The organism is Virgibacillus sp. 6R (genome assembly GCF_001895305.1).
GTDB lineage: Bacteria > Bacillota > Bacilli > Bacillales > Amphibacillaceae > Virgibacillus > Virgibacillus pantothenticus.
In genome coordinates this window covers 1-57,671 of the sequence record NZ_CP017762.1, presented here as the reverse complement: position 1 = coordinate 57,671, position 57,671 = coordinate 1, and the positions used below count along the sequence as shown (strand labels likewise).

General features: G+C 38.1%; 55 protein-coding genes and 2 pseudogenes (1 of these 57 running past the window's edge). 54 read left to right on the top strand and 3 right to left on the bottom strand.

The window, feature by feature from the left end:
- The 36 genes from sleB to BKP57_RS00110 all read left to right on the top strand — a co-directional run.
- On the top strand, window positions 1–619 hold the 3' portion of the coding sequence (sleB, locus tag BKP57_RS00285; RefSeq protein ID WP_050352964.1) for a spore cortex-lytic enzyme. Its footprint begins 203 nt before the window's first position; the window shows 619 of its 822 coding nt (coding positions 204–822); its start codon lies beyond the left edge, outside the window; its stop codon occupies window positions 617–619.
- Window positions 620–634: 15 nt separating this feature from the next.
- On the top strand, window positions 635–1,975 hold the full coding sequence (gene ypeB / locus BKP57_RS00280; RefSeq protein ID WP_050352963.1) for a germination protein YpeB: 1,341 nt from the start codon (window positions 635–637) through the stop codon (window positions 1,973–1,975).
- A 76-nt stretch (window positions 1,976–2,051) separates the two neighbouring features.
- Complete coding sequence (locus BKP57_RS00275) at window positions 2,052–2,720, top strand: flagellar brake protein (protein WP_050352962.1); 669 nt, start codon at window positions 2,052–2,054, stop codon at window positions 2,718–2,720.
- 302 nt (window positions 2,721–3,022) lie between these two features.
- Window positions 3,023–3,694, top strand: a complete 672-nt coding sequence (gene cmk, locus BKP57_RS00270) for a (d)CMP kinase (protein WP_050352961.1) — start codon at window positions 3,023–3,025, stop codon at window positions 3,692–3,694.
- A gap of 12 nt (window positions 3,695–3,706) precedes the next feature.
- Window positions 3,707–4,288 (top strand): lysophospholipid acyltransferase family protein, encoded by a 582-nt coding sequence (locus BKP57_RS00265; RefSeq protein WP_050352960.1) that lies wholly within the window; start codon window positions 3,707–3,709, stop codon window positions 4,286–4,288.
- A 161-nt stretch (window positions 4,289–4,449) separates the two neighbouring features.
- Complete coding sequence (gene rpsA, locus BKP57_RS00260; protein ID WP_077299656.1) at window positions 4,450–5,586, top strand: 30S ribosomal protein S1; 1,137 nt, start codon at window positions 4,450–4,452, stop codon at window positions 5,584–5,586.
- A gap of 1,030 nt (window positions 5,587–6,616) precedes the next feature.
- Window positions 6,617–7,510, top strand: coding sequence for a YIEGIA family protein (locus BKP57_RS00255; protein ID WP_050352958.1), 894 nt, complete (start codon window positions 6,617–6,619; stop codon window positions 7,508–7,510).
- Window positions 7,510–7,695, top strand: a complete 186-nt coding sequence (locus tag BKP57_RS00250; protein ID WP_050352957.1) for a capping complex subunit for YIEGIA — start codon at window positions 7,510–7,512, stop codon at window positions 7,693–7,695. The genes BKP57_RS00255 and BKP57_RS00250 overlap by 1 nt, the downstream gene beginning before the upstream one ends.
- A 522-nt stretch (window positions 7,696–8,217) precedes the next feature.
- A complete protein-coding gene (gene der / locus BKP57_RS00245; RefSeq protein WP_050352956.1) occupies window positions 8,218–9,528 on the top strand; it encodes a ribosome biogenesis GTPase Der in 1,311 nt (436 codons plus the stop codon).
- A 12-nt stretch (window positions 9,529–9,540) separates the two neighbouring features.
- Window positions 9,541–10,578, top strand: coding sequence for an NAD(P)H-dependent glycerol-3-phosphate dehydrogenase (locus BKP57_RS00240; protein ID WP_050352955.1), 1,038 nt, complete (start codon window positions 9,541–9,543; stop codon window positions 10,576–10,578).
- A gap of 59 nt (window positions 10,579–10,637) precedes the next feature.
- Window positions 10,638–10,898 (top strand): stage VI sporulation protein F, encoded by a 261-nt coding sequence (locus BKP57_RS00235; protein ID WP_050352954.1) that lies wholly within the window; start codon window positions 10,638–10,640, stop codon window positions 10,896–10,898.
- 233 nt (window positions 10,899–11,131) lie between these two features.
- Complete coding sequence (locus tag BKP57_RS00230) at window positions 11,132–11,329, top strand: DUF2768 domain-containing protein (RefSeq protein WP_050352953.1); 198 nt, start codon at window positions 11,132–11,134, stop codon at window positions 11,327–11,329.
- Between the two features lie 17 nt (window positions 11,330–11,346).
- A complete protein-coding gene (locus BKP57_RS00225) occupies window positions 11,347–12,078 on the top strand; it encodes a hypothetical protein (RefSeq protein ID WP_050352952.1) in 732 nt (243 codons plus the stop codon).
- A gap of 821 nt (window positions 12,079–12,899) precedes the next feature.
- Window positions 12,900–14,378, top strand: a complete 1,479-nt coding sequence (gene spoIVA, locus BKP57_RS00220; protein WP_050352951.1) for a stage IV sporulation protein A — start codon at window positions 12,900–12,902, stop codon at window positions 14,376–14,378.
- Window positions 14,379–15,294: 916 nt separating this feature from the next.
- On the top strand, window positions 15,295–15,567 hold the full coding sequence (locus BKP57_RS00215) for an HU family DNA-binding protein (protein ID WP_050352950.1): 273 nt from the start codon (window positions 15,295–15,297) through the stop codon (window positions 15,565–15,567).
- 787 nt (window positions 15,568–16,354) lie between these two features.
- Entirely contained in the window at window positions 16,355–16,579 is a 225-nt protein-coding gene (gene mtrB / locus BKP57_RS00210) for a trp RNA-binding attenuation protein MtrB (RefSeq protein ID WP_050352949.1), read from the top strand.
- Between the two features lie 179 nt (window positions 16,580–16,758).
- A complete protein-coding gene (locus tag BKP57_RS00205) occupies window positions 16,759–17,535 on the top strand; it encodes a heptaprenyl diphosphate synthase component 1 (protein ID WP_050352948.1) in 777 nt (258 codons plus the stop codon).
- 3 nt (window positions 17,536–17,538) lie between these two features.
- A complete protein-coding gene (gene menG, locus BKP57_RS00200; protein ID WP_050352947.1) occupies window positions 17,539–18,270 on the top strand; it encodes a demethylmenaquinone methyltransferase in 732 nt (243 codons plus the stop codon).
- An 11-nt stretch (window positions 18,271–18,281) separates the two neighbouring features.
- Window positions 18,282–19,253: a heptaprenyl diphosphate synthase component II gene (gene hepT / locus BKP57_RS00195; RefSeq protein ID WP_050352946.1), complete on the top strand. Its 972-nt coding sequence runs from the start codon at window positions 18,282–18,284 to the stop codon at window positions 19,251–19,253.
- Between the two features lie 72 nt (window positions 19,254–19,325).
- Window positions 19,326–19,772 carry a nucleoside-diphosphate kinase gene (ndk, locus tag BKP57_RS00190; RefSeq protein ID WP_050352945.1) on the top strand — a complete coding sequence of 149 codons (447 nt, stop codon included), beginning with the start codon at window positions 19,326–19,328 and terminating at the stop codon, window positions 19,770–19,772.
- Window positions 19,773–19,860: 88 nt separating this feature from the next.
- Window positions 19,861–20,631: a CheR family methyltransferase gene (locus BKP57_RS00185; RefSeq protein ID WP_050352944.1), complete on the top strand. Its 771-nt coding sequence runs from the start codon at window positions 19,861–19,863 to the stop codon at window positions 20,629–20,631.
- A 510-nt stretch (window positions 20,632–21,141) separates the two neighbouring features.
- Complete coding sequence (aroC, locus tag BKP57_RS00180) at window positions 21,142–22,311, top strand: chorismate synthase (RefSeq protein ID WP_050352943.1); 1,170 nt, start codon at window positions 21,142–21,144, stop codon at window positions 22,309–22,311.
- Window position 22,312: 1 nt separating this feature from the next.
- Entirely contained in the window at window positions 22,313–23,392 is a 1,080-nt protein-coding gene (gene aroB / locus BKP57_RS00175; RefSeq protein WP_050352942.1) for a 3-dehydroquinate synthase, read from the top strand.
- A complete protein-coding gene (aroH, locus tag BKP57_RS00170) occupies window positions 23,389–23,769 on the top strand; it encodes a chorismate mutase (protein ID WP_050352941.1) in 381 nt (126 codons plus the stop codon). Before aroB ends, aroH begins: the two co-directional genes overlap by 4 nt.
- A complete protein-coding gene (gene hisC / locus BKP57_RS00165; RefSeq protein ID WP_050352940.1) occupies window positions 23,766–24,857 on the top strand; it encodes a histidinol-phosphate transaminase in 1,092 nt (363 codons plus the stop codon). The genes aroH and hisC overlap by 4 nt, the downstream gene beginning before the upstream one ends.
- Before the next feature lie 12 nt (window positions 24,858–24,869).
- The gene (locus BKP57_RS00160; RefSeq protein WP_050352939.1) at window positions 24,870–25,970 is read left to right on the top strand and encodes a prephenate dehydrogenase; all 1,101 of its coding nucleotides are present in this window, start codon (window positions 24,870–24,872) and stop codon (window positions 25,968–25,970) included.
- 24 nt (window positions 25,971–25,994) lie between these two features.
- A complete protein-coding gene (aroA, locus tag BKP57_RS00155; protein WP_072740863.1) occupies window positions 25,995–27,284 on the top strand; it encodes a 3-phosphoshikimate 1-carboxyvinyltransferase in 1,290 nt (429 codons plus the stop codon).
- A 198-nt stretch (window positions 27,285–27,482) separates the two neighbouring features.
- Window positions 27,483–28,748, top strand: coding sequence for a tetratricopeptide repeat protein (locus tag BKP57_RS00150; RefSeq protein ID WP_050352937.1), 1,266 nt, complete (start codon window positions 27,483–27,485; stop codon window positions 28,746–28,748).
- A gap of 108 nt (window positions 28,749–28,856) precedes the next feature.
- Window positions 28,857–29,432, top strand: a complete 576-nt coding sequence (locus BKP57_RS00145) for a ReoY family proteolytic degradation factor (protein ID WP_050353545.1) — start codon at window positions 28,857–28,859, stop codon at window positions 29,430–29,432.
- 107 nt (window positions 29,433–29,539) lie between these two features.
- Window positions 29,540–29,977, top strand: coding sequence for a DUF2487 family protein (locus tag BKP57_RS00140; RefSeq protein WP_232231282.1), 438 nt, complete (start codon window positions 29,540–29,542; stop codon window positions 29,975–29,977).
- A 135-nt stretch (window positions 29,978–30,112) separates the two neighbouring features.
- Window positions 30,113–30,625: a QcrA and Rieske domain-containing protein gene (locus tag BKP57_RS00135; protein ID WP_050352935.1), complete on the top strand. Its 513-nt coding sequence runs from the start codon at window positions 30,113–30,115 to the stop codon at window positions 30,623–30,625.
- 6 nt (window positions 30,626–30,631) lie between these two features.
- The gene (qcrB, locus tag BKP57_RS00130) at window positions 30,632–31,306 is read left to right on the top strand and encodes a menaquinol-cytochrome c reductase cytochrome b subunit (protein WP_050352934.1); all 675 of its coding nucleotides are present in this window, start codon (window positions 30,632–30,634) and stop codon (window positions 31,304–31,306) included.
- Window positions 31,307–31,321: 15 nt separating this feature from the next.
- Window positions 31,322–32,104 (top strand): menaquinol-cytochrome c reductase cytochrome b/c subunit, encoded by a 783-nt coding sequence (locus BKP57_RS00125; protein WP_050352933.1) that lies wholly within the window; start codon window positions 31,322–31,324, stop codon window positions 32,102–32,104.
- Between the two features lie 435 nt (window positions 32,105–32,539).
- Window positions 32,540–33,115: a lipoprotein heptaprenylglyceryl N-acetyltransferase LhaT gene (locus BKP57_RS00120; RefSeq protein ID WP_072740862.1), complete on the top strand. Its 576-nt coding sequence runs from the start codon at window positions 32,540–32,542 to the stop codon at window positions 33,113–33,115.
- Window positions 33,116–33,194: 79 nt separating this feature from the next.
- Window positions 33,195–33,458, top strand: a complete 264-nt coding sequence (locus BKP57_RS00115) for a sporulation protein YpjB (RefSeq protein ID WP_050352931.1) — start codon at window positions 33,195–33,197, stop codon at window positions 33,456–33,458.
- 49 nt (window positions 33,459–33,507) lie between these two features.
- A complete protein-coding gene (locus tag BKP57_RS00110) occupies window positions 33,508–34,194 on the top strand; it encodes a zinc metallopeptidase (protein ID WP_072740861.1) in 687 nt (228 codons plus the stop codon).
- Between the two features lie 400 nt (window positions 34,195–34,594).
- On the opposite strand, the gene BKP57_RS00105 is transcribed toward BKP57_RS00110, so the two are convergent.
- Window positions 34,595–35,464, bottom strand: a complete 870-nt coding sequence (locus tag BKP57_RS00105) for a YitT family protein (RefSeq protein ID WP_050352929.1) — start codon at window positions 35,462–35,464, stop codon at window positions 34,595–34,597.
- Window positions 35,465–36,275: 811 nt separating this feature from the next.
- On the opposite strand from BKP57_RS00105, the gene BKP57_RS00100 reads away from it, so the two are divergent.
- The 13 genes from BKP57_RS00100 (at window position 36,276) to nth (ending at window position 49,825) form a co-directional block, all read left to right on the top strand.
- Window positions 36,276–36,617, top strand: a complete 342-nt coding sequence (locus BKP57_RS00100; protein WP_050352928.1) for a nucleotide pyrophosphohydrolase — start codon at window positions 36,276–36,278, stop codon at window positions 36,615–36,617.
- 17 nt (window positions 36,618–36,634) lie between these two features.
- Complete coding sequence (gene dapB, locus BKP57_RS00095) at window positions 36,635–37,432, top strand: 4-hydroxy-tetrahydrodipicolinate reductase (protein WP_072740860.1); 798 nt, start codon at window positions 36,635–36,637, stop codon at window positions 37,430–37,432.
- Window positions 37,433–37,447: 15 nt separating this feature from the next.
- Entirely contained in the window at window positions 37,448–37,870 is a 423-nt protein-coding gene (gene mgsA, locus BKP57_RS00090; protein WP_072740859.1) for a methylglyoxal synthase, read from the top strand.
- A complete protein-coding gene (bshA, locus tag BKP57_RS00085; RefSeq protein WP_050353544.1) occupies window positions 37,867–38,994 on the top strand; it encodes an N-acetyl-alpha-D-glucosaminyl L-malate synthase BshA in 1,128 nt (375 codons plus the stop codon). The genes mgsA and bshA overlap by 4 nt, the downstream gene beginning before the upstream one ends.
- A gap of 6 nt (window positions 38,995–39,000) precedes the next feature.
- Window positions 39,001–40,212, top strand: coding sequence for a CCA tRNA nucleotidyltransferase (locus BKP57_RS00080; protein WP_254844159.1), 1,212 nt, complete (start codon window positions 39,001–39,003; stop codon window positions 40,210–40,212).
- Complete coding sequence (locus tag BKP57_RS00075) at window positions 40,188–41,180, top strand: biotin--[acetyl-CoA-carboxylase] ligase (protein WP_050352924.1); 993 nt, start codon at window positions 40,188–40,190, stop codon at window positions 41,178–41,180. The genes BKP57_RS00080 and BKP57_RS00075 overlap by 25 nt, the downstream gene beginning before the upstream one ends.
- A 155-nt stretch (window positions 41,181–41,335) precedes the next feature.
- Window positions 41,336–44,131 carry an ATP-dependent DNA helicase DinG gene (dinG, locus tag BKP57_RS00070; RefSeq protein ID WP_050352923.1) on the top strand — a complete coding sequence of 932 codons (2,796 nt, stop codon included), beginning with the start codon at window positions 41,336–41,338 and terminating at the stop codon, window positions 44,129–44,131.
- Between the two features lie 820 nt (window positions 44,132–44,951).
- Window positions 44,952–45,122 (top strand): YpmA family protein, encoded by a 171-nt coding sequence (locus BKP57_RS00065; RefSeq protein WP_072740858.1) that lies wholly within the window; start codon window positions 44,952–44,954, stop codon window positions 45,120–45,122.
- A complete protein-coding gene (locus BKP57_RS00060; protein ID WP_050352922.1) occupies window positions 45,085–45,618 on the top strand; it encodes a cell wall elongation regulator TseB-like domain-containing protein in 534 nt (177 codons plus the stop codon). The genes BKP57_RS00065 and BKP57_RS00060 overlap by 38 nt, the downstream gene beginning before the upstream one ends.
- Window positions 45,619–45,632: 14 nt before the next feature.
- Window positions 45,633–46,814: a pyridoxal phosphate-dependent aminotransferase gene (locus tag BKP57_RS00055; protein WP_072740857.1), complete on the top strand. Its 1,182-nt coding sequence runs from the start codon at window positions 45,633–45,635 to the stop codon at window positions 46,812–46,814.
- 18 nt (window positions 46,815–46,832) lie between these two features.
- Complete coding sequence (gene asnS / locus BKP57_RS00050; protein WP_072740856.1) at window positions 46,833–48,128, top strand: asparagine--tRNA ligase; 1,296 nt, start codon at window positions 46,833–46,835, stop codon at window positions 48,126–48,128.
- Window positions 48,129–48,456: 328 nt separating this feature from the next.
- A complete protein-coding gene (locus tag BKP57_RS00045) occupies window positions 48,457–49,158 on the top strand; it encodes a DnaD domain-containing protein (protein ID WP_306423650.1) in 702 nt (233 codons plus the stop codon).
- A gap of 4 nt (window positions 49,159–49,162) precedes the next feature.
- Window positions 49,163–49,825: an endonuclease III gene (gene nth, locus BKP57_RS00040; RefSeq protein WP_072740855.1), complete on the top strand. Its 663-nt coding sequence runs from the start codon at window positions 49,163–49,165 to the stop codon at window positions 49,823–49,825.
- Between the two features lie 651 nt (window positions 49,826–50,476).
- Here the strand turns inward: nth and BKP57_RS00035 are convergent.
- The gene (locus BKP57_RS00035) at window positions 50,477–53,299 is read right to left on the bottom strand and encodes a PBP1A family penicillin-binding protein (RefSeq protein ID WP_072740854.1); all 2,823 of its coding nucleotides are present in this window, start codon (window positions 53,297–53,299) and stop codon (window positions 50,477–50,479) included.
- Between the two features lie 17 nt (window positions 53,300–53,316).
- Complete coding sequence (recU, locus tag BKP57_RS00030) at window positions 53,317–53,904, bottom strand: Holliday junction resolvase RecU (protein WP_050352916.1); 588 nt, start codon at window positions 53,902–53,904, stop codon at window positions 53,317–53,319.
- Between the two features lie 122 nt (window positions 53,905–54,026).
- Here recU and BKP57_RS23335 point away from each other — a divergent pair.
- From BKP57_RS23335 to gpsB, 5 genes and pseudogenes are all read left to right on the top strand, one after another.
- Window positions 54,027–54,829, top strand: a pseudogene (locus BKP57_RS23335) (DUF2515 family protein).
- Complete coding sequence (locus BKP57_RS22610; RefSeq protein ID WP_232231449.1) at window positions 54,750–55,007, top strand: DUF2515 family protein; 258 nt, start codon at window positions 54,750–54,752, stop codon at window positions 55,005–55,007. The pseudogene BKP57_RS23335 and the gene BKP57_RS22610 overlap by 80 nt, the downstream one beginning before the upstream one ends.
- An 851-nt stretch (window positions 55,008–55,858) precedes the next feature.
- On the top strand, window positions 55,859–56,218 hold the full coding sequence (locus BKP57_RS00015; protein WP_050352913.1) for a DUF1798 family protein: 360 nt from the start codon (window positions 55,859–55,861) through the stop codon (window positions 56,216–56,218).
- 64 nt (window positions 56,219–56,282) lie between these two features.
- Window positions 56,283–56,689 (top strand): annotated as a pseudogene (gene cdd / locus BKP57_RS00010) (cytidine deaminase).
- Window positions 56,690–57,188: 499 nt separating this feature from the next.
- Window positions 57,189–57,497 (top strand): cell division regulator GpsB, encoded by a 309-nt coding sequence (gene gpsB / locus BKP57_RS00005; protein ID WP_170875365.1) that lies wholly within the window; start codon window positions 57,189–57,191, stop codon window positions 57,495–57,497.
- Window positions 57,498–57,671 lie beyond the last annotated feature (174 nt).

Here is a 57,671-nt window from a genome sequence, read left to right as displayed (position 1 = left end):
TTGGGGGACATATTGGGCATTACGAAATTTTCAATATGAGTTTGGCCTAGAAATAGATGGATTAGCTGGAGCAACAACAAAGCAAAAACTTGCTAAGGCCAGTAAATACGATGAAGCATATGTAAAACAACAAATCAATCAAGGGAAAAAGTTCACTCATTATGGGGGTGAGCAAAAAAATAAACAACCCACTGGGCAAGGTGGCAATAATCAAAACCAGGGGGATCAAGGAAGTAACGTTGCTGTCAATGTTCCACAAGGGTATTCACAAAATGATATACAGTTAATGGCAAATGCTGTTCATGGGGAAGCAAGAGGAGAACCATATGTGGGGCAGGTTGCCGTTGCAGCTGTTATTCTAAATCGGGTAGATAGCGCTACATTCCCTAATACTGTCTCTGGCGTTATTTTTGAACCACGAGCATTTACCGCGGTTGCGGATGGGCAAATTTGGCTGACTCCAAATAAGACGGCAAAAGAAGCGGTCTTAGATGCCATTAATGGCTGGGATCCATCGGGAAACGCAATATACTATTTTAATCCCGATACAGCTACTTCAGGATGGATTTGGTCAAGACCCCAAATTAAAAAAATCGGAAAGCATATTTTTGCAAAATAGAAAGGTGTGAAGCATATGATTCGCTGGATACTAATAGCTGTTCTTGCTATAGGAGTGATAGGAACAGGATTTTGGGGATATCAGGAACATCAGGAAAAAAATGCGGTTCTCATCCAAGCTGAAAACACGTATCAGCGAGCATTTCATGAATTGACCTACCGGGTTGATGTGCTAAATGACAAGATTGGTTCGGCACTTGCTATGAATTCCAAGCAGCGATTATCTCCACAGTTAGTTGAAATTTGGCGTATTACTTCTGAAGCATTATCGGATGTCGGTCAATTGCCTTTAGGGCTATTGCCGTTTAATAAAACAGAAGAATTTCTTGCTAATATCGGTGACTTTACCTACCGTACTGCAGTGCGAGATTTAGAAAAAGAACCTTTATCGGACCAAGAAACACGTTCATTAGAAAAATTATACAAACAATCAGGCGAAATAAAAGATGAGTTAAGAAAAGTACAACATACTGCGCTTGAAAACAATTTACGTTGGATGGATGTGCAACTTGCTTTAGCCAATGAAGGTGAGCAGATGGATAATACGATTATTGATGGTTTTAAAACAGTAGAGAAGAAAGTGGAAGGTTTTGCTGAAGGTAACGGTGATGGTTCTACGTCCAATAAAACCGTAAGAGACCATGAGTTTAAATTCTTAACAGGAGAATCATTGTCATCAGAAAAAGCTCTTACCAAAGCGACAAAGCTTTTACGTGTAAACGGTAAAGATAAATTGAATATTACGGAAAGCGGAAAAGGGGCGGAAGTTCCTTTATACAGTATATCCTACCGAAACGAAAAAGAAAGTGGTTATTTGGATTTATCACAAACTGGTGGGCACCCATTGACCTTATTGGTTAACAGACCAGTAAAACAAAAACAAATCAGCTTAAATGAAGGGATGAAGAAAGCAGAGGAATACTTGAAAAAAAATCAATTTGAAGACATGACGGTATTTCAAAGTGCACAGTATGATAATATCGGAGCTTTTTCTTTCTTATACAGTAAAGATGGTGTCCGTTATTATTCAGATGCACTTGAAGTCAAAGTAGCTTTGGACAATGGAGAAATTCTTGGTTTAACAGCTATTGACTATTTTATGAATCACAACGATAGAAAATTGGCTGAACCGGAGATAAGCGCAGATGAAGCAAAAGAAATGGTTAATCCTAACGTGGACATTCAAGAAGAATATTTAGCCGTGATAGATAATGACCTTGGAGAAGAAGTGTTGACGTATGAATTCTTGGGAACCATGGGAAATGAAACATATCGTATCTTTATTAATGCGAATGATGGACGTGAAGAACGGGTAGAAAAATTAAGTGGATCAGAAGTAAATTACGCTAGAGGTTGACAGTTATGTCTTCCTCTTTTTTTGTTTTTCTGTAATAATGGGTATAAAGAACTATTGAGTGTAGGAGGTGTTGAAAATGAAAATAGGAACGGTTCTTCAATTAGAGGTCGTGCAATCAGGAAAGAATCGTAATCGTGATGCAAAAAAATACCGTTGTAAAGTAATTGATAAAAATGAACAAAATCTATATATTGATTTGCCGGTAGATACAAAGTCAAAGAAAACAGCTTTTTTTGCAAAAGGAACGATATTTGATGTTACGTTTATAGATTCCGATGAGATCATTTACCAATTTCGTTCTAAACTAGTAGCTAAAGTAAAAGGAAAAATCCCTGCGTTAGCCATTCAATTACCTGGAAATAACATACGCCGGATACAACGAAGAAATTATGCTCGCGTTGAAACAGCCGTTGATGTTGCTGTACATTCCGATCAAAACCTCTTTTCTCCATTTACTACGGTAACAAACGATATTAGCGGAGGAGGGCTGTCCATTATTGTCCCTAAAAACCAAATATTAAAAGGGGAATTAGCTGAAATATGGATGGTTTTAGCAATGGCAAATGGACAATTTGTTTACCCGAACGTACGAGCAAAGCTTGTTCATGAAAAAAGGGGGAATAGTGGTATTTCCATTGCTTCCTTCCAATTTTTAGCATTGGATGTTAAAACAGAGCAATGGATTATACGTTTCTGTTTTGAAAAGCAGCGAGAAGCAAGAAAAAAACAAATATTTCATCGTTAACAAGTATGATAAAAATAGGATGGGAATAGACCATTAGGAAATGAATATGTTATTATTTAATAGAGCCTGTTCAAAAATTTGATATAAAGACGAGTGAGGCAAAGACCCCAGGCAACTTTTTGTGACCACAACATAAATAACTTCTAAAAGAATCGCCTGTGATTATAAATAAGCCAATGTGTACATTCGTTCTGTTTTTCATTTGTTTTTTTGAACATCTCTTATATAGATTACTTTTACATATACTTGGCATTGCCAAGTTTTTTCAGGATGAAACGTATAGAGAGGAATGGATACCCTTCATGAAGAAGTCAATCACGATTGCCATTGATGGTCCTGCAGCTGCAGGAAAAAGTACCGTAGCTAAAATAGTAGCAAAAAGGCTATCCTGTATTTATATTGATACTGGAGCAATGTACCGAGCACTTACTTGGAAAGCGCTAAAAAATTCTGTTAATGTAAATGAGGAGGGAGATCTAGTTACATTAATGCAAGATACAAATATAAAATTGGAACAAAGTGATGGTGGCCAGCTCGTTTTTGTTGATGGACAAGACGTCACAGAGGCCATTCGATCTAATGAAGTAACGAATAATGTTTCTTATGTCGCACAACATCCGGAAATCAGAAAAGAAATGGTAAGGCGTCAGCAATTGTTGGCAAAACATCGTGGAGTAGTAATGGACGGGCGAGATATAGGAACGCACGTGCTTCCAGAAGCAGATGTAAAAATATTTTTAATTGCTTCTGTAGAAGAGAGAGCAAAAAGAAGGTATGAAGAAAATATAAGAAAAGGAATCCATGCTAATCTAGAAGAATTAAAAAAAGACATAGAGCAGCGTGATGAAATTGATTCAAAGCGAGAGGCATCCCCCTTATTAAAGGCAAAAGATGCAATCGAAATTGATACAACGTCCTTATCTATTCAGGAAGTAGCTGATAAAATACTTCAAGTAGCGAATAACCATCAGTAAGAGGAGAGCAGTATGAATTTATATCGGATAGCAAAATGGGTTGTTTCTATTATTTTTTATCCGCTGTTTCGGATTCACGTAATTGGCAAGGCAAATGTACCCAAATCAGGACCTGTTATTATATGTTCCAATCATATTTCTAATTTTGATCCGCCCGTTGTTGGGATTACATCTCCTAGGAGTATTTATTTTATGGCGAAGGGTGAGTTGTTTGAAAATCCTTTGTTAGGGAAATTATTAACTAGTATTCAAGCTTTTCCAGTTAAACGAGGGATGCGGGATCGAAATGCATTAAGAAAAGGTCTGCAAATTTTAAAAGCAGGGCACACATTAGGACTTTTTCCAGAAGGGACAAGAAGCAAGACGGGAGAGTTACGGAAACCACTTGCTGGAGCTGGTTTTTTTGCATTGCGTTCAAACGCTGCTATTGTACCTTGCGCAATTATCGGTTCTTATAAGCCGTTTAGACGGTTAAAAGTTGTTTATGGTGAACCGATCCCCATGGAGACGATAAGGGAATCCAAAACTTCCCCACAAGATACAGCGAATATCATTATGGAAGAAATTCAAAAATTATTGGATCTTCATAAATAAAACTACATTACTTGACAAATAATTATAATTGTTAGAAGTTATAAAAAAGGATTATTTTTTATTGCAATCATTTCTATCGTTTTTAAGTTAGTAGAAAGCTTAAGTAGCTTATTACATAAAGTTATTTGGGATTTCGATATGATTTTAGGAGGGCTATGGATATGAATGAAGAAGCAAACAACGAACAAATCAATGTAACTGTAGGAGATACGGTAACCGGAACAGCAGTAAAGGTAGAAGAAAAGCAGGTGCTCGTTGATTTCGGATACAAAACGGAAGGGATTTTACCAATAGGTGAACTTTCCAATCTGCATATTGATACTGCCGGTGATGTTGTAAGTGAAGGAGACACATTAACATTAAAGGTAAAGAAAATGGAAGATGATGATATTATCCTCTCCAAAAAGGCCGTAGATGCAGAACAAGCTTGGGAAGATCTGCAGCAAAAGTTTGAAAATGGTGAAGTATTTGAGACAGAAGTAAAAGAGGTCGTTAATGGTGGGTTAGTTGTTGATGTAGGATTACGCGGTTTTATTCCTGCTTCCTTAGTGGAGACATATTATGTAGAAGATTTCAGTGATTACAAGGGTAAAACACTAACCGTTAAAGTAGTTGATCTAGTACGTGATCAGAACAGGGTCATTTTATCACACCGAGCCGTAGAAGAAGAAGCGTTACAAGAAAAGAAACAATCCCTGTTGCAGTCACTCGAAGTGGGTCAAGTTATCCAAGGTACGGTTCAACGAATAACTGATTTCGGTGTATTTGTTGATATCGGAGGTGTGGATGGTTTAGTACACATCTCACAATTGGCACATGAGCATGTAAAGCATCCTTCTGATGTAGTAAAAGAAGGAGATAGTATAGAAGTAGAAGTTTTATCTGTTGATCCAGATAGTGAGCGAATTTCTCTATCCAGAAAGAATGCGTTACCTGGTCCATGGTCAGGGATTGAAAAACGTATTTCTCGAGGAGATGTACTAGATGGAACGGTGAAACGACTAGTTAACTTTGGCGCATTTGTAGAAATTGAACCAGGTGTTGAGGGATTAGTTCATATATCTCAAATTGCTACACGTCATATTGGAACACCTCAGGAAGTACTTGAGGCAGGGCAGCAGGTAAAAGTTAAAGTGCTTGATGTCAATGAAAAAGAAGAACGTATCTCTTTAAGTATTAAAGAATTAGAGCAAGAGAAAGAAGCAAATGAATATAAACAATATGAAAAGGATGATGATCAATCAGGCTTTCATATTAGCGATTTTATCGGTGACAAATTAGATAAATATAAACAATAATGTTTCCACACATATAATTCTTTCATTTTATGTGTCGATAAGGCGTTTTTCCTTTGGAAAGGCGCTTTTTTGCACTATAGGAATGTATAAGTTTTTTTGGTTTATAGTATAAGAAAAACAAAAGGCTTTCGCCATTAGACTTGGCGACAAGCCAAGTTTTTCTAATAAGATTAAGAAAGTCTAAAATGAGGTGCTTGGAGATAACGAAATAACTGAATAGCCACGTCTGGCGCATGAGCCCAGCAACTAGGCGACTTTAGAAATGCGCCCTACGATAAGGCATCATCGGTTCGTCGCAAAGAGGAAGGCCGACTAAAAACGGGCTTGCCGCTCAGGCGTCGGCATACCCCTGTTTTTAGTTGCATGTTTCCTTTATCTTTAGTTGATTCGTTCCATTCGCTATGTTGCTAAACGGGCGCCCTGCGCCTTTGTTCTGTTTGTAAATAAAATAGCTTACATATTATCGTTGCGTGAATGCTAGCGTGCTGGATAATATCCTAACCCACTTTAAAATTTTTGTAATTTACAGAAAAACACCATTTATATTTAATCACAGCAAATCTCCCTTGCATGTCGGATTTACTTTTCTTATAAGCCTTTTACCATTTAGCCAAGGTTCTGTTTGTCTCCATTTGTTATAACTTATAGTAAAAGATTGAATTTGAGACATACTAAAATTGTCACATGATAAGTGTGTGCGCACTTCACTTCCCCGGTTTATCTGTATGTAAGGTTCCATAAACTCCCACTTCAAGAGTTGAAGGTAATGTAAAACAAATCTCAGTGGGGGTAATGGAACCTAAACGTTCGATTCGTTCAAGGGTCTTTAGCTCATAACTTTACGATACTAACAATTGGTGGATATGTGATTGAGGTTCACTTTATAATAGTGCCTTTATCCGCTTAAGTTGCGCGATTTGAGGTAAGATGGATGGGGAATTAATTGGAAATAAACATAAGTAAGCTACATTTCATATATTGCAGGTCTTTTACAGAGCCTCTAAAGTCCGGTAATCATGGAGGGAATTAAATGAATGAGTATACGATGCCAATTTTATTTGGAGTCATCATTGGAACTTTAGGACGAATTTTAATGTTAAGAACGGATTATAGGCAATACCCTACTTATTTACACGGAAAAGTAATTCATGTATCTTTAGGTTTTATTGCAGCCTCACTCGGTTCTGTTGCTATCCCAGCTATTATGGAATTGGAATTCACAGCTGTTACATTTTTGACAGTTGCAGCAACCCAATTTAGAGAAGTAAGAAACATGGAAAGAAATACACTTACAGAAGTCGATAGTTTTGAATTAGTACCTAGAGGAAAAACATATATTGAGGGCATTGCTATTTCATTTGAGAGCCGAAATTACTTAGTTATTTTCACTTCATTTATTTCGACACTAACTTTTATTGTGTTTGATGTATATATTGCATTGATTGCTGCTATTGGCTGTTTAGGTATTTCGATGGTTTTAATGAGTGGCAAAAGAATCAAAAATATTGTACAGATTGAACATCAGCCACTCCATTTCAAAGGTGCCGGACTATATGTTGACAATATCTATATCATGAATATTGGTTTACCAGAAAGACAGGATGAAATATTAAAATATGGGCTGGGTTTTGTATTGACACCTAAAAATATCAATACGATTACGACGATTGCTAATTTAGGACAACGCCAAGCGATTTTGCACGATGTATCAGTAACTTTAGGAGTATTCAGAGATTCTGGAACACCAGCACTAACTCCGTTAATTAAACGAGATTTAGATGATGGTCGGATTGGGATATTTATTCTTCCACAAATTCGTAATGTGAACAAAGCAAAACAGGTAATCGGAGCTGTTCCAGTGCTGGAAAGTGCTATACGTATGCCGTCTGAATCGTCTTTTTTTAGATGGAGGGGAGATGAATAATGAAAATAGAAAAGGCTATTTTAGCAGTTATTACGACAAATCGTTCCATCGTTGAAGGGGGCGCACCTATTTTTGTTTGCGAAACCCGAAAAGAGGCAGAAGATATCTCAGCTAATTTAGAAGCCATTACGGATGGAATAGCCCATCAATTAAGTGAAGAACTATTTATAATTGTAAAACATTAAATCCCTTTTATCCCGCATGTAAGATGCCGTTAAGCTCCTACTTAAGAGTTAAAAACGAAACAAAGAAGACTAAGTAGGAGATAACGACATCTAAATTCCCAAATCACTCGGATCAACAAGATGTCAATTGTAGGAGACGTGATAGGCAGAAAAACGTTCTTCTTTTACAAGGACAAGAAAAATTTGGAAGCTACAACTCGCACGCGTCTTCTTCAAGGGAACTTAAGCTTTTAACCTTTGTTCTACTCCTAGAGGGAAAACCCTACTAAATGCAGTTTCACTTTATAATTGTGCGTCCGTCTTACTTTTGCTATGATAGAGGTTGTTCAAGCTGGTTGGTAATAAGCTACAATGGGTTTGTAAAAGTAAATAAGCTGAATAATTGGATTTACTCCAATAGAATGGATAATAGCTGGTTTATTATATGAGTTATATTACAAATCAAGGATCTGCTTAACAAATAGCTCATTGGATAAAAACAAAACACGTTAAAACAAGACGTAAGGAAAGGATGTTCCTTTCATGAGGAAAGCAACAGTAGCAATTGTAGGAAGGCCAAATGTTGGGAAATCAACTATTTTTAATAGATTAGTTGGAGAACGTATATCCATTGTCGAAGATATCCCTGGTGTTACGCGGGACCGAATCTACGCTGAAGCAGAATGGTTAAATACGACTTTTAATCTCATTGATACAGGTGGAATTGAAGTAGGAGACGAACCGCTATTAGTAAAAATGCGCCAGCAGGCTGAAATAGCCATTGATGAAGCCGATGTCATTATCTTTTTAGTTAATGGACGTGAAGGAATTACTGCTGCCGATGATGAGGTAGCTAAGCTGTTATATAAATCCAATAAGCCTGTCGTATTAGGTGTTAATAAAATGGACAATCCGGAAATGCGCGAAAGCATTTATGAATACTATGCTCTTGGATTTGGCGAGCCATATCCAATCTCAGGCTCTCACGGGCTGGGATTAGGAGACTTATTAGATGAAGTCGTTCGTCATTTCCCTAAGTTGGAAATGGACGAGAAGGATGACGATACGATCTACTTTAGTTTAATTGGACGACCAAATGTCGGAAAGTCTTCATTAGTGAATGCATTGCTAAATGAAGAACGGGTTATCGTAAGTGACATGGAAGGAACAACCCGCGATGCTGTTGATACAAAACTTCATAAGGATAACCAGGATTATGTTATTATCGATACGGCAGGGATGCGAAAGCGCGGGAAAGTATATGAGTCCACTGAAAAATATAGTGTTTTACGCGCTTTAAAAGCAATTGAGCGCTCCGATGTTGTCTTAGTTTTATTAGATGCAGAAACTGGGATACGAGAACAGGATAAACGAATTGCCGGTTATGCTCATGAAGCTGGGAGAGCAGTGGTTATCGTCGTTAATAAATGGGATACCATTACTAGAACAGAAAAAGCAATGAAAGAATTTGAAGCGGAAGTACGGGCTCATTTTCAGTACTTGGATTATGCCCCAATCGTCTTTTTATCTGCAAAAACAAAGAAACGGTTGCATACATTACTTCCAGCAATACAATTGGCAAGTGAAAATCATGCAAAGCGGGTGCCGACAAATGTATTAAATGATGTGGTTATGGATGCCATTGCGCTGAATCCTACGCCAACTATAAAGGGAAAACGACTGAAGGTTTTATACGCCACACAGGTGAGCGTAAAACCACCACGTTTTGTTATCTTTGTAAATGAACCAGAACTTGTGCATTTTTCTTATGCGCGGTTTCTAGAAAATAAAATTAGGGAAGCGTTTGGGTTTGTAGGTACCCCAATAAAAATAGTTGCAAGAAAGAGACAATAAGGAGGAGATAACATGGCAAAGGTAGCGGTATTAGGGGCAGGGAGCTGGGGCACAGCCCTGAGCATCGTACTTGCTGATAACCAGCATGAGGTGCGATTATGGACACATCGTACGGAACAAGCAAAAAAAATAAACCAAACGAGACGAAATGATCAATATTTAGATGCAGTTATACCAGAAGCTATCACAGCTTATTCTGATCTAAAACAAGCGATAGCAGGTGTTACTGCCGTAGTATTCGTTGTACCAACCAAAGCCATCCGTGAGGTAGCTAGACAAGTAGATCCACTTATTTCCCCAGAGACGACCATCATTCATGCTTCGAAAGGGATTGAACCTGTTACATTAAAACGTGTTTCACAAATGATTGGGGAAGAATTAACCGCTTTTAAGGAAGAAGAGATTGTTGTTCTTTCTGGTCCTAGTCATGCGGAAGAAGTGGCCTTACGACAGCCTACAACTGTTACGGTCTCTTCTGTTGATCCAGACCGTGCGAGATTAACACAAGATTTGTTTATTAATGAGTCATTTCGCGTTTATACGAGCCCGGATGTTTTAGGGATTGAGCTTGGTGGCGCTCTGAAGAATATTATTGCTTTAGGTGCTGGAATCTCAGATGGTTTAGGATACGGGGATAATGCCAAGGCAGCTTTAATGACAAGAGGGCTTGCTGAAATAGCCAGATTAGGGACATCATTAGGAGCCAATCCATTAAGTTTTCTAGGCTTACCTGGAGTTGGCGATTTAATTGTTACGTGTACAAGTGTGCACAGCAGAAATTGGAGAGCCGGTAATTTGTTAGGAAAAGGAAACAAATTAGAAGATGTTCTTGAACAGATGGGTATGGTTGTGGAAGGAGTAAGGACTGTTAAAGCGGCTTATCAATTTGCGAAAGAACAGCAGGTAGAAATGCCGATAACAGAAGGAATTTATCAAGTATTATTTGAAGGAAAACAACCAAAGGACGTTGTCGGTCAATTAATGAGCCGTAACAAACGGCAAGAAATGGATGACCTCGCTCAATTGCTGATGGAAAGGTATTCGCAATAACACGAAGTCGACTTCCTGCATATACTGTGTTTGAGTTCACTTAGCAGGGAGGCGAGTACGTGAGTAATTTTCAAAAAGGCCTTTTTGACAAAATTCAACAAAAGGCAAACATTAATCCAGATGATGTATATAAAGTGGCAGATTCTGTGAAGCATGCTGATTTTTCCGATGAGAAAACCGTACGTAAGCTGGTTCGTCACTTGAGCAAACTAGCAAATAAACCTATCTCCAAGGAGAAAGAAGATAAAATTGTTCAGTCAATTGTCAAAAATGATATGCCCATGGATATGAATTCGTTAAATAAGCTGTTCAAAAAATAAACGTACTTGGGCAAGTGAGGATACAATTCTCCATATTCTCGCATAGAATAAATCGCACAAGCATTCATGGATAGAGTTGCAGTGGATAATTATTTAGTCATGCCGGGATGGAGACAGCCCCCTTCATCTCGGATTTTCTTATGTTTATACAGACACTCTTTTTCCACGTAGCTGGGCTGTTTATGTTATAATACGTGGTGCAATAAAGAATTGTTTTTAGGGGTGGAGAAATCGTGTCACAATCTATGCTGAACATGTATATATCATTTGCCGGTATGGCTTTTTTACTCGTTGCAATTGGCCTTATTTTGCTGGCAAGATATAAATTGACAGGCTGGTTAGCTGGAATTATTTCATTCTTCGCGTACATAGCTTTAATTTTGGGGAGTCTCATCATTCTCTATATTGTATTTAGTGGTCCAACAGGTTAGGACAAGGGGGTACTATAATGACGTATACGACATATGGAAAAATCACAATAGTTATTCTGATTACGATCCTGTTAAGTGGTTGTTTATACCCGGATGAGCAATTATCCAAAAACCAAGTTCCTAATCAAGACCAATTGGAGGCAGTTCAATCTGCAGTGGAACAATATCGGGAGCAAAATGGCGGGCTTGTGCCGATTCGCACAAAAGATAGCGACACACCAATTTTTCAGAAATATTTGCTTGATTTTTCAAAATTAAAAGAGGCGAATATATTAACAGAGATACCTGGTAACGCGTATGAAAATGGTGGCGTTTACCAATACACATTAATTACACCTGAAGACAACCCGCGTGTAAAACTAATTGATTTACGTATTTCTGAGGCAATCCGTAGTGTAAACGTAAAATTGGACATCTATCGTGATGAACATCTTTACCCACCATTTAAAGAAGAAATAGCGGATGGAATTTATACAATCGATTATGAGAAACTTGGGTTAGATGCTACACCAACTGTAATCAGTCCATATTCCAAGGAAAATTTGCCTATTATCATGGATACGGATGGAAAGCTCTATGTAGATTATCGAATCGACCTAAACCAAGCGCTACAGGAAGAAGAACACAATTATGAGCCAGGTGATGATATTCGATATGTGTTGGCTGATAACACACCGTTTGTACCAGTCTATTCCCTTCCATATACAGTTGAGAAAGGTGAACCAGTGTTTTTACAAGAGAATAAATAAAAGTATCATATTTGAACCCTTGAAACAATATATTGTTTCAAGGGTTTTTTTGAATGTATAAGAAACTATAAAATTAGGTGCTTGTGGATAACGAAATAACCGACTAGTCACGTCCGGCGCATGAGCCCAGCAACGATGCGACTTTAGAAATGCGCCCTACGATAAGGCCTCATCGGTTCGTCGCCTCACCGTGATTCCTTTATCTTTAGTTGATTCGTTCCATTCGCTACGTTGCTAAACGGGCGCCCCGCGCCTTTGTTCATGGGGGCGGATCTTCTTTTTAGGGCTGAGATGATAAAAAATAGAGGGGTAGAAGATAAATTCTATCTCATTTCAAACCAATTTAATAAAGTAGTTCAGCTACTTGTTAACTCACCCTTAAATTTTGAGGTGCGTACTATATCCCTCAGTTAACCCACTTATAAATGGCAGTAAGTCCTGCCTTTCAATGCTACGAGGATAAGCGGAGGCAATAAATGTTCGTCTAACAATCAGTGGAGGGATGAATGAAAACACCCAACTGATTGAAGAACTTTATTCAACATAGAGAAACTAATTTGCAAGCACTCCAGATAAACATTGTTTATGTTTAATACTAATTCGCTATATAAGGCTGTTTTAGCTGGAGAGAAAAGATATGAAGAATAGAATTATATAAGGTAGCCAGACTCTTACATGCTTTAGGAACTTAGAGCTGCCCAGTTTTATTTAACTTTTACACATAATTCAGGCATATTTTGATAGGACAACATCATAGACTTGTAATGTCAATTATTCATAGTTTGTGCGTAAAAAAGTAATGGAGATCGGGAGGGGATCTTTTGGAAAGAGTGGATATTTTTAATGATATTTCAAAACGGACAAATGGAGATATTTACTTAGGTATCGTCGGAGCAGTTCGTACAGGAAAATCAACGTTTATTAAAAAATTCATGGAGCAAGTTGTATTACCAAATATGGACGACGAAAGTGAACGAGCACGGGCACATGATGAATTACCGCAAAGTGCTGCTGGCAAAACAATTATGACTACAGAGCCAAAATTTGTACCTAATCAAGCAGTTTCTGTTCATGTGGATGAAGGGCTAGATGTAAATATTCGTCTCGTGGATTGTGTAGGATATGCAGTTGAAGGTGCAAAAGGGTTTGAAGATGAAAATGGTCCGAGAATGATTCATACGCCGTGGTATGAAGAACCGATCCCTTTTCATGATGCAGCTGAAATTGGAACAAGGAAAGTAATTCAAGAACACTCTACGATTGGAGTCATTGTCACTGCAGATGGTTCGTTTGGAGAAATTGCCAGAAATGATTATGTGGACGCTGAAGCGAGAGTAGTTGAGGAATTAAAAGAAGTAGGAAAACCGTTTATTATGGTTCTTAATTCACAGCGTCCTACCAGCCAAGAAACAGAACTATTACGACAAGAACTAGTTGACAAATATGATATTCCAGTGTTGGCAATGAGCATTGAATCCATGACAGAGCATGATGTTACCAACGTTCTACGGGAAGCGCTGTACGAATTTCCAGTATTAGAAGTAAATGTGAATTTACCAAGCTGGGTGATGGTATTAAACGAAGATCACTGGCTAAGAAGAGGATATCAGGAAGCTATACAAGATACGGTGAAAAACATTAAACGTTTACGAGATGTGGATCAGATTGTTGGAGAATTTTCAGCTTATGAACATATTGACCAAGCGAGATTGGCAGACATGGAAATGGGAGAAGGGATAGCTGAAATTGATTTGCATGCCCCAGACCACTTATACGACGAAGTATTAAAAGAAATTGTAGGCGAAGAGATTAGAGGAAAAGACCATTTGCTACAGCTCATGCAAGATTTTGCACATGCTAAAAGAGAGTACGATCAAGTATCAGGTGCATTGCAAATGGTCAAGCAAACTGGTTACGGAATTGCTGCTCCCGCTTTGGAAGATATGATTTTGGATGAGCCTGAAATTATTCGCCAAGGGTCTCGGTTCGGGGTTCGTTTAAAAGCTGTCGCTCCATCGATTCACATGATCAAAGTGGAAGTTGAATCCGAGTTTTCTCCAATTATAGGAACGGAAAAGCAGAGTGAAGAGCTGGTTCGCTATTTAATGCAAGACTTTGAAGAAGATCCACTATCGATTTGGGAATCAGATATTTTCGGGCGTTCATTAAGCTCCATAGTTAGGGAAGGCATTCAAGCAAAAATTGCCCTGATGCCAGAAAATGCACGATACAAACTGAAAGATACACTGGAACGAATTATTAACGAAGGATCTGGTGGCTTAATAGCTATTATATTATAGCAGCTGTATGTAGCTGCTTTTTATTTTTCTCGGAAATCCTTTACTGGTGACATTTTTTCTCTGCTAAGATTCTATTGAGTAATGTGGTCATCTTACACATTGTTAGTTCACATGCAGACCTTATGTTAACAGATTTCTTTATCCCATATGTAATCCTATTAAGCAGTGTACGTAGTCCGATATCGGGCTGCTTTTTTTATTTTATCCCAAATATAAGGTGCTGTAAGACTCCGACTTCAGGAGTTGGATAATGTGTACTGCAACAAGTCTAAGTGGGAGGTAAAAGCACCTAAATGCACTATTTCGTTCAGAGGTCTTTAGGTCATATCATTATGGTACTAACAAGCTGTGGGGGATGAATGAAACTGATTGAAGGTTCACTTTATTGCAGAGAGGAGGGAAACGGCGGTCATGTTTTCTTTTTACTCCTAATCTATGCAGTGGATAGGATGGCAATTGACTATCGTTGCTTTCGTTTCCTGCTTGTGATTAATCGTCTTTATAATATGAATATTCAAACACTTAACCCTCACCTATATTTTCATTGCTATCATGTTTGGGGGTAAAAGTACTTTTTTAAAAAAATTTAATAGAAAACGGCAGGATATTTGCTAGTTGTGTCGTATACCTATTAATATAGCCGAGTATTGCCGCTAACCATCATTCTAACAAGGTTTCTGTGATAAATGGGATTATCTACCAATTTTACTATGAAAATTCATGAAAACTGAAAGAAATAAGAAAAAATTGGGGGGAAACTGTTGAATTTTGTTGCAAACTCGGTTAAGATAAGCCATGTCACACTTGAATTATGTGACATGAAGTATAAAAACTGGCAAAATGGTGAACAAATGATGATAGCTTCTTTTAATTTGTTCCAATGTCGATTGATGATAAATGGGAGGAGGTGAATGTCATGAATAAAACAGACCTAATTAATGCTGTAGCTGAAAAAAGCGAACTTTCTAAGAAAGATGCAACGAAAGCGGTTGATGCAGTATTCGAATCTGTCATGGATTCACTTAAAAAAGGTGAAAAAGTACAGTTAATCGGATTTGGTAACTTTGAAGTGCGTGAGCGCTCTGCTCGTAAAGGTCGTAATCCTCAAACAGGAGAAGAGATCGAAATCCCAGCAAGCAAAGTTCCTGCATTTAAACCAGGTAAAGCCCTAAAAGACAGTGTAAAATAATTATTTTACATAGGGCCTAAGAGAGGATACGCGTTTTGCGTATCCTTTTTTTAATAAGATAAGAAAGCATAAAATTAGGTGCTTGGGGATAACGAAATAACTGAATAGCCACGTCCGGCGCATGAGCCCAGCAACGATGCGACTTAAGAAATGCGCCCTACGATAAGGCCTCATTGGTTCGTCGCAAAGAGGAAGGCCGACTAAAAACGGGCTTGCCGCTCAGGCGTCGGCATACCCCTGTTTTTAGTGGCATGATTCCTTTATCTTTAGTTGATTCGTTCCATTCGCTACGTTGCTAAACGGGCGCCCCACGCCTTTGTTGCAGAGTAAGAAAGTATAAAATGAGGTGCTTGGAGATAACGAAATAACTGAATAGCCACGTCCGGCGCATGAGCCCAGCAACTAGGCGACTTCACGAAATCGCCCTACGATAAGTCATCATCGGTTCGTCGCCTCACCGTGATTCCTTTATCTCAGTTGATTTGTTCCATTCGCTACGTTGCTAAACGGGCGCCCCACGCCTTTGTTCCACTATAGGAAAGTATAAGATTTTTTTGGTATATAGTATAAGAAAAACAAAGGCTTCCGCCATAAGACTTGGCGACAAGCCAAGTTTTTCTAAACGTAGATTAAATTTCTTCAGCATGACACACATGTACAGGCATCTTGAATCAGCGTTAAAAATGACAAGATGTTAGGTACTGTTTAACGAAAGCTAGTAGATCTAAATCGTTAATATTTTCGATTAAAAAACTATTTTGAACATACGAAAGGAATGCTGATAATCATGGATAAACTAGGTGTTTCATCTGATTTTTTTGTCATCAAAGCATTGGAAGATGGCGTACAAGTAATTGGATTAACGAGAGGAAACGATACCCGTTTTCATCATTCGGAGAAACTGGATCAGGGAGAAATTATGATTGCACAGTTTACAGAACATACATCAGCCGTTAAAGTACGAGGCAAAGCCTTAATTCAAACGAGTCACGGTGAAATTGAAAATAAGTAAGTTATTAATGCTCTAAGGATAGCTCATATATGGGAAAACTAGTAGTTTCATTCACTGCTATTTGAAATGATCTAAGCTTCATTTTACTTTTATCCAGATTGTTTGATTATTGATTAGCCATAAATTATGCTATAATAGCTAAAGCGAATAGATTGGATGAAGGGTTCAGGTGATTTTTCTTGAATACGTCAACAGAGGACATACAGTACCTAAAAACAGAAATAGAAACGAAAATAAAGCACTCCTATTTGGAAAAATATATTGACAAACCCATCATCGATGAAGGAAAGATGCGTTTATTAATTGAAATGATCAACCATAGTTCCTTACCTGAATCCCGTAAGCAAAGATATATCTTAACGACAATGCTTGTTCAAATGGCTTTGGACACACACGACAAAGTTCCGAGTTTGACATCTGAAGAAGAGGAAGAGGATGTCAAATTGCAAAAACAGTTACATGTACTTGCTGGTGACTATTATAGTGGACTCTATTATTTAGTGTTAGCTGAAATAAACGATTTTGAATTTATTCGGTTGCTTGCATCGGCTATCAAAGAAATTAATGAGTATAAAATGACACTCTATTATAATGAGATAGATTCCTTAAAGCACTACATGCATGTACGGAATGTTATCGATACACGTTTAATCGTTCAAATTGCCTCTTTTTTTAGTGTCCCAAGCTTGGGGGAAATTGCAGAAAAATGGTTATATATCACCAAGCTAACGAACGATATGGACCAAATTAAAGCAAGTGAAATAAAGTTAAATCCTTGGATAGAAAGTATTACAAATGGGGATGCATTGATCAAACAGCTTACAGAATTATTGCATCAGGTGGAAAATGAAATAAGCCGATTACCGGCGATTTATCACAGTTTTTCACATTACTTGTTAACGGAGCTCGCTTCTGTAAGAAAAACATATTTATTTAGTATGGGGGAAGAAGGTTAAGCTATGGCACAATCATCAAAAGAAGAACGTGTCCATCACGTGTTTGAAAAAATATATTCCAAATACGATTCCATGAATTCTATTATTTCATTCCAACGCCATAAAGCATGGAGAAAAGACGTTATGAAACGAATGAATGTACAGCCTGGAACAAACGCCTTAGATGTATGCTGTGGAACAGGAGACTGGGCATTGGTAATGGCAGAGCAAACTGGAAATACTGGAAAGGTTACCGGCCTTGATTTTAGTGAAAATATGCTTTCCATTGCGAAAAAAAAACAACAAGAGCTAAAAATAGAGCAAGTACATTTTATGCAAGGAAACGCGATGGAACTTCCTTTTGCAGATAATAGCTTTGACTATGTAACTATTGGCTTTGGTTTACGAAATGTAGCAGACTATATGACCGTACTAAAAGAAATGTATCGTGTCGTAAAGCCTGGGGGGAAGGCGGTTTGCCTGGAAACCTCACAGCCTACCATACCTGTTTATCGGCAATTATACTATTTTTACTTTCAATATATTATGCCTTTGCTCGGAAAAATAATCGCCAAAAGTCAACAGGAATACGCATGGTTAAATGAGTCTGCCCAAGATTTTCCTGATAAAAAACGACTCAAGCAGATGTTTATCGAGGCAGGGTTTACCAATGTTCAAGTGAAAAGTTATACTGGTGGCGTAGCAGCAATGCATATGGGCGTAAAAGAACCGAATAATGAATTAAGTAAATATTAAAGGTGACATTCATGAAATTAGCTAGAGCTTATGGATATTTAAAAAAAGACTTAAATGAAATCGAACAGACGATTAATGATGTGGTACAGGCAAAGCATCCTGTGCTACGCCAAGCTTCTACACAGTTACTGCAAGCAGGCGGGAAACGAATTCGCCCTGTATTTGTGTTATTGGCAGGTCAGATGGGCGAGTATGACTTGGAGCGTCTAAAAACCGTTGCTGTGTCATTGGAACTCATTCACACAGCAACATTAGTGCATGATGACGTGATTGATGATGCTGATATACGAAGAGGAAAGCCCACTATACGAAAAACCTACGGGAATCGAGTAGCCATGTACGCAGGTGATTATATATTGGCTCGGGCGTTAGAGGAAATTACCCTATTACAAGATCCGAAAATACACCGTTTATTATCTAAAACAATTGTAGAAGTGTGTAAAGGCGAAATCGAACAAATTAAGGATAAGTTTGATGGAAGTCAGGGGATTCGCAATTACTTGCGACGAATTAAACGTAAAACAGCTTTACTTATAGCAACAAGTTGTAAGTTAGGTGCTATTGCTTCTGGACTTACTGAACAAGAAGCGCATAAATTATATCGTTATGGATACAATATTGGCATGTCTTACCAAATCATTGATGACATTTTAGATTTTACAGGATCTGAAAAAGAATTAGGAAAGCCTGCAGGGAATGACTTATTACAAGGAAATCTAACCCTTCCTGTGTTTTTAGCAATGAAGGACCCTGTTCTTGAAACGAGGATTAAACAAAGCTTACAGGCTGATCCTATCACTCGTGAAGCACGCATGAAAGAGGTTGTGGAAAACATAAAAGAAACAGATGCAATCAGCGAATCGTATTGTTTAAGTGATTGGTTTTTGGCAAAAGCGCTAAAACAATTGGAAGGTTTTCCTGATAGTCGTCCAAAGCAAACATTATTACAGATTGGTAAATATATCGGCAAACGCCGAGCTTAATTTGTCTTTTTTACATAGGTTTGATAAAATTTTATCGGCTAGATAAATACATAAGGTGAGGGGTTTTGTAACATGGAAAAAACATTTTTGATGGTTAAACCAGATGGTGTTCAACGTAATCTAATCGGCGATATCGTTAGTCGATTCGAAGCAAAAGGTTTTAAATTAGCTGGAGCAAAGCTGATGACCATTTCAACCGAATTAGCTGAAAAGCACTATGCAGAACATAAAGAACGCCCTTTCTTTGGGGAACTGGTGGAATTTATTACGTCTGGTCCAGTATTTGCCATGGCTTGGGAAGGTGAAAATGTAATCGCAACCGCAAGAGAAATGATGGGCAAAACCAATCCAACAGAAGCATTACCTGGAACGATTCGCGGAGACTATGGAATGACTGTTGGTAAAAATATTATTCACGGTTCTGATTCTGCTGAAAGCGCTGAACGAGAACTTGCTTTATTTTTCAAAGCTGAAGAGCTAATTGATTATATGAAACAAGATGCCACTTGGATTTACTAACATGAAAGCTTTTGGAATTGCCGTGAGTGCATAATCCTCACGGCAGCTTCATGTTTGCACAGTTGTTATATTGAAAGAGGGGGAAGCATTGGATAAAGATTATACCCAGTTTATTGCTAAAGTTAAGACGAAACTAGGCATTGATTTACATTTGTATAAAGAAACGCAAATGAAACGAAGGCTAACATCACTACGAAATAAACGGGGCTATAAAGACTTTGCAAGCTATTATCGCGCATTGGGCCAAGATAAGAGGTTGCTAAACGAATTTGTTGATCGTTTAACAATTAATGTATCCGAGTTTTACCGTAATCCGATACGATGGGAAGTCTTACAAACCTCTGTTCTTCCAAAGTTGGTGGAGCAGTCACCGTTTACTATTTGGAGTGCGGCATGCTCGACAGGTGAAGAACCGTATAGTGTTGCAATGATGCTGGCAGAACATTTCCCAAACGCTTCCTATCGAATCATCGCTACAGATATCGATGAAGCTGCGTTAGACAAGGCAAAGCAAGGGATTTATCAGAAGCAAGCGCTAAAGGATTTACCAGAAAAATTCATTACGAAGTATTTTACTGATCAGCAAGGACTTTATTATTTATCCCCTAGTATTAAACAGCGAGTCACATTTCGTAAACATAATTTGCTTGCCGATACATATCCGAACAACATAGACTTAATTATATGCCGGAATGTCTTAATTTATTTTACAGATGAAGCAAAAGAAGAAATTTACCAGCGTTTTAGTCAAGCTTTGAATAAAAATGGTGTATTATTTGTCGGCAGCACGGAACAAATATTTCATCCGGAAAAATATCAATTACGTTTATTAGATACTTTCTTTTACCAGAAAGTTTGAAAGTCTTATCTTTAAATTGCGGTTAAATAGTAAGTATTTAGCTTGTAGAAACCTTTTGGTTATCTACAAGTTTTTTTATTGTATAGGAAACGATAAAATTAGGTGCTTGGAGATAACGAAATAACTGAATAGCCACGTCCGGCGCATGAGCCCAGCAACGATGCGACTTAGAAATGCGCCCTACGATAAGGCCTCATCGGTTCGTCGTAAAGAGGAAGAACGACTAAACACGGGCTTGCCGCTCAGGCGCCGGCATACCCCTGTTTTTAGTAGCTTGATTCCTAAATCTTTAGTTGATTCGTTCCATTCACTACGTTGCTAAACGGGCGCTTGCGGGTTTGTTCTGCACAATTAATCAGAACTTACGTTCTGTGTTCGTGCTATAAAGGAAGATGATAGCGCTTTATTTGAGTTTTTTGACTAATTCTTTATTTTTTTCAATAATTGTTGCCAAAAACATGTTAAGGTATGGTATAGTAATTAGAAAAATTCATAAAAGGAGAATGTAACGTGCGCTATTTAACAGCGGGGGAGTCACATGGAAAACAATTAACAACCATAATCGAAGGAGTTCCTTCCCAAATGCCATTAGTAAAAGAAGACATTAATCAGTCCCTGTCACGTAGACAAAAAGGACACGGCCGTGGGAAACGAATGCAAATAGAAAAAGACCTCGTTGACATTACAGGTGGGGTAAGACATGGAATTACGTTAGGTTCGCCAATCTCATTGGTCATACATAATGATGACTTCAAGCATTGGGAAGATATTATGGGAGCGGATCCGATTGATACAGACCAAAAGATTCGTAGAGTAGTAACACGACCAAGGCCAGGTCATGCTGATTTAAACGGGGCACTTAAATATGGACATCGCGATATTCGCAACATTTTGGAGCGTTCTTCAGCTCGTGAAACAGCAGCACGAGTAGCCGCTGGATCTGTGGCAAAAACGATGCTCAAGCATTTGGGAATTGACGTCGTCGGTTATGTGAAAGAAATTGCAGGTATTATTGCAGAGGATCAAGCAGCGCTTTCCGTTCAGGAGCGTCAGCAATTAGCAGATGACTCACCAGTTCGTGTCTTAGATAAACAAGTTGAGGGACCGATGATGCAAGCGATTGATGATGCCAAACAAGTAGGAGATTCCATTGGTGGTGTTTGTGAAGTTTATGTCGAAGGGATGCCAGCTGGTGTCGGATCTTACGTCCATTATGATCGTAAATTGGATAGCAGAATAGCCGGAAGTGTCATTAGCATTAATGCATTTAAAGGGGTAGAATTCGGGATTGGGTTCGAGGCAGCTAAACGAAACGGAAGTCAAGTGCATGATGAAATTGCTTGGAGCGAAGAGTTAGGTTATTATCGGATGACTAATCGCCTAGGTGGTTTTGAAGGTGGCATGACAACAGGAATGCCAATCGTCGTGAAAGGGGTCATGAAACCCATTCCAACATTAATGAAACGCCCACTTACGAGCGTGGATATCGATACAAAAGAACCGTTTAAAGCTACGGTGGAAAGATCCGATGCCTGTGCAGTACCAGCTGCTTCAGTTGTTATGGAGCATGTGGTGGCATTTGAATTGGCAAAGGCATTAACCGAGCAATTTACGAACGACCAATTTCCAAAGCTGAAAGAAGCCATTGAAACATATCGTGAAGAAATCAGGTGTTTTTAATATGGAAACAGCAGAAATAAAAGTTCAAGCAAGTACACATGCATACTCCATTGTTATAGGAGAAGGAATTCGCAAGCAAACGAAGCAATATTTAACAAAAGATTACTCTTTCGTTTGGATTATCACAGATGAAAATGTAGCCCCATTGTATTTATCCGATGTTCTTGAAGCATGTTCCCCTTTACAGGTACATCACACGGTAATCCCTGCTGGTGAACAAACAAAGAGTACGGACTATTATTATCAACTGCTAACAGAGGCAATTGAACATAACCTTGATCGTAGCTCTTTGTTAATTGCTTTAGGCGGGGGAGTTATTGGTGATTTAGCGGGATTTGTAGCGGCCACTTATATGCGAGGAATTGATTATATTCAAATGCCGACAACGATATTAGCCCACGATAGCAGCGTCGGTGGTAAGGTCGCTATTAACCATCCGCTCGGGAAGAATTTAATTGGGAGCTTCTATGCACCACAGGCAGTCATTTATGATGTCGAAACGTTATTTACATTAAATAAAAAAGAAATCCGCTCTGGGTATGCAGAATTAGTGAAAGAAGCATTAATTTCAGATGAAGCTATCTTTTATTCATTTCTTAACACCGATTTTCAAGCTTTATCAAAAGCAACTGTGCAAGAGCATATTCATATAGGTATACAAATTAAAGCACATGTAGTAGAAACAGATGAAAAAGAAGCAGATATGCGAAAATATTTGAATCTAGGACATACACTAGGGCATGCTTTAGAAGCTCAGTTAGGATATGGAACGCTTACACACGGAGAAGCAGTTGCTATTGGCTTGTTATTTGCCATTCATGTGAGTGAATCAGTTTATGATAATCATTTACCATTTTCTGAATTAAAACAATGGCTGCAAAACAATAATTATCCGCTTGAACTTCATTCTGTGGATCAGCAAGCCATACTTGCTAAAATGAAAAATGATAAGAAGAACAAGCATCAAAGTATTCAAATGGTATTGCTGGAACAAATAGGCAAACCAATTATAAAACAAATTACAGATGAGGATATGCTTTATTATTTATCATCTTTTGAAAGAAAGCTGGTGGGCGAGTGACAAGGGGGATACGAGGCGCAACAACGGTAGTTGAGGATCAAGCTGACATGATTATTGAGAATACTAGACGGTTAGTCGAAGAAATGGTGACTAAAAATAATGTATCACCAGAAGATGTTTCACATGTTTTTATATCTGTAACTAAGGATATTACGGCAGCCTTTCCTGCAAAAGGATTACGAAAGCTTCCTGGATGGACGTATGTTCCAGTTATGTGCATGACAGAAATAGATGTGCCTAATAGTTTAAAACGGTGCATCCGTGTGATGATGGTTGTAAATACAGACAAAGAGCAAGCAAGTATGAATCATATCTTTCAAAATGAAGCCATTCATTTACGTCCCGATTTAGCGTGTAAGGAGGATAGCACATTATGAGAGCAAAAGCCGCGTTAAAACAAATTGCCCCATACCAACAGGGGAAACAAATTCAAGACATCAAAGCTCAATACCAAATAGAGCGAATTGTTAAGTTATCATCTAATGAAAATCCATATGGATATTCGAATGAAATCAAACAGTTTCTCGCTTCCTTTGAGCCTGCTTTTGATATTTATCCGGATGGATATACCGCTCGACTTAGGAAAGACCTTGCTAACAAATTAAATGTGAACGAGTCAGAAATTATTTTTGGAAGTGGTTCTGAAGAAATCGTTCAAATGATTTGTCGAGCGTATTTATTTACAGGAGTAAATACAGTCATGGCCACACCAACCTTTCCACAATATAAACATAACGCGACGATTGAAGGGGCAACAGTAAAGGAAATTCCGACTGTGGATGGTTCCCATGATTTGGCTGACATGTTGGATACGATTGATGAGGATACCAATGTCGTTTGGCTTTGTTCACCTAATAATCCAACTGGAACTTCGATAGCAAAGCAGGACCTTATTTCATTTATGGATAACTGCCCAGAACATATTTTAGTTGTCTTGGATGAGGCGTATTATGAGTATTTAGATGAAGCGAAAGACCTGCATGCGATGGAGTGCATACAAGAATACAGCAATCTAATTGTTTTACGAACTTTTTCAAAAGCGTATGGGCTTGCCGGATTACGTATTGGCTATGGGGTCGCAAATGAAACGATTATCAATCAATTGAATGTTGTACGCGGCCCCTTTAATACTACATCGATTGCCCAGCAAGTTGCGCAAATCGCACTAACAGACCAAGCATTTATTAAAGAGACGAAACGCAAAAATTTACTCGTCAAGCAGGACTTTCAAGTATTCCTAGACCAACTTGGCTGGAATTACTTTCCTTCGGAGACAAATTTTATGCTTGTAATGACGCCAACTAGTGGTACAGAAATGTTTAATTTTCTAATTCAGTACGGTTTTATCGTCCGTCCTGGTGAGTTGTTAGGAATCCCAAATACAATTCGTTTTACACTAGGTTTAAAGGACGATATGCAACGGCTGCAAGAGTTATTCTCACTCTATCATAAACAAAACAGCTAAGGGGTTGTATATGTGAAGCGTATAGTAACTATAGCAGGACTCGGCCTAATTGGGGCATCGATAGCAAAGGCATTAAAACCGATAGCTGAAAACTATATTATCGGCTATGATATTCATTCAGAGACACTTCAGTATGCCAAGAGTCATGGAATCATTCATGAAGCGAAAGCAGATTATACTGCTGCAGTACTACAGGCTGACTATCTTATCTTAGCTGCTCCTATTTCAGAATCAATTCGATTGCTTGCAGCTTTGGACGAAATGCAATTATCTAAAAAATTGATAGTAACAGATGTTTCTTCTGTTAAGCAATCGATGATTACTACTGCCAACCAACTGCAAAATAAAGCCGTGTCTTTTGTCGGTGGGCACCCGATGGCAGGGTCTCATAAAAAAGGTGTACAAGCTGCCAAAGCACATTTATTTGAGAACGCGATTTACGTATTAACGCCAACCGAACGAAGTACAGAGCATGATGTTCATGCTTTAAAGTCATTGCTGCTCCCGACACATAGTAAGTTTCTCATATTAGAAGCAGATGAACATGATGAAATGACTGGGGTTATTTCGCACTTTCCGCATTTAATAGCATCTTCATTAGTTCACCAGGCAAAACACTGGGAAGAGACACATGCTTACTTACCTAATTTGGCTGCGGGAGGGTTTCGTGATATTACGAGAATCGCATCCAGTAATCCAACCCTTTGGCAGGACATCTTTTACCATAATCGCAAGAAAATGTCACTGCTTTTAGAGGAATGGATCACGGAAATGCAACACGTAAAGCTCTTAGTAGAAGAAAACAATAAACAAGACATGATTGCTTATTTAGAAGCAGCCAAACTATATCGTGACGGACTTGGCACAAAGGAAAAAGGCGCCATTCCATCCTACTATGATTTGTATGTCGATATTCAAGACCAGACCGGTGCGTTGGCTCATGTAACGCAATTGCTGGCAAATAGCAATATAAGTATTAACAATATTCAAATATTAGAAATAAGGGAAGGGATCATGGGAGCGCTGCGGCTAAGTTTTGCTTCAGAAAAGTTGCAAAAAATAAGTGAACAGACACTTAATGAAGCAGGTTATGAAACAATGGTCGAAAAATAATGCTTGATAAAGGATGATAGGAAGTTGAAAGAACGAATATTACAACCGATTAACCGCCCTTTACAGGGAACTATAGAAGTGCCTGGTGATAAATCTATTTCGCACCGATCCATTATGTTCGGCTCTATAGCCCAAGGAACAACAACTGTTGACCATTTTTTAGATAGTGAAGACTGTATGCGGACAATAAATATTTTTCGAGCGATGGGGGTAACCATTGAACAGCAAGGATCAAGTATAACGATTCATGGAAAAGGCTCCCAATCATTAACAGAACCCGTTGAGCCTCTCTATTTTGGAAATTCTGGGACAACTGCAAGGTTAATGCTAGGTATATTAGCTGGATTGCCAATGTTTACAACTTTATATGGTGATATTTCTTTAACGAAACGTCCGATGAATCGTGTTGTTGATCCACTGCGTTTAATGGGAGCAAGTATTGCTGGGAGGTCACAAGGAAATTATCTTCCTTTAGCGGTAGATGGGAGACGACTAAAATCCATTCACTACCATTTGCCTGTTAAAAGTGCCCAAGTGAAATCTGCCGTTTTATTGGCCGGTTTGTTTGCAGAAGGAATCACAACGGTTACGGAAATATCTCCTACAAGAAACCATACCGAATCGATGCTACGAGCATTTGGTGTGGAATTGAATAAAAATGGTTCTGATATTTCAATTCATGGAAAGCAAGCTTTAACAGCTACGGACATCTATGTACCTGGTGATATTTCTTCTGCTGCATTCTTTCTTGTAGCAGCTGCCATCGTTCCAGATAGTCAACTAAAACTATTACATGTTGGATTAAATGAAACACGCACTGGAATAATGGATGTTTTATTAGCGATGGGTGCTGATTTACGCATAGAGGAAGAACAAGTAAAAGGTGGCGAACGAATTGGCAATATTATCATTCGTTATCAGGAATTAACGGCCACAACCATTGAAGGAGAAATGGTTCCAAGACTCATTGATGAGATTCCGATCATTGCGTTATTGGCTACACAAGCAGAAGGGACGACAGTGATTAAAGATGCAGCAGAACTTCGTGTGAAAGAAACAGATCGTATTCGTGCTGTAACAGAAACACTTACTAAATTAGGGGCTAGTGTGGAGGAGACAGAAGACGGGTTAATTATCCATGGAAAGACCCAATTACACGGAAATCGGGTTCAATCCTATCATGATCATAGAATGGCTATGATGGCGTCCATTGCTTCACTTGTTGCAACGAGTGAAATCGCAATTGACGATATATCTCCAATTGCAACATCATATCCCCGCTTTTATGACGATTTAAACCAAATTGTGCAATAGTCAAAAAACAGAGGCGCTCAAATCAACTTATAGCTGTAGATTTGAACGTCTCTTTATCATCTCTGATAAACAAATTACCTTAAACGGATTTAGTGCGTGAATGAATATTGAACTCCCATTTCATGCGTATATTTTGAACATCTGCTTGTTTTCCGTTATGATAAAGACCATGATGAACGTGAAGAAAGGGAGTTCAATGTGGAAACAATCATGGAAGCTGTTCGTTTAATGGAGGCCCAGAAAACAGAAGAAGCAATCGCCTTACTAGAGAGCTATTTACCGACTGCAAATGAAGAAGAACGCTATACGATCGCAGAGCTATATTTGCAATGGGGCTACCTGCATGAAGCGAAAGCAATTTTCGAAGAATTAATTCAACAATTTCCTGCTGAAGGGGAATTAAAAGTTACGCTTGCTGATATTTATACAGAATTGGAAGATGATGAAGCTGCTATTGAGCTTCTTAATGATATCGATGAAGAAGATCCGGCTTATTTGCAGACCTTAATTCAATTAGCCGATCTTTATCAAGCACAGGGGCTATTTGAAGTAGCTGAACAAAAATTATTAATGGCTAAGCGTTATGACCCAAACGAAGCCATTATTGACTTTGCTTTAGGAGAGTTGTATTTTTCAACCGGAGATTATCTTAAAGCCGCCACCTATTATGAAAATATTTTGCCTAAAATGAAGGAAGTAGCGAATGTTTCCATTAATGGTCGACTTGCTGAGGCATATGCTGAAGCTGGTGAGTTTGAGTTAGCTTTAACGTATTATCAGGATGAAAATAGCGAAAACCCAGACTCCTTGTTTAAATATGGTTTTACTGCTTATCAAGCGGGTAGGTCAGACATTGCTAGAAAAGCATGGGAACGTGTTGTGGAGCTAGATACATATTATCATACCGTTTATTACCAGCTTGCTTCGCTTTATGAAGAAGAAGGGTTGTATGAGAAAGCATATGATATATGTCAAAAAGGGCTGCAAACAGATGCATTTAATAAAGATCTTTATTTACTTGCTGGAAAGCTTGCACACCAACTAGGGAAAGTTGAAGCAAGCGAGACCCACGTTCGGGAAGCTGTGGCAATGGATCCTGACTATAAAGAAGCTGTACTATTTTTAATTGAACTATTAAAAAATAAGGATGATTTTAAAGGAATTGTTGACCTGCTTATCGAAATAAGAAATACAGGTGCTGAAGATCCTTTGTATGAATGGGAACTGGCCCGAGCTTATAATGAATTGGAAGCATACAATAATGCATTAAACCATTATAATGCTGCATATAATAATCTCAAAGATGATAGCGATTTTTTGAAAGAATATGGCTATTTTTTAACAGAGGAAGGGAGGATCAAAGAGGCGATACCTGTTTTTACTGCATATCTTGAACAACAGCCGACAGATGATGAAATAAATGAATTTTTGTTCCGTTTAAAGCAATCAGATCTTGAGGAATGATAAGAAGCTAGATATGATTGAACAACTTCTTATCTGTTGTTAATGGACTCGGTTTTTAACGGATCCAGATTATCCGAGAGGAGAAGTTGTAAAGGAGAGTGAAAAATGGTGCATACTCCAGTATCTGTTGAAGATAAAAAAAGCTTTATCCAATGGTTTTTAAATCATTACCAGTTGAAAAAACGAGAAAGTGTATGGATTTTAAATTATTTAATGAATCATGAGGAGTTGCTTAGTCAGCTTCATTTTGTTAGAGAAGCGAAATTTTGCCCACGGGGCATCATCATGACAAGTCAATGTTCAAGTGAAACAGCTTTTCGTTTTTATAAAAATCAACTCGTAACAACAGATGCAGAGAAGTCGTTTCATGATATTCGATTAAATAAAACAGAAGCCCTTTATCTTCAACTTAATTTCAAAAAATCATACCAAAATGCATTATACATTGCTGTATTAGAAGAAAATCCATTTATTCCAGATGAATATTTTATAACAGCTCAGGATAAAGAAGCAGCACAACAATTGCTTGAGCAATCACGTTATGAATTCCAAAAGCAGGCTCTAAATAAGCAAATTGATCAAGCTTTAGATAATATGGATGAAGAAGCTTTTCTAAAACTAGCGAAAGACCTTCAATTGTTGGAAGAGACATTTTCGAATCAACCAAAATTGCTGAAGCAATAGGTTGATTTTTTTTGCAAGGATAGATAAGATTTAGATAAATCAATTAAAAATAGGCAAAGTGAAAAGAGAAAGGCTGGGCAGAGCAGATGAGATGGAAAAAATCAGACATGACACAATATATAGAAGCAAAAGAATACATTGATACGGTTTTAATTCCCTTGATTCCTTTTCAGATGCAGATTGATAGCACCATAGAAGTAAATGCTTTTCAAAAGGAATGGACAACAGCTCTTGTTAATGAATTGGAGAAAGAGCTAACGGGTCGTATGATGTTACTACCACCTTATTATTATGTAAAAACTACAGCTAAGGAAGCCGAGCTTTCGCGGGTTAGTGCTTGGGTTGAAGAAGCACAACATCAGCCGTTTAAGCATGTGTTTTTTCTTACGCTAGATGCCGCGTGGAAAAAACATGAGCAGGCTCTTCCTGGAACACTGTTATGGCTCCCTGGAATGAAGTCAGGTGACCTTTATTCTGCTGATATGCATAGATTTATTCGTGATCAGGTAGAGCAGATGAGTGAATTAATTCGATCCTATTGGTAATAATGAGCAAAAAGTTTATCTGCAAAAAAGGAATAATGATTGACCGGACAAATAGTTTACGCTATCATGGTTATGTCCTAGTAATCTGAAATAACTGTATTGTCCGTGATTATTGTAAAAGAGGGGGGGAAAATCATGAGCGATAAAAAGCAGCAAGTATCCCGTAGACAGTTCTTGAACTATACGCTTACTGGGGTTGGTGGTTTTATGGCAGCAGGAATGCTAGCACCAATGTTGCGAATGGCAGTTGATCCAGTGTTAAAGGAATCGGGGCAGGGAGACATGGCAAATGTCGGTTTATCCGTTGATGATATCACTAATGAGCCTCAAAAGATTGATTGGAAGATTGACCAAGTTGATGGCTGGTATGAGTCGCAAGTAAATCGATCTGCTTGGGTCTTCAAGGATGAGAATGGTGATATCCAAGCCTTTTCTCCAATTTGTAAACACTTGGGCTGTGTCGTATCCTGGGGAGGAAGTGATGAATATCCTGATCAATTTTTTTGCCCATGTCATGATGGACGATACTACAAGGATGGAACAAACGTACCAGGAACTCCACCTTTGCAGCCATTGGATGTTTATGAATCAGAAGTAAGAGATGGTATTTTATTTTTAGGTGATGCAGTACCGAGAAAGGGGGCGTAATAGTTTATGCTACAGAAAATTTATGATTGGATTGATGAACGTGCAGATATTACGCCAATCTGGCGGGATATTGCAGATCATGAAGTACCAGAGCATGTGAATCCAGCGCATCATTTTTCCGCCTTTGTTTATTGCTTTGGTGGATTAACATTTTTTGTGGTGGTAATTCAGATTCTATCTGGTATGTTCTTAACCATGTATTATGTACCGGACATCGAAAATGCTTGGAAATCCGTTTATTACTTGCAAACTGAAGTGGCACATGGACAAATTGTTCGTGGTATGCACCATTGGGGCGCTAGTGTTGTTATTGTCATGCTATTATTACATACACTACGAGTGTTTTTCCAAGGAGCTTATAAAAAACCACGTGAACTAAATTGGATTGTTGGTGTATTGATTTTCTTTATTATGCTTGGTCTTGGGTTTACCGGTTATTTACTACCGTGGGACAACAAAGCATTTTTTGCTACGCAGGTTGGATTGGAAATCGCACAGCAAGTTCCGTTTATTGGTGAAGAGTTGAAAACGCTATTAGCAGGAGATCCAAACATCGTTGGAGCTCAAACGCTTACACGTTTCTTCGCTATTCATGTGTTCTTTTTACCAGGAGCACTCTTTGCATTATTGGCAATACACTTTATTCTAATTCGTAGACAAGGTATTTCTGGACCATTATAAAAAGGAGGGGAAAGCATGCATAAGGGAAAAGGGATGAAATTTGTTGGTGACTCACGTATCACTACCGACAGAAAACCAAATGTACCTAAGGATTATTCCGAATATCCTGGAAGAACAGAAGCTTTCTGGCCCAACTTTTTATTAAAAGAATGGTTAGTTGGTGCGGTATTTTTAGTTGGATTTTTATGTTTAACATTAGCTCATCCTTCACCGTTGGAGGGAATGGCTGATCCAACAAACGCATCATATATTCCATTACCAGACTGGTACTTCTTGTTCTTGTACGAACTGTTAAAATATGAATTTGCAAGTCAAAACTATATTCTTATGGGTATTCTAGTATTGCCTGGAATAGCCTTTGGCGCATTATTATTGGCTCCGTTTTTAGACAATGGACCTGGGAGAAGACCACATCAACGCCCGATCTCTGTTGGGATGATGCTTCTTGCCCTAGCTTCTGTTATCTGGCTAACGTATGAATCTGCAGCTAATGTAGATTGGGAGTCCAGAGCAGAAGCTAATAAACCGATCCCTCCTGGTGAACAGGCAGAGATCGATACAGAGCACGCAGGATACGCCGTTTATGAAAACAGCTGTTTATCATGTCATGGTGATAATTTGCAAGGTGGTGGAGCTGGACCTTCATTAATCGGTATTGATAAATCCGCCGAAGAAATTGCAACGATTGCAAAAGAAGGGATTGGCTCCATGCCACCTGACCAGTTTGCTGGTACAGATGAAGAACTTGAACAATTAGTTGATTTTATCGTATCTGTAAACGAGCAATCAGAAGAATAATCGAAGAAGAGAAGCACTTTTGCCACACGATGCTGGTAAAGGTGCTTCTTTAACTAATAGAGCTTTGTAGTCGTTAGAAAAACATTTAATAAATCAGAAACTTCGGCTTTGAAAGTTTTAGAAATAAGTTGAACGAAAGAGATTGAACAGTAATTGTGTATACATGGTTAACAATCTGGAGTTCGGTTATTTTACATTTTAGCTCGTAGGAACTGGCAGTAAAACTCGTCTTGCCATACTATGAGGGAAATCCTAAGAGGATCAAAACAAAGGCGATTCTGTTCAGAAACCATTAGGTCATACCCTTAAGGTACTGACAATTAGTGGGGGATAAAAGAAAACACCCACTGATTGTTAGATTCACTTTATTTGATCTCTAATGATTCATCAATTTGTACTATTGTGTTAAAGCTGCTTAGAAAAGAGGGTAACATTTTGATTAAATACATATTGTTAGATAAACGTTTCCTATTTTTATTATTCTTAATCAACTTAGCCGGGACCATTTATGGTTACATGTGGTATGAATCACAATTATCACATACCGATCCGATCTTTTTTGTTTTTGTTCCTGATAGTCCTACCGCCAGTTTGTTTTTTACCATTTTCTTATTATTTTTTATCTTTGGTAAACATATTCCTTACATAGAAGCTTTGGCTATTATTACATTATTTAAATATGGTGTTTGGGCAGTAGTAATGAATTTGCTCACTTTGGTTATAGAGGGATCATTAAGTTGGCAAGGCTATATGTTAATGGCTTCACATGGGGCTATGGCGATTCAGGGGCTTCTCTATGCTCCGTACTATCATTTACGTATGAGGCATATCGTTTTTGCAGCTGTTTGGATCTTCCATAATGATGTAATAGACTATGTATTTGAACAAATGCCTGTATATTCATCATTAGCTTCTTATTTGAACGAAATTGGCTACTTTACATTTTGGCTCAGCATCCTTTCTGTGGCGATAGCTTATTATCTTACAATTGGAATGCAAGAACGAAAGTGAGTATAAGGATTTCTCTTTTGTTATATCATGACTGACCACTTCATACATTAGTATAAGAAGAAAAAGTGGGGTGGTCTCTATGAATAAAAACAGACATTTGTTCGTGCTAACTTTTGGGGTGATCATAGGGATAATTATATATGCTATCGCTTTCACGCCTAAAGCGATCCAAGCAAATGTTCATCGGGCAGCGCAACCAGCAATGGAACAAAAGGGCCAATTGTTTCCATTCATTTGGATTGTACTTATTGTAGGTGGTTGTATTGGCATTACATTAACTTATGTAAGTTGGAGAAAATATAGAGGAGAAAAGAAAAACAAGCAAGACAAAACAGTTGACTAATGCGCCATTTTTGACTAAAATTGACCTTAATAAACAAGGAGGAATGAACATGTTTGGTGGATTGGGAAGTTACTTAATTTACGTAGCTTTACTGCTTATCATCCCCATTTGGGCTAGTGCAAATGTAAAAAACACGTATAAAAAATATATGAAAAAACCAACTTCTTCGTATATGACGGGCGCGCAAGTAGCACGCAGAATTCTTGATGAAAACGGATTATACGATGTTGCGATACAGGAAACTAAAGGGATGCTTTCCGATCATTATGATCCAAGGAAAAAAGTAGTACGTCTGTCCAGCGATAATTACCATGGACATTCGATGGCCGCTTCTGCTGTTGCGGCGCACGAAGTTGGACATGCTATTCAGGATGCGGAAGAGTACGCATTTCTACGCTTTCGAAGCGCGCTCGTTCCGGCTGCGAACTTTGGTTCCAATTTTGGTGTGATCTTGCTATTTATTGGTATAATTTTTGGCATGACACAATTATATTTACTTGGAATTGTTCTGTTTGCTGCAGCTGTATTGTTCCAGCTTGTTACATTACCTGTAGAATTTGACGCTTCCAACAGAGCGATGACACAGTTGGTGTCCTCAGGAATTATTCGAAATAATGAAGAGCGAGACACGAAAAAAGTTTTAAATGCAGCTGCTATGACGTATGTGGCAGCAGCGCTTGTGGCATTAGCAGAACTAGTACGATTTATTTGGATGTTTGCTGCAAGTAATGAATAGTGTAATGAGCTAATTGTAAAAAAAGGATGGCGTATCGCCACCCTTTTTTTGGTTGTATAGAAAACTATAAAATGAGGTGCTTGTAGATAACAAATAAACGACTAGTCACCCGGCGCAAGCGCCTCGCAACGTAATAAAATGAAATTCTCTAGTTTCATTTTCATGATGAAGAAGAGTCATTTGGTTTGTTTATCCCGAATAAAGTCCCACTTCAAAGAAAGCGGAGTTTAATAAAAAGTCGAACTGAAAGATAATGCGCCTATTCCCCATTCGATCAAGGGCCTTTAGATAAGACTCTTGCAGTACCTACTATCTGTAGGAATAGAAAAAGATACCACTGATTGAACATTCTTTTTATGTAACCTGGATACCATTGGATTATTGCGAGGATATATTTTCGTCAACTTCGAATGGGATTTTTATTCTCATCCAGTGTGAAGCCTTCACCAGCTACGTCATGAACCGTACTAACAGCTACGAATGCGTGCGGGTCGATGGAATGAATAATATTTTTCAAGCGGACAATTTCATTTCTAGCAACTACGCAATATAATACATCGCGCTTGTTTCCAGAATAGCTACCCCTTCCTTCCAACACCGTGACGCCACGATCCATATCCTGTAAGATAGTTGCGGCAATTTTATCACTTTGGTTAGAAATGATAGTGGTTCCTTTTGCAGAATAAGCACCTTCTTGGATAAAATCAATCACTCTAGCTCCAATATAAACAGCAACCAAGGTATACATCCCCTGTTTTAAATCTAAAATGGCAAACACAGATGTTATAATAACAAAAAAGTCAAATAGGAACATGGTCTTCCCCATACTCCAACCTATGTATTTATTAGCAAGTCTGGCAATAATATCGACGCCGCCAGTTGTTCCTCCGTACCGAAAGATAATCCCTAATCCCACACCGATAAAAATACCAGCGAATAACGCTACTAACGTCATATCTGACTCTAGGTGGATTGCAAAAGGTTTGATTTGAAAAATACTTAAAAATAAAGACACAGCGGCAGTACCAATAATGCTATAGATAAACGTAGTTCTGCCTAGAAACCTCCACCCAATTAAAAACATAGGGATATTCAGTAATATGTTTGTTACAGCAGGGTCAAAGCGCCATAAAAAATATAACAGCAAAGTTATCCCGGTAAATCCACCTTCGCCTAAATTATGTTGCATATTAAAATGAACGATTCCAAAAGAAAATATTACCGCGCCTAATAGTATAAATAAGATATTTTTAATGTGTAAATGAAACAAAAAAGATTTCCCTCCTTCAATATGACAATGGTTCACAGCAATAGTCTAATCACCTCAACAATTAGCTTCTTTTAGTATATATAAATTATTCACAAAGTAAAATAGTTGTTTAATTAGGCTTAATTTATTTTATCCATTGAAGATGGTGTGAGAATATCTGTTATTGTAACCGAAATGTGCAGTTACATATGTTTACCCAATCTAAAGTTCAAAGAATGCATAAGGCTGTTTCAAAAATCGCCGCTGTGTGTACATTTTTCTTCCGCATATAAGGTACTGTAAGACTCCCGCTTTAGGTTGGATAAACTTGTACTGCAACAAGTCTAAGTGGGAGATTTCACAGCACCTAAATGCCCTATTTCGCAAGAGGCCTTTAGTTCATACCATTACCGTACTAACAATCAGTAGAGGATGAATGAAAACCTCCACTGATGGATGATTCACTTTTTTTAGCAGGTCCAAGTGAATAAAATGGCTTCCATTATCATATGAGAAGCTAAAACAGGTAACGATAAAGCTGGTCAAATTTATGAACTTTAGTAAAAAATTTGTGAACTTCGAGCCATTTTTGTGAGCTTCGGCGATTACTCTTGAACTTCCAATACATTTACATTTAACGTATAATAAACACATATTACTAGTAAAGAAACCATAGTGAAAAAATGAAATGTATAGCAGGCGAAGCAATTTGTCCAATTTGAATAACAAGACAGCACAAACGGAGAAGCTCTACGAAATAAATCATTTGTCAAAAGGCTATGGATTCGCTAACATGAAAGTATTGATATAGATGAGGAAAAGGAAGAGATTGATGACAAATCCAATATATACGACACAAGAAATTCAGGAACGAGTAGATCGCTATATCGGGCAATTTAAAGAAGGATATTTTTCTCCTTTAAGCTTAATGGCCCGTTTAACGGAAGAAACTGGTGAATTAGCTAGAGAAGTTAATCATTATTATGGTGAAAAGCCTAAAAAGGAAACGGAAAAAGAAAAAACAATGGAAGAAGAACTTGGCGATATTATTTTTGTCCTCACATGCTTTGCTAATTCATTGGATATTGATTTATCCGATGCTTTTCATACAGCAATTACTAAAATTGAAACGAGAGACAAGAATCGCTGGACAAAAAAAGATCCATCTACATAAAAAGAGGAGAGTAATGTATGACAATTAATATTGTAATTGCTGGCCCCAGAGGAAAAATGGGCTCTGAAGCAGTAAAAATGGTAATGAATGAGCCGGATTTCCGCTTGGTCGCCTGCATTGATCATAAAAATAATGGTAAAACATTAGACACTATTCTTCCAGAAGTGGACCGTGCAATTCCGATCTATGAGGACGCTCAGGCATGCTTTCAAAACCATAAAAACACAGATGTCCTTATTGAATTATCAGTGCCTGCAGCAGGCTATAAGCATACAAAAACAGCCCTTGAGCATAAAGTTCGCCCTGTAGTAGGTACGACAGGATTTACGGAAACGCAGTTAAAAGAAGTAGATGCGTTTGCACAACAACAAAATGTTGGATGTATGATTATCCCCAATTTTGCAGTTGGAGCAGTATTAATGATGAAATTTGCTAAAATGGCGGCTATTTACTTCCCAGATGTAGATATTATTGAAAAGCACCATGATCAAAAATTAGATGCCCCTTCTGGAACAGCTATTAAAACTGCGGAACTAATTAGAGAAAACCGTCAATCGAAAAAACAAGGTCATCCAGAAGAGAAAGAGACTATCCCCGGAGCAAGAGGTGCTGATCTAGATGGCATCAAGCTTCATAGCGTTCGCCTTCCAGGCTTAGTTGCACATCAGGAGGTTATTTTTGGCAGCCCTGGACAAACCTTAACCATTAAACATGATTCCATGAACCGGGCTTCCTTTATGGACGGAATTAAACTCTGTGTCAATAGAGTAATGGAAATAAAAGGTTTAATATACGGGTTAGAAACAATTTTATAAAAGTGGGGGAATTCGATGAATATTGCTTTAATTGCTCATGATAAAAAGAAGCAAGATATGGTTAATTTTACAACGGCTTATCAATATATTTTAAAAGATCATGATTTATATGCTACAGGAACAACAGGAAGTAGGATTCGTGAAGCAACAGGTCTTGACGTTCATTTATTCCAATCAGGTCCGTTAGGTGGCGACCAGCAAATTGGGGCCATGATTGCAAATGATGAAATGGATATGGTGATTTTTTTTCGCGATCCATTAACTGCCCAACCTCATGAACCTGATATTAGTGCTTTAATGCGTCTGTGTGACGTTTATCATATACCACTTGCAACCAATATTGCTGCCTCGGAAATTTTTATTCGCGGACTAGAAAAAGGGGATTTTCAATGGCGGGAAATTGTCAAACAGAAGAAGGAACAGGAAAAGCAAGCATGAAAAAAATTGGAATTACCTGCTATCCTAGTGTAGGCGGATCAGGAGTTATTGCAACCGAACTCGGAATGTTACTTGCTGAAAGAGGCAATGAAGTTCACTTTATAACTTCTAGCTTGCCGTTTCGGTTAAATCATATTCATCCAAGAATTTTTTTTCATGAAGTTGAGTTAAGTCATTATCCCGTGTTTCAATACCCACCATATGATCTTGCATTAGCTGCAAAAATGGCTGAGGTGATTAACCGAGAAAAATTGGACATATTACATGTCCACTACGCTATGCCACATGCCATCAGTGCCCTATTAGCAAGAGACATTGCAGATCATAAGGTGAAGATTGTGACAACGTTGCATGGAACAGATATTACTGTGTTAGCAATTGATGATATTTTTAAAAATATGATTACACATGCTATTCATCAATCAGATGCAGTGACAGCGGTATCGAACCATTTAGCAGCTCATACGAAACAGATGCTAAACGTAAAGCAAAATATACATGTTATCTATAACTTTGTTAATGAACAGGAGTATTATCCAAAACCATTATTATCGATTAAAGAGCAATATGGGATTAAACCGACAGAAAAAGTTATCGCTCATATTTCTAATTTTCGCAAGGTAAAGCGGCTCCCAGATATAATTCGTACGTTTGATCTTATTCATAAGCAAACAGATAGTAAGTTATTGCTTATCGGGGATGGCCCAGAATGCGGTACCGCCATGGAGCTAGTACAAGATTTAGGAATCGAGCAAAACGTGTTATTTTTAGGCAAACAAAAAAACGTTAATGATTTATTGCGAATTAGCGATTTAAAATTATTGCTATCAGAAAAAGAAAGTTTTGGTCTTGTCTTATTGGAAGCAATGGCATGTGGCGTCCCGTGTATCGGCACAAACGTTGGTGGGATACCAGAAGTAATTGACCATGAAAAGACAGGGTTTCTTGTTGATTTAGCAGCGATTGAGCAAGCTGCTTCGTATGCTATTCAATTATTGACAGATCGTGAGTTATGGAAAAGCTTTTCCAACCACGCTATAAAAAGGGTGAAGGATCATTTTCACTCGACTCATATTGTAGAGCAATACGAGCAATTATATGATCAGTTGCTTTCTACCCCATAGAGATTGGTGATAAACGTGTTAGCAAAACCTTTTCGTAAAGCACAACCGATATTGGAAAAAATCGCAGCTCATGGATATAGCGTCTATTTTGTAGGAGGCTGCGTGAGAGACTTTTTGCTTCATCGTCCGATTGGTGATATAGATATTGCAACATCGGCAAAACCAGATGCATTACAGAATATGTTTCCTGCGGTCATTCCAGTAGGGATTGAACATGGAACGGTAATCATTCGCCATGAAGGTGAATCATATGAAGTAACTACCTTTCGGGTTGATGGAACCTACTCTGATCAACGCCATCCAGACGCCGTGACCTATGTCCAGAGTATTGACAAGGATTTAGAAAGAAGAGATTTTACCATTAACGCTCTTGCTATGGATCTAGAAGGGAATATCATTGATCTGTTTAATGGAAGACATGACTTAAATCATCGGGTGATTAAAACAGTAGGAAATGGCGAGGAACGGTTTAGGGAAGATCCGTTACGAATCATTCGGGCACTCCGCTTTAGCAGTCAACTTGGGTTCACCATTCATCCCACTACTATTGAACATATTCTAAAAGTGAAGCATGAAATGAAAGGGCTGGCGGTGGAACGGATAACGAAAGAGTTTGCGAAATTATTTGCTGGAGACTTTGTTCAACAAGGGTTAGCTTATGTAGTTGATTTGAATATTTATCAGCACTTACCTGTATTTGAAAAAGCTCCGTCTTTAATTCAACAGTTACCCAAAAAGATTCAGCCTTTGCCTTACTTTCACGAAGTGCTTGTCCTATTTCACTTTCTAGATCGAACGATTGCCCTATCGACATGGGTAAAAGCTTGGAAATGCTCCAATAAGCATAAAAATGCTGCTTCTGTTCTTATCAGGCAGCTGGATGAATTACAAACAAACGGCTTAACACCTTGGCTCGTCTATCAATTGCCAGAATCGCTATATAATGGTTTTATTAGGCTGGTAAATTGCTTATGTTCCGAACAAGATATTTCTTTAGAACAGTTAGTACAAATCGAGCAAACACTACCGATTCAATCAAGAACGGATATGCAAATGAACGGAAGAGACATTGTTGCTTTATTTCCTCGTTATAAAAAAGGTCCCTGGATTGAGCAACTGCTCCATAGACTTGAGCAACAAATTGTAGCAGGTCAGTTACCTAATGATTATTACACGATAAAGGAATGGATAAGATGCAATCCACCCGCAATCAATTAATTCAATTACTTGCAAAAAATAAGGAAGATTATATATCTGGACAAGCGCTATCTGAGGAATTAAATATTTCTCGAAGTGCTATTTGGAAGCATATGAAGGAATTGGAGAAAGACGGATATGAAATAGAAGCAAAATCTAAGCGAGGTTATCGAATTGTCAGTTATCCGGAAAAGATATCTGAAAACACCGTCCGCTGGGGATTAGAAACGAAGTGGCTTGGTAAAAATGTCATTCACCGTGAAGTGACCAGTTCCACACAAATTATTGCGCACAATGCTGCTAAGGAACATAAAGGACATGGAACGATTGTTATTGCTGATGAACAGACTTCAGGCAGAGGTAGAATGAACCGGGATTGGCATTCAAAAAAAGGCGATGGTATGTGGATGAGTATGATCTTACAACCGTCTTTGCCTCCTTATCTCGCGCCACAGTTAACGTTATTAACAGCTGTAGCGCTAGCTGAAACCATTGAAGAGCTTACAGGGTTAACACCAAGCATTAAATGGCCGAACGATATCCTGTTTGACAATGAGAAAAAATGTGCAGGGATCTTAACGGAGTTGCAAGCGGAACAAGATCAAATCCAATATGTTATTATTGGTGTCGGTTTAAATATTAATCAGGAAAGTAAAGATTGGCCGGAGGAAGTACAACAAAGAGCAACTTCCTTACAAATCGAAACCGGAAAACAATGGTCGATCAAGCAAATTATGCAACATTTTTTAAAGCATTTTGAGATCCTTTATGATACGTATATGCAACAAGGCTTTTTAGCTGTTAAAACAAAGTGGGAAGCTTATGGGTTTAAAATGGGGGAGCGTATAACGATCCGCCAATTAGACCGACATCGCCAAGCTGTTTTTTATGGATTGGCTGATGATGGTGCACTATTAATAAAAAATGACAATGGAAGTGTAGAACGATTATATTCTGGAGAAATTGACTGGTTCCATAAAGCAGATTGAAATGAAGAATAGCCTCCTTACTAATAAAGTAAAACATTTTAAAGGGTGTGTTTCAGCAACAAAGAAAAAAACCCAAGAAATCAGATGTATATTTCGGAAGTACTTTTTGAGTAATGTCTTAAAGTTTTTAGTTTTTGAAGAAGGGAGGGGCTAACATGCAACGATATGTTGTGATCGACCTAGAGACGACTGGAAATGCTCCAGCCAAAACAGATAAAATTATCGAAGTAGGCATTGTTGTTATTGAACAAGATACGATTGTAGACAGCTATTCCACCTTACTGCATCCTAACAAAGAAATTCCTCCCTTTATCACAAATTTAACAGGTATTTCTGATGACGATGTTATGGATGCACCATCATTTGAAGAGATTGCTGATGAGATTTCGGCGTTGTTCGCAGATAGTTATTTGATCGCACATAATGTTCCATTTGATCTAGGGTTTTTAAATGAAGAATTAGCTAATAGTAATCGAATAAAACTAACCAATCCAGTACTCGATACGGTCGAATTAGCAAGAATTTTATTTCCTAGTGCACCGAGCTTTAAGTTGAATCAGCTAACAGAATATTTACAAATTCAACATGACCAACCACATCGCGCACTTTCAGATGCGTTTGTTACGGCAAAATTATTTTTAAAGCTGAAAGAAAAACTTGCCTCGTTACCATATGAAACAATTGATCAATTATTACAAGTGGAAAAATGGTTACAATCAGATGCATATGAGTTGTTCGCTTATTATAGGGAGCAAAATTTATTTGCAGAGGAAAACCATGAAATTGCTACATATCAAGGGCTTGCTTATCGACGTATAAATATTGGTGAACTAGATAGTTGCACTATAAACCTTTCTTTTGGCGATTATTTAGATTCCATTTACGAAGCAAATGGTAGTTTGGAAAAAGCAATGCAAAAGTATGAAAAACGTGCTGGACAGCGAGAGATGTCCGAAATTATTTTTGATGCTTTTCAAATGAAGCAACACGCTTTAATTGAAGCAGAAACAGGAACTGGAAAGTCGCTTGCCTATCTTATTCCAGCCATATATGATGCAGTTTGTAAAGATAAGCGTGTTGTCATTAGTACATACACAACACAATTACAATCCCAACTACTGGAAGCAGAAATTCCGTTAATTCGTCAGTTGATCCCTTTTTCCTTTCATGTTGCACTTCTAAAAGGGAAAGCACATTACATTAGTCTGGAAAAATTGCAGCAGGAGTTATTGGAGCCTCAACAAAGCAACTACGACATTGCTTTAACCATTGCCATGATTTTAGTTTGGTTAACGGAGACAGAGACAGGCGATATTGATGAAATCCAGCTACCTTCTAGTGGCTATTGGTTTTTCCGTCGGATTTCTGCAGACATGGAAGAAGGCGTTGATCCGTCCTCGCCTTGGTTTTTCAGATCACATTATCAGCACGCAAAAAGACGGGCACAGCAAGCACATATTGTCATCACAAATCATGCATTATTATGTACAGATATGTTTCATCCTTCTGTGCTTTTACCTGTTTATGACCGGGCAATTATTGACGAGGCCCATCATTTTGAGGCTACGGTTTCGAAGCATTATGGCTTAAAACTGGATTATATGCATATGCATTTTACATTGAACCAATTAGGGAGAACAGACGAGCAGAAACTTATCCATACTGTTTTGTCTCATTACACATCTGGTCTTTCTCAGAAGACGAAAACTACATGGGATACACTGATTGATGATGCTCGCTATGAAACCGATGATCTGTTTCGTTACTTGTTCCAATATGTTGTTGATCAGCGTAAACGGGATAAATCATATAGCGATATTGGTAGAACGCAATATCGTTTTGAACAGACAAAGGAAGATCCAAAAAAGTGGGCTGTCATTAAAGAAATGGTTGCCAGGTTAATCTTCTATTTACGAGATTTAATTCACGGTTTAACGATGATCGAAGCAGATTTGCAACAAGAACAATTTCTTCATGAGGATAAAGAGAAACTTCTTGCCGGAACAGAACGACTGCAAACATTTATTGACCAATTGGAACAACTTTTTCTTGTCGATAACAGTATGCAGGAAGTAAAATGGATGGAGATAGAGACGTATGGAGCTAAGAACGCTGTTTACTTATATAGTGAACCAACAGATGTAGCTGATTTATTAATGGACGGTTTTTTTTCTGTTAAAGAGAGTGTTATTTTAACAAGCGCTACGTTAACGATGGAGCATTCATTTCGGTTCATTATGGACAGATTAGGTTTACAGCATGAACAGACAATAACCAAGCAGATTGCCTCGCCGTTTTCTTATGCTGATCAAGTACAATTAATGGTACCAAATGATTTCCCTAATATAAAATTTGGTCAGACAGATGATTTTATCTATGCAACCTGTGATGCTATCTTATCGTTAGCGGCAATTACAAACGGGCGGATGCTTGTATTATTTACATCGTATGATATGCTACGACGTTCGCATTCCTTATTAAAAGAACTAATGGAAAATGATACGTATGCACTCATTGCACAGGGGATTTCAAGTGGAAGTAGAGAGCGTTTAAAGAAAAATTTCCAGACATTTGATCAAGCCATCCTTTTGGGTACAAGTTCATTTTGGGAAGGTGTGGACATCCCGGGCGAAGATCTATCATGCCTTGTAATTGTTCGTCTCCCATTTCAGCCTCCTGATCATCCTGTCCTTGAAGCAAAATCAAATTTTTTAAAGGAACAAGGGAAGAATCCATTTATGGAATATTCATTACCTAACGCTGTTATTCGTTTCAAACAAGGTTTCGGCAGATTAATTCGTTCCAGTAGTGATCGAGGTATTGTGTTTATTTGTGACTCACGAATTGTAACAGCAAGGTATGGGAAATATTTTGTCCGATCTATTCCTGAGGTACCGTTATTATTTGATACGACGCATAATTTAATGGAAAAAGCTGAAAAATGGTTTTGATAAGGAAAATATGGACAGTTTGAACAAAGGCGCGGGGCGCCCGTTTAGCAACGTAGCGAATGGAACGAATCAACTAAAGATAAAGGAATCATGCCACTAAAAAAACAGGGGTATGCCGACGCCTGAGCGGCAAGCCCGTTTTTAGTCGGCCTTCCTCTTTATGACGAACCGATGATGCCTTATCGTAGGGCGCATTTCTGAATTCGCATCGTTGCTGGACTCATGCGCCGGACGTGGCTATTCGTTTATTTCGTTAACCACAAGCACCTCATTTTATACTTTTGTATGAAAAAAACGCTATTTACCATTATGTAACTTATTTATTTTAGGTAGTATTTAAAAAAAATCTAAACATTATAAAGCAAAATTTTTCATCATAGATGGTGGCTCGCGCTCTAGGCGAGCCATGGTGGTTTCTTATCTTTTTAAAAAAACTGATGCTATAAAACAGCATCAGTTACGAGTGAAGTGGTGTGGGTTTGATAAATATTTGCTGAAATAAATAAAAAACAAAACACATTTGCTCAGAAGCTTGTTATACTATAATTATGCTTTAGTTATTGTTATTTATCTTCAGCATATATGTAGTATTTACGGTAATGGACATGTTATGTCTAACAGAAGTTGATAAAACAAGAAACTTTATCCCACATGTAAGGTGTCGTATAACTCCCACTTAAATAGTTAAAGGTACTGTAGAACGGGCCTAAGTGGGGGATAACGGTACCTAAATGTCCGATTCAGTCATACTCTTGCTGTACTAATATTCAGCAGGAACACCTACTAAATGAAGTTTCACTTTATCATAGGAGGGCAAAAAATGGAAAATGAATTAACGACATTGGCTACGGTGCAGCTCTGTTATTCTTCCGAGTTGTATAAAATTGTCGATCTGTGTAACAAAACATTAAAAGAACAAAACCTAATATTTGGTTTAGCATTGGATGATACAGATGAAGAACAAGCAATCTTTACTATTTACCGGTCCTAAGTGGATAAGGTGGACTGTTTTTATCAGCTTCCTTTTGTTCGTTTCTTGCAGTATCTATTTGATTTTCTTATATAATGATTTGCTGGATAGTAAAACAGCAGGATATGAAGAAACAAAGCAACAGCTATTAAAAGCTGAATCGTTAACCGAGATTGACAAAGTAGAGACATTTTATGGCAAAGAAGCTTACCATGTTGTATATGGAAAAGATGAAGATGGACAAAATAAGCTTATCTTTTATCCATTAAAAGGGAAAGAAAAAAAGCTCATAACGGTAGATCAATCCGAAATTTTGAGTAAATCAGAAATTAAGAATACCTGGAAACAAGAATGCGATCAATGCGAATTAGTACGAATTACTCCTGCACTGGTGGATGGAAACGAGTTATGGGAACTTACTTATGTCGATTCCTCCAAGCGATATGTTTTCGATTATCTGGATATGTATGACGGTTCACGATATGAACAATTGCGTTTTAAAAGTATGTTTAAATAGAAGGGTGATATGAAGTGGAATTAGCAAAAAGGGTAAAGACATTAACACCATCGTCAACACTAGCCATTACAGCAAAAGCAAAAGAATTAAAGCAACAAGGACATGATGTGATCGCTTTAGGAGCAGGGGAGCCGGACTTTAATACGCCAGAACCGATTCTACGTGCTGCAGAAAAGGCGATGAACCAAGGGATGACAAAATATACACCGTCCGGAGGGATCGTTGAATTAAAACAAGCGATCGTAGATAAATTTAAAACCGATAATCTGCTTGATTATACGAACGATCAAATCATTGTTACAACAGGTGCAAAACACGCATTATATACGCTATTTCAAGTTTTATTAAACGAAGACGATGAGGTGATTATCCCTACCCCTTATTGGGTTAGTTATCCTGAGCAAGTAAAGCTTGCTGGTGGAACTCCTGTTTTTGTTCCTGCAAAGGAGGAAAATGATTTTAAACTAACACCTCAAGAGCTAGAAGCAGCGATTACAGAAAAGACGAAAGCGATTATTATTAATTCACCTAGTAACCCTACTGGCATGATGTATAATAAGACAGAACTGAAACAATTAGGAGATATTTGTGTAAAGCACGATGTGTTGATTGTATCAGATGAGATTTATGAAAAATTGATTTATTCTGGAGAGGATCACGTATCCATAGCTCAATTATCACCAGAATTAAAAGCACAAACGATCATTATTAACGGTGTTTCTAAATCTCATTCCATGACCGGATGGAGAATTGGCTATGCTGCTGGTCCAGTTGAAATTATTAAAGCAATGACAAGTCTGGCTTCACATTCAACCTCGAACCCGACTTCCATTGCTCAGTATGCTGCATTAGCTGCGTATCAAATGGATGGGTCGTTTAATGAGGAAATGAAGGGCGTCTTTTCAGAGCGCTTGGAAAAATTATACCAACTTTTAAATGACTTACCAGGTGTTATCTGCCTTAAACCAGAGGGAGCCTTTTATTTATTCCCGAACGTGAAAGAAGCTGTACATAATAATGGTTTTGCAAATGTAGATGATTGGGCAAAGGCATTATTGGAAGAAGAAAAAGTAGCCCTTATTCCGGGATCTGGATTTGGAGCACCAAATAATGTACGTTTATCCTACGCTACATCCATGGAAGCACTTGAAGAAGCAGCAAAACGAATCAAACAATTTATTTTAAAGCACCAATAGGTTTAGGAGGAATTTCTTTTGAAAACAACGACAATATCACAAGCGCCAAACTATCATGAACAAACTGTAAAAATCGGCGCTTGGCTGACAAATAAACGTTCAAGCGGAAAAATCGCTTTTTTGCAACTGCGTGATGGAACAGGATTTATTCAAGGTGTGGTTGTAAAAAATGATGTGAGTGAAGAAACATTCCAATTAGCAAAAAATATAACCCAAGAATCATCGATGTATATCACTGGAAAAATCGTTGAAGATGCACGCTCGCCTTTTGGTTATGAGCTGCAAGTAAGTGACATCGAATTAATTCATGAAGCACATGATTACCCAATTACGCCAAAGGAGCATGGGACGGAATTTTTAATGGATCACCGCCATTTATGGTTACGATCTAAACGTCAGCATGCAGTGATGAAAATAAGAAATGAAATCATTCGTGCAACATATCAATTTTTTAACGACAACGGCTATGTTAAAATTGATCCACCAATTTTAACCGGGTCATCAGCAGAAGGAACGACAGAATTATTCCATACAAAGTATTTCGATGAAGAAGCTTATTTATCTCAAAGTGGACAATTGTATATGGAAGCAGCAGCAATGGCTTTTGGAAAAGTGTTTTCTTTCGGACCAACATTTCGTGCAGAAAAATCGAAAACAAGAAGACATTTAATCGAATTTTGGATGATTGAACCCGAAATGGCTTTTGTAGAGCACGAGGAAAGCCTTGAAATCCAGGAAAATTACGTAAGCTTTGTTGTGCAAAGTGTACTAAAAAATTGCAAACTGGAATTACAAGCATTAGACCGAGATATCTCCAGTTTGGAAAAAGTACAAGCACCATTTCCTCGGATAACCTATGATGAAGCAATTGAGTTATTAAAAGAAAAAGGCTTTACAGACATAGAATGGGGAGAAGATTTTGGGGCTCCACATGAGACAGCAATTGCTGAGAGCTTCGACAAGCCGGTATTTATCACTAACTATCCGACGGGGATTAAAGCATTCTATATGAAGCCACACCCAGAAAGAGAAGATGTTGTGCTATGCGCAGATCTAATCGCGCCTGAAGGGTATGGAGAAATAATTGGTGGCTCACAGCGAATTGATGACTTGGAGATGATGGAACAACGGTATGAAGAACATGGCTTGACTGGTGAAGCATACCAATGGTATTTGGAACTAAGAAAATACGGTAGTGTGCCGCATTCAGGTTTTGGTCTAGGTCTGGAAAGAACCGTAGCCTGGATCGCTGGGGTCGATCATGTTCGTGAAACCATCCCATTCCCACGTCTATTAAATCGTCTCTATCCGTAATAATGGCTGAAGTGAGCAGCTGATGCAATTGGATCGTATGCATGCTCTCATCTAAACTAGAAGAATCCATCCCTTGCTAGCTTAAGCAAGGGATTCATTTATCCCGCATATAAAGTGCTGTAAGCCTCCCACTTCAGGTGTGGATAATCTTGTAATGCAAACAAGTTTAAGCGGGAGATAACAGCGCCTAAATGCCTTATTTCGTAAGATACCATTACGGTACTAACAAGCCGTGGGGGATGAGTGAACCCCACACTGATTAAAGATTCACTTTATCCATTTAAAAATAAAGAAAGTTTACTTTCTAAACGACGACAAGGAGGTGTTCATGATGCATAAGCAATCATTTTCCATACAGCAGCTTTTATTAAAGCAAATACAAATCCCGAACGAACTATTAACCTCCTATGTGTCATTAGGACTGAATGAAAAAGAAGTTATGCTGTTATTACAGTTACAACGATTTATTCAGGAAGGAATTGATTTTCCTACCCCGGATCAATTGTCTGCGTATGTAACGATGAAGGAGCAAGAATGTGCATTGTTATTACGGGGTCTTGTACAAAAAGGAATGCTTACCATTGTGCAGCAGGAGGAGCAAGGAGGCAAGCTAACCGAAGCATATTGTTTAAATGCTTTATGGGATAAGTTGTTTCAGCCTGAAGAGAATACCCAGCAGAATCCAGAAACATCGGAAGGGACGATCTTTATCTTATTTGAGCAAGAATTTGGACGGCCATTATCACCATTTGAAATTGAAACCATCAATGCGTGGCTTGACCAAGATTGCATTGCACCAGCTTTAATAAAAGCAGCCTTACGTGAGTCTGTCTTAATGGGAAAACTTAACTTTAAATATATTGATCGTATATTGCGGGAATGGAAGAAAAAAGGCATCCATACGGTGGAACAAGCAAGAATCTCTAGTAAACAATTTCATGCCCGACAAAATACTTCCGGTTCGTCTGGACCTCCAGAAAAACCCCGGGATACGTCTTTTTATTATAATTGGTTAGAGGGGGAGGATTAGTCAAATGCTGACCAAAAAGCAAATCCGCTTTTGCTTGGATGAAATGAAAAAAATGTTTCCTAACGCACAATGTGAGTTAACTCATGATAACTCATTTGAGCTGGTTATTGCTGTATTACTATCTGCACAATGCACAGATAACTTAGTTAATAAAGTAACGAGTACGTTATTTCAAAAATACAAAACACCTGAAGATTACTTAGCCGTACCGTTAGAAGAGCTTCAGGAAGATATTAAATCAATTGGATTGTACCGAAATAAGGCAAAAAATATTCGCAAGCTTTGCTCCATGCTTATAGAAGATTATGGTGGTGTCGTCCCACAGTCAAAAACAGAATTGATGAAGCTTGCTGGAGTAGGCAGAAAGACAGCTAATGTAGTTGCATCTGTCGCCTTTGGCGAACCTGCAATTGCAGTTGATACACATGTGGAGCGCGTTGCCAAACGCCTAGGTATTTGCAGATGGAAGGATTCGGTAACTGAAGTAGAAGAAACATTAATGCGAAAAGTTCCCAAAGAGGAGTGGAGTGATACACACCATCGCATGATTTTTTTTGGTCGTTATCATTGTAAAGCGAGAAATCCAAACTGTCCTGAATGCCCGCTATTAGAATTGTGCCGAGAAGGGCAAAAGCGAATGAAAAAAACAAAACAGGTAAACGTATAGTGAACTGCTCCCCCGGGTAGAACAGATTATAAATAAAATCTGTTCTACCCGGGGGAGCTTTCTGTGTCCAATCAGTTTTGTTCTAGTCATTTAAAATATGAAGTGTTAATGGCGTACCATTGTAGAGTTATGTTCCACGTATGGTATTTCTAAAAGGTCCTTATATGAATAGATAGAGACATATGCAGTCGATCTAGCTACAGTCACTCTGAAACAGTAGGAAGATTCATTAATCCATAGTGTTCGTGGTTTTCAAATATTTCACATGGATTTAGACGAAGCAGAAATGGCATAGCGTATGTCTTAAGTTGATAAATGTATGGATAATGAGAGCCCATGGAATCTTTTTGAGAACACCCAAAGCGAAATGTGTAATTTACGTAAGTATGAGACATTTGAGGAGCTATCTAATGCGATGGATGAGTCATATATTTTTAAGATATCAAAAACGACTAAACGGCCTCAGCTCTATAGAATATAGAACTAAAGCCGTTTAAATCATTTGTATTATTTCCACTATCTACTCGACAGGGGGCAGTTCAAATTGCGTTTACCTCTTTTTTAAAAAAATTTATTAGCAATTACGCCTAAACAAGGCAAGTCTGTTACGTTCATGCGGATTATGATAGGGTTCCTATCTTTCGATTGGGTTTAGCCTTCCTCACCTGGAGGGGTTTCACTATTTCCGTTTCCTTCTCCGCCTTCATCTGGTTCCGGTTCTTGTTCCTCTTCTGGTGGACGACCTTCACTGCCATCTTGGTCTACATTACCATCCTCGTTACCAGATCCATTATCTCCATCACCATTACCATTTCCATTACCATTTCCACTTCCATCCTCACCGTCATCAGCTGGTGGTTCTGTCTGCTCAGCTGGTACGGTTACTGATGTTTGTTGAGCAGGACCACGTACACCTTCATTTTCGCCTTCTTTTCCAATTGGTGTAACGGAAATCGTATACGTTTCCCCAGGTTTTGCACCACTTACTTCTAAGCCATTTGATTCTACCGTTTGTGACTGTCCGTTAACGGATACTTCAAAGCTAGCTGGTGGACCATTATAATTCCAGCTGACATCAATTATAGCATTTGCATCATTGTAGGTAGCTGTCAGTCCTACTACTCCCGGTAATTCATCAGGCTCATCTTCTCCGGTCGAGACGGTAGTCGTTTTAGGTTCACTCTTAGAACCATCATCTTCATTGCTAACTGCTACGACTTGAATGGTATATTTAGCGTTCGGCTCGACTTGGGAAATTTTCATCGACGTATCTTCCGTTGTCGACAACGCCTGCATCGCGCCACCATCGATTTGTGCACTAATTTCAAAGGACACATCTGCATCAGAATCGTAATTCCACGAAACATCAATAGAATTACTGTCTTCATTAAAGCTTGCTGTTAGTCCGCTAACTGGGTCTAGTTGATCAAACACCTCCGAAGTTTCTTTCGGTTCTGTTCCTTTTACAAATAGTTCAGTAATAATCTTGTCAGCGGGTGTGTGTGCACTTGGCTTGGCAGGAGGATTTGAGCCTTTTTCCACTTCTGCTTCGACTACAGAATCAGGTTTAACGAAATCTTTTGTTTCAATATCCTTCGATAATTCCGTCATGGTACTTTTAAACATTTCAAGTGGAATTTGCGTATTTCCATCAGGAATTGGTTCTCGTTTACCTTCCTCATCCTGATAGCCTCCTACCCATGCAGAGATGGTATAATTCGTCGTATAGCCACTAAACCAGGCATCAGGACTTCCTTCTCGCTCTGGTAAGCTCGTTGTTCCCGTTTTACCAGCTACCGGAAGACCCGGAATATTCGCGGTTTTACCTGTTCCCTCAGTCACAACTGTTTTCATCATATCTGTCATCATATATGCCGTATAATCTGACATAGCAGGTTTAGCTTTCGGCGTTAATTCAACCGTTTTTCCATCTGGAAATTCAACTTTAGTCACAGAATACGGTTCATTATATAACCCTTCATTTCCGAAAGCTCGGAATGCTCCAGCTAACTGTAAAGGGGTCACTTCTGTTTTGGTCCCGCCAATAGCATCTCCAATAAGAATTTTATTATCTGCAAACTTAATGCCCAAACCTTCTGCGAACTCTTTTGCTTTATCATATCCAACTTCTTCTAGGACTTTCACAGCTGGTACGTTTAAAGATTGGTTAAGCGCATGACGTGCAGTCATCCAGCCTGCGTATTGACGATTCCAGTTTCTAATCGTTTTATTCGTACCAGGGATTGGATAAGGTTTGTCGTCATTAATCTGATGATATGTGGATATCTTATTATATTCAATCGCTGGTCCATAAGAGATAATCGGTTTGAATGTTGAGCCAGCTTGGGTTGTATTTTGAATCGCGTAATTTAATTCTTTTTTTCCTTCACTATTTCTTCTTCCGCCAATGGCACGAATAGCACCGGTTTTTGTATCAAGTACTGTCATGGCTGCTTGCATCTCATCATCCGGATAGCTAATCGGGTTAGCATCGCTATCAGTTAATAACGATTCCACATGCTTTTGAGCACTTTGGTCAATTGTCGTATGGATCTTTAACCCATCTGTATAAATGTCTGCACCATTTACTTTTTCTTTGACTTCTTTTTCTACCTGTTGGAGAAACCCTTCATAAGGTGTTGTTTCTGGTTTCTTTTCCACTAATAAAGAAGGAATATCAACATTTCTGGCTTTTTCGGCTTCCTTTTCAGAGATTTTACCATGACGTACCATCAGCGTAAGTACGGTATCCATTCGTTCTTTCGTTAATTCCGGATTTTTAAATGGATTGTAAGCTGTTGGACGTTGCGGAAGACCAGCTAATATCGCTGCTTCAGGTAATGTTAAATCATTCAAATCCTCTTTGCCGAAATATGTTTCAGCGGCTGCAGCTACACCATATGCGTTGCTACCGTAAAAAATCTTGTTCAAATACATTTCCATAATTTCTTCTTTAGAATAGTCTCTTTCCAATTGGAGAGCCAACCATTGCTCCTGAACTTTTAAGCTTATCTTTTTCTCTGCGGATAGAAAGGATTTTTCCACTACTTGCTGTGTGATCGTACTGGCGCCTTCTGAGCCAAATCCGTTTTTAATATTGGCAATGATTGCACCACCAATCCTTCTTAAGTCAATACCTGAATGCTCAAAAAATCTCGCATCTTCTGTTGCGGTAACGGCGTCAATTAATACTTGTGGTAAGTCATCATAGCTGATTTTCGTTCGGTTTTTCTCACCTAAAACCGCAAAAGCTTTGCCGTCTTTATCTAGAAATTCCGAAGCAAGCGGATCAGATAGCTTTGATTCATCTAAATCTGGAGCTGTAGCTATCCAATAGGCAGCAGTAGCACCAGCACCAAGCCCCATAACGATAAATATGATGACAATTGAGAGTAGTATTTTTTTCCATAAGGGTTTTTTCTTTGCTTTCTTTTGTTTTCTTCTCGCTGTACGAGATTGGCTATTATTTGCCATGCTTCATTCCTCCGTCTCTAAAAATAAAGCTTATCAATAATTGTTAAATAGTCAACTCTAGCCTTATATTGAAAAGGGATAAAATAACCCTGCTGTTTAATTGTTTCATACGCAATAGATTTTTTACCGCCGTTTAACTGGGCGTTCCAATGCGTAAACAGTTTTTCAGCAGGAAGTAAATACGTTTCATCCAGTACAGCAAACCGAATTAATATGAAACTTACACCACCTTGAGCAACAACTGCTTCCATATGGTCAATTTGATGCTGGTGGATATTTGCTAACGGAAAAAGTGTTTTGTTTTTCGTTTCCTTCGCTTCAAAATCGATATATTTTTCGCGGTAAATTCCATTATAATCTGTTGTTGAAGCTTGTTTAAAATAGGCTTCCGTAATAACTGCTGCACTTCGTTTTGGATAATTCACCTTTACAATCTGAATAGGCGTTGGCTTTTTATGAATAACAGCTTTATTTGTTTCTAAATAATATGCATTCGTATCATTAATATCTTTTTCTAATGACATACCACGATTTCCGAATTGATGTGAATATAAATTATTGTTTTTAAATACGCTAGCACTTCTCTTTCCATTCGGGTAATTCATCTTCTAACACATCCTCCTTGCATCGTTGCTTTCGTGTAAAAAATACCACCTGTTATATTGCATATTGATGCAGTGCCTCGTACATGTTATAAAATAGTAGACCTAAAAGGGAGGCAGAATAGATGTATACAGGTTCAGACATCCACGCCTATCTTCATTATATAACAAATAAAACGTCAGTACATAATCGAGATAATATCACGCGCACAAATGCTTATTTTACTTTTTACCGGAAATTCCCGGAAATTAAATGGGCATTCTTAGCAAGTATGGTATCCAGAAATGCTGGATGGAATATGACAGATTTGTGCATGACTCCATTTCGATATTTATTAGGCAAACGAGAAAGAGAACGATTGTTTATGACTTATGAACGCGCTAATTGGCTTATTTTTTCAGATGCTTTTCCGCAACTCTTAGTATACCAATTATCCAAGCAAAGAACAAACCAATGTTCGATCTTCTTTCCATGTTTCATGTTTCTAGTTATATGATAAAAGAATGGCATTATTTTTGGAAGTATTGTGATAAAAATCGTCTTGTACACGCTCTAATTATTAACGAGCAAAATGTTATTCAAGGTCCAGTGATCGAACAAGATTTTTTTCAACATCGAGTATTTCAACAATTGCCATACCAAATGCAAAATATACTTATGACGAATGCGGTTCTTTTTCCAACTATGTCCAACAATTTATATGGAACTTATGTCCAAAACTTCACAAATTTAACAAAGCGAATTTTTTTAGGTAAAAAACTCGCTTCTATTATGTTTTCCCCATCCGTCTATGAGCAAACCCTTTTATTTGCAAAATATTGTACGCATACCGGTTCTCGCCGTGATTATGAACGTTTTTTTAAAGCTTCCTCCACAACCATCAACTCCATTCTTAAGAATGGTATACCCTGTTATCACACATCATGATACTATTCGAATCGATTGGTATCAATTAGGGGGTATAAAGCAGAAGTGGCTCCGAAAAAATCCGGCACATAAGAACCAAAAAATAGGGAAAACATTTTATCAAAAACGTCAGCTATTATTTGCTTACTTTTATGCAAAACAAGCACTAAACACAAAGAAATATTTTATAGGTCATTGAAAAGGGGTGTTAAATACAGGGTGCGACTAACTATAGTTGGTCGCACCCTATTTTTTTAGTTACGTTGCTGGATAGTTTGGTCCATTCAATTTTTTATCTCCTTTTTTTAGAGACTTGGAACGGATACTTTCTGTTTTAGTTTGCTTCTTCTTCTTATCATTCATTGTAACACCCTCCTTTCATAATTAGTTTGGTCAAAAACAGCAAAATAAATAAGTTTATTCACTTGTTTTGTAAGCTTTATTCTAGTTTTGTCGAACATGAAGGAAGCTTTGGTTTTAAAGCGAATACTATATAAGTGAAATCTGTTTAGAGGGATTTTCTACTGTCCATCTGTTGAATGAAGGAAAACAAAGGTAAGAATCGCAGACAGACATCCTAGAAAATTACTGCTTGCAATAATTTACTAACGTAGTTTTCCCATGTTCCCTGAAAAAGAAGGCGATGTTTATTCAAAACAGTTTCCTTGTCCTGCAGCAACGTCTTGTGAGCGACGTCTCACCGGTCCGAACGAATCGACCAAATATGTGTTAATTGTTGGTATCGACTTAGGATGGAAGCGGGATTCTTACGGGGGTGCAGGACAAAAACGATCATATATAGTGAGTACCGCGTTAATCGAATAGCAATCCAGATTTTTTATCGCCAAAAGCTAACCATGAAAATAGAAAATAATATATCAAGCCAGTATTATGACAGGCTAAATGAAATGGGAAGTAATAAAAAATCGGTGTAAGCATTTAAGAAAAAAGAAATATCTTGGAAGATAAGAGCCATTCTTTCTAACATAAAATTAGATCCTGTGTTAACATTAAAAGGAGTAATATAAAGGTAAGAAGGTTGATAGTGAAATGGATATCAAGCAACAAACGAATATATTAAAAGAACATTTAGACCATTTAAAGCAAAAATTTGAGCAGAATGATCCTCCAGAGAATCGAAAAGATAGAGCTTTGTTTCAAAAAGTGAAAGAGGAGACTACTCCGATTTATCAGTTGCTCGAGGAATGGGAGAAAGAGTCATTACAGCTGATTCGAGAACGAAAAGTAAATGTCCATCCCCACCAGATAGTATCGACTAAAGAAAACATGGAATTATTGCTGATGCATAGTTACTATATCGATGTAAGACGAAAACGCTATATGGAGTTAAATCACTCGGTACAATATATTTTTGATCAACTGTTGCGGGAATTAAATACAAAGGTGTAACCGCTTTACAATTTAGACGTTTTTACTTATAATAAAGTTCCAAGTTTGGGGAAAGGTGATGATCATGACAACGAAACAAGCATTAATACAAGCAGCTAAGACTATACGAGAAAAAGCATATGTGCCATATTCCAAGTTTCAAGTTGGTGCAGCTTTACAAACAGCTTCCGGAACTATTTATACTGGTTGCAATATTGAAAATGCTGCTTATCCGGTTACGTGTTGTGCGGAGCGAGTAGCTATTTTTCAAGCTATTGCAAATGGAGAAAGAGAATTTACCGAAATGGCTGTTGTAGCTGATACAGATCGCCCTGTTCCTCCATGCGGGTCATGCAGACAAGTAATGAGCGAATTTTTTTCTAGTGATATGCCGATCCATTTAACAAATCTGAAACAGGATGTGAAAACAATAACAATGGAAAACTATTGCCGTTTTCATTCCAACCAGCGGATTTAGAACAAGAAGTGTAAAGAAATTTTCGTTTAGCCTTTCTTCGTGAGTTAGAGGGGCAGGACTTGTAGTACCTTAAAAGTAGAATTTATCATTACACTGCACGGTACTTAATTACTATCCAAATAAGAAGGTGCCAATTCGATCTTTTAGACTGTATTTCCTGTAGAGATACGTGTTAAGAGACTTGTTTTGGCGCTTTTTAAGGTGCTGTAAGATTGCCACTCCAGGAGTTGGATAATATGGTACTGCAACAAGTCTAATGGGAGAGATAGCAGCACTTAAATGCCTTATTAAGCTGCCTTTAGGTCATACCATTACGGTACTACCAATCAGTGGGGAGGAATGAAAACCTATTTAATTGGTCTTCATTTTGCACAGATTCATTTTTCACGCTTCTTTTAATGCTATAATAATAAAGAGGTATACAAACATAAAATCATTTTCTTGTCATACAATGAAAAGAAATGAACAAGCCAGACTTATTTTAGAATTAGTATGAGGTGATAGCTAGTGAGTATGAATCAAGTGCATTTTACAAGTAAAGATATTCTGGATAAAGACTTTAAAACAGCGATGCGTGGATACAACCAAGAAGAAGTAGATGAGTTCCTCGATTTAATTATTCAAGATTATGATGTATTTAAACAAGAAATTGATCGTTTACAACAAGAAAATGATCAATTACGAAAAGTGAGTTCCGAAAAACCGAAGACGAGATCTGTACAGACTCCTCCGAATCATCAAGTAAATTATGATGTTCTTAAAAGACTCTCGAATCTGGAAAAAGCAGTATTCGGCAAAAAGTTTGCTGATTCAGAAGGATAATTAAAATTGGATCTTGCTTTTTTAAATCTTTATGGTATAATTTTTTAGACTAGTGTTAGATACTCATGTGATCGCTGTATAGTATACAGAGGAAAGTCCATGCTCACACAAACTGCGATGTTTGTAGTGTTCGTGCTTGACGAAATCATAAGTCAAGGTAACCATTTTGGTTAA

Coding starts and splice junctions, on each gene's coding strand:
- BKP57_RS00115 (WP_050352931.1), top strand. CDS start 33,195: ATGAATAAAAACAGACATTTGTTCGTGCTAACTTTTGGGGTGATCATA.
- mtrB (WP_050352949.1), top strand. CDS start 16,355: ATGGATAAACTAGGTGTTTCATCTGATTTTTTTGTCATCAAAGCATTG.
- dinG (WP_050352923.1), top strand. CDS start 41,336: ATGCAACGATATGTTGTGATCGACCTAGAGACGACTGGAAATGCTCCA.
- hisC (WP_050352940.1), top strand. CDS start 23,766: ATGAGAGCAAAAGCCGCGTTAAAACAAATTGCCCCATACCAACAGGGG.
- aroB (WP_050352942.1), top strand. CDS start 22,313: ATGGAAACAGCAGAAATAAAAGTTCAAGCAAGTACACATGCATACTCC.
- BKP57_RS00100 (WP_050352928.1), top strand. CDS start 36,276: ATGACAAATCCAATATATACGACACAAGAAATTCAGGAACGAGTAGAT.
- BKP57_RS00255 (WP_050352958.1), top strand. CDS start 6,617: ATGAATGAGTATACGATGCCAATTTTATTTGGAGTCATCATTGGAACT.
- BKP57_RS00075 (WP_050352924.1), top strand. CDS start 40,188: ATGCAATCCACCCGCAATCAATTAATTCAATTACTTGCAAAAAATAAG.
- BKP57_RS00240 (WP_050352955.1), top strand. CDS start 9,541: ATGGCAAAGGTAGCGGTATTAGGGGCAGGGAGCTGGGGCACAGCCCTG.
- ypeB (WP_050352963.1), top strand. CDS start 635: ATGATTCGCTGGATACTAATAGCTGTTCTTGCTATAGGAGTGATAGGA.
- rpsA (WP_077299656.1), top strand. CDS start 4,450: ATGAATGAAGAAGCAAACAACGAACAAATCAATGTAACTGTAGGAGAT.
- BKP57_RS00065 (WP_072740858.1), top strand. CDS start 44,952: ATGGAAAATGAATTAACGACATTGGCTACGGTGCAGCTCTGTTATTCT.
- BKP57_RS22610 (WP_232231449.1), top strand. CDS start 54,750: ATGAACGTTTTTTTAAAGCTTCCTCCACAACCATCAACTCCATTCTTA.
- bshA (WP_050353544.1), top strand. CDS start 37,867: ATGAAAAAAATTGGAATTACCTGCTATCCTAGTGTAGGCGGATCAGGA.
- cmk (WP_050352961.1), top strand. CDS start 3,023: ATGAAGAAGTCAATCACGATTGCCATTGATGGTCCTGCAGCTGCAGGA.
- menG (WP_050352947.1), top strand. CDS start 17,539: ATGGCACAATCATCAAAAGAAGAACGTGTCCATCACGTGTTTGAAAAA.
- recU (WP_050352916.1), bottom strand. CDS start 53,904: ATGAATTACCCGAATGGAAAGAGAAGTGCTAGCGTATTTAAAAACAAT.
- BKP57_RS00125 (WP_050352933.1), top strand. CDS start 31,322: ATGCATAAGGGAAAAGGGATGAAATTTGTTGGTGACTCACGTATCACT.
- BKP57_RS00045 (WP_306423650.1), top strand. CDS start 48,457: ATGATGCATAAGCAATCATTTTCCATACAGCAGCTTTTATTAAAGCAA.
- BKP57_RS00135 (WP_050352935.1), top strand. CDS start 30,113: ATGAGCGATAAAAAGCAGCAAGTATCCCGTAGACAGTTCTTGAACTAT.
- BKP57_RS00060 (WP_050352922.1), top strand. CDS start 45,085: ATGAAGAACAAGCAATCTTTACTATTTACCGGTCCTAAGTGGATAAGG.
- der (WP_050352956.1), top strand. CDS start 8,218: ATGAGGAAAGCAACAGTAGCAATTGTAGGAAGGCCAAATGTTGGGAAA.
- BKP57_RS00215 (WP_050352950.1), top strand. CDS start 15,295: ATGAATAAAACAGACCTAATTAATGCTGTAGCTGAAAAAAGCGAACTT.
- hepT (WP_050352946.1), top strand. CDS start 18,282: ATGAAATTAGCTAGAGCTTATGGATATTTAAAAAAAGACTTAAATGAA.
- dapB (WP_072740860.1), top strand. CDS start 36,635: ATGACAATTAATATTGTAATTGCTGGCCCCAGAGGAAAAATGGGCTCT.
- BKP57_RS00225 (WP_050352952.1), top strand. CDS start 11,347: ATGACGTATACGACATATGGAAAAATCACAATAGTTATTCTGATTACG.
- BKP57_RS00110 (WP_072740861.1), top strand. CDS start 33,508: ATGTTTGGTGGATTGGGAAGTTACTTAATTTACGTAGCTTTACTGCTT.
- nth (WP_072740855.1), top strand. CDS start 49,163: ATGCTGACCAAAAAGCAAATCCGCTTTTGCTTGGATGAAATGAAAAAA.
- qcrB (WP_050352934.1), top strand. CDS start 30,632: ATGCTACAGAAAATTTATGATTGGATTGATGAACGTGCAGATATTACG.
- BKP57_RS00275 (WP_050352962.1), top strand. CDS start 2,052: ATGAAAATAGGAACGGTTCTTCAATTAGAGGTCGTGCAATCAGGAAAG.
- BKP57_RS00250 (WP_050352957.1), top strand. CDS start 7,510: ATGAAAATAGAAAAGGCTATTTTAGCAGTTATTACGACAAATCGTTCC.
- BKP57_RS00140 (WP_232231282.1), top strand. CDS start 29,540: ATGACACAATATATAGAAGCAAAAGAATACATTGATACGGTTTTAATT.
- mgsA (WP_072740859.1), top strand. CDS start 37,448: ATGAATATTGCTTTAATTGCTCATGATAAAAAGAAGCAAGATATGGTT.
- BKP57_RS00035 (WP_072740854.1), bottom strand. CDS start 53,299: ATGGCAAATAATAGCCAATCTCGTACAGCGAGAAGAAAACAAAAGAAA.
- BKP57_RS00015 (WP_050352913.1), top strand. CDS start 55,859: ATGGATATCAAGCAACAAACGAATATATTAAAAGAACATTTAGACCAT.
- gpsB (WP_170875365.1), top strand. CDS start 57,189: ATGAATCAAGTGCATTTTACAAGTAAAGATATTCTGGATAAAGACTTT.
- ndk (WP_050352945.1), top strand. CDS start 19,326: ATGGAAAAAACATTTTTGATGGTTAAACCAGATGGTGTTCAACGTAAT.
- BKP57_RS00265 (WP_050352960.1), top strand. CDS start 3,707: ATGAATTTATATCGGATAGCAAAATGGGTTGTTTCTATTATTTTTTAT.